48 protein-coding genes and 1 tRNA gene (1 of these 49 running past the window's edge) are annotated in these 57,671 nt (G+C 47.6%); 29 read left to right on the top strand and 20 right to left on the bottom strand.

The window, feature by feature from the left end; genetic code table 11:
* A protein-coding gene (locus EJV45_RS18650) for an SDR family oxidoreductase (protein ID WP_129718153.1) crosses the window boundary here: on the bottom strand, positions 1-1,242 show its 5' portion. It extends 216 nt beyond the left edge of the window; 1,242 of the gene's 1,458 nt are visible here — the first part of the coding sequence; the start codon lies at positions 1,240-1,242; the stop codon falls past the left edge of the window.
* Positions 1,243-1,349: 107 nt separating this feature from the next.
* On the opposite strand from EJV45_RS18650, the gene EJV45_RS18645 reads away from it, so the two are divergent.
* Positions 1,350-2,378 (top strand): PmoA family protein, encoded by a 1,029-nt coding sequence (locus EJV45_RS18645; protein ID WP_129718152.1) that lies wholly within the window; start codon positions 1,350-1,352, stop codon positions 2,376-2,378.
* Between the two features lie 95 nt (positions 2,379-2,473).
* On the opposite strand, the gene lgt is transcribed toward EJV45_RS18645, so the two are convergent.
* The 3 genes from lgt to EJV45_RS18630 form a co-directional block, all read right to left on the bottom strand.
* Positions 2,474-3,304 carry a prolipoprotein diacylglyceryl transferase gene (gene lgt, locus EJV45_RS18640; protein WP_129718151.1) on the bottom strand — a complete coding sequence of 277 codons (831 nt, stop codon included), beginning with the start codon at positions 3,302-3,304 and terminating at the stop codon, positions 2,474-2,476.
* A 52-nt stretch (positions 3,305-3,356) separates the two neighbouring features.
* A complete protein-coding gene (gene dacB, locus EJV45_RS18635) occupies positions 3,357-4,748 on the bottom strand; it encodes a D-alanyl-D-alanine carboxypeptidase/D-alanyl-D-alanine-endopeptidase (protein WP_240755345.1) in 1,392 nt (463 codons plus the stop codon).
* A 64-nt stretch (positions 4,749-4,812) separates the two neighbouring features.
* Positions 4,813-5,802, bottom strand: a complete 990-nt coding sequence (locus tag EJV45_RS18630; RefSeq protein ID WP_129718149.1) for an aspartate-semialdehyde dehydrogenase — start codon at positions 5,800-5,802, stop codon at positions 4,813-4,815.
* Between the two features lie 64 nt (positions 5,803-5,866).
* Here EJV45_RS18630 and EJV45_RS18625 point away from each other — a divergent pair, with 64 nt between their 5' ends.
* Both EJV45_RS18625 and EJV45_RS18620 read left to right on the top strand, forming a co-directional pair.
* Positions 5,867-7,615 (top strand): lamin tail domain-containing protein, encoded by a 1,749-nt coding sequence (locus EJV45_RS18625; RefSeq protein ID WP_165305107.1) that lies wholly within the window; start codon positions 5,867-5,869, stop codon positions 7,613-7,615.
* Between the two features lie 83 nt (positions 7,616-7,698).
* Positions 7,699-8,661, top strand: a complete 963-nt coding sequence (locus EJV45_RS18620; protein ID WP_129718147.1) for an acetyl-CoA carboxylase carboxyltransferase subunit alpha — start codon at positions 7,699-7,701, stop codon at positions 8,659-8,661.
* A gap of 169 nt (positions 8,662-8,830) precedes the next feature.
* Here EJV45_RS18620 and EJV45_RS18615 read toward each other — a convergent pair whose 3' ends face one another.
* Positions 8,831-11,857, bottom strand: a complete 3,027-nt coding sequence (locus EJV45_RS18615) for a DUF2723 domain-containing protein (protein ID WP_129718146.1) — start codon at positions 11,855-11,857, stop codon at positions 8,831-8,833.
* A 216-nt stretch (positions 11,858-12,073) separates the two neighbouring features.
* Here EJV45_RS18615 and EJV45_RS18610 point away from each other — a divergent pair.
* From EJV45_RS18610 to pth, 4 genes are all read left to right on the top strand, one after another.
* Positions 12,074-12,144 (top strand) — tRNA-Gln (locus tag EJV45_RS18610).
* A 78-nt stretch (positions 12,145-12,222) separates the two neighbouring features.
* The gene (locus EJV45_RS18605) at positions 12,223-13,164 is read left to right on the top strand and encodes a ribose-phosphate pyrophosphokinase (RefSeq protein WP_129718145.1); all 942 of its coding nucleotides are present in this window, start codon (positions 12,223-12,225) and stop codon (positions 13,162-13,164) included.
* A gap of 56 nt (positions 13,165-13,220) precedes the next feature.
* Entirely contained in the window at positions 13,221-13,799 is a 579-nt protein-coding gene (locus tag EJV45_RS18600; protein ID WP_129718144.1) for a 50S ribosomal protein L25/general stress protein Ctc, read from the top strand.
* 124 nt (positions 13,800-13,923) lie between these two features.
* Complete coding sequence (pth, locus tag EJV45_RS18595; RefSeq protein WP_129718143.1) at positions 13,924-14,484, top strand: aminoacyl-tRNA hydrolase; 561 nt, start codon at positions 13,924-13,926, stop codon at positions 14,482-14,484.
* Positions 14,485-14,486: 2 nt separating this feature from the next.
* On the opposite strand, the gene EJV45_RS18590 is transcribed toward pth, so the two are convergent.
* The 5 genes from EJV45_RS18590 to EJV45_RS18570 form a co-directional block, all read right to left on the bottom strand.
* Positions 14,487-16,082, bottom strand: a complete 1,596-nt coding sequence (locus EJV45_RS18590) for a response regulator (protein ID WP_129718142.1) — start codon at positions 16,080-16,082, stop codon at positions 14,487-14,489.
* Positions 16,083-16,112: 30 nt separating this feature from the next.
* Entirely contained in the window at positions 16,113-16,949 is an 837-nt protein-coding gene (locus tag EJV45_RS18585; protein ID WP_129718141.1) for a protein-glutamate O-methyltransferase CheR, read from the bottom strand.
* A 3-nt stretch (positions 16,950-16,952) separates the two neighbouring features.
* Complete coding sequence (locus EJV45_RS18580) at positions 16,953-20,417, bottom strand: response regulator (RefSeq protein ID WP_129718140.1); 3,465 nt, start codon at positions 20,415-20,417, stop codon at positions 16,953-16,955.
* A gap of 66 nt (positions 20,418-20,483) precedes the next feature.
* Positions 20,484-21,164, bottom strand: a complete 681-nt coding sequence (locus tag EJV45_RS18575; protein WP_129718139.1) for a LytTR family DNA-binding domain-containing protein — start codon at positions 21,162-21,164, stop codon at positions 20,484-20,486.
* A 58-nt stretch (positions 21,165-21,222) separates the two neighbouring features.
* Positions 21,223-22,734 (bottom strand): sensor histidine kinase, encoded by a 1,512-nt coding sequence (locus tag EJV45_RS18570; RefSeq protein WP_129718138.1) that lies wholly within the window; start codon positions 22,732-22,734, stop codon positions 21,223-21,225.
* A gap of 291 nt (positions 22,735-23,025) precedes the next feature.
* On the opposite strand from EJV45_RS18570, the gene EJV45_RS18565 reads away from it, so the two are divergent.
* The 12 genes from EJV45_RS18565 (at position 23,026) to EJV45_RS18510 (ending at position 35,070) form a co-directional block, all read left to right on the top strand.
* A complete protein-coding gene (locus EJV45_RS18565; RefSeq protein WP_165305106.1) occupies positions 23,026-25,461 on the top strand; it encodes an outer membrane beta-barrel family protein in 2,436 nt (811 codons plus the stop codon).
* Positions 25,462-25,598: 137 nt separating this feature from the next.
* Positions 25,599-25,949 carry an ArsC family reductase gene (locus EJV45_RS18560; RefSeq protein WP_205942429.1) on the top strand — a complete coding sequence of 117 codons (351 nt, stop codon included), beginning with the start codon at positions 25,599-25,601 and terminating at the stop codon, positions 25,947-25,949.
* 61 nt (positions 25,950-26,010) lie between these two features.
* Positions 26,011-26,754 (top strand): hypothetical protein, encoded by a 744-nt coding sequence (locus tag EJV45_RS18555; RefSeq protein WP_129718135.1) that lies wholly within the window; start codon positions 26,011-26,013, stop codon positions 26,752-26,754.
* An 86-nt stretch (positions 26,755-26,840) separates the two neighbouring features.
* Positions 26,841-28,814 carry a M1 family metallopeptidase gene (locus EJV45_RS18550; RefSeq protein ID WP_129718134.1) on the top strand — a complete coding sequence of 658 codons (1,974 nt, stop codon included), beginning with the start codon at positions 26,841-26,843 and terminating at the stop codon, positions 28,812-28,814.
* Between the two features lie 83 nt (positions 28,815-28,897).
* Positions 28,898-29,521: a 1-acyl-sn-glycerol-3-phosphate acyltransferase gene (locus EJV45_RS18545; protein WP_129718133.1), complete on the top strand. Its 624-nt coding sequence runs from the start codon at positions 28,898-28,900 to the stop codon at positions 29,519-29,521.
* A complete protein-coding gene (locus tag EJV45_RS18540; protein WP_129718132.1) occupies positions 29,518-30,615 on the top strand; it encodes a glycosyltransferase family 2 protein in 1,098 nt (365 codons plus the stop codon). Before EJV45_RS18545 ends, EJV45_RS18540 begins: the two co-directional genes overlap by 4 nt.
* Positions 30,585-31,244 (top strand): carotenoid biosynthesis protein, encoded by a 660-nt coding sequence (locus tag EJV45_RS18535; protein WP_129718131.1) that lies wholly within the window; start codon positions 30,585-30,587, stop codon positions 31,242-31,244. The genes EJV45_RS18540 and EJV45_RS18535 overlap by 31 nt, the downstream gene beginning before the upstream one ends.
* A 24-nt stretch (positions 31,245-31,268) precedes the next feature.
* The gene (locus EJV45_RS18530) at positions 31,269-32,117 is read left to right on the top strand and encodes a 4-hydroxy-3-methylbut-2-enyl diphosphate reductase (protein ID WP_129718130.1); all 849 of its coding nucleotides are present in this window, start codon (positions 31,269-31,271) and stop codon (positions 32,115-32,117) included.
* Between the two features lie 22 nt (positions 32,118-32,139).
* Positions 32,140-32,829 carry a fatty acid desaturase gene (locus EJV45_RS18525; RefSeq protein ID WP_129718129.1) on the top strand — a complete coding sequence of 230 codons (690 nt, stop codon included), beginning with the start codon at positions 32,140-32,142 and terminating at the stop codon, positions 32,827-32,829.
* 108 nt (positions 32,830-32,937) lie between these two features.
* Positions 32,938-33,954 (top strand): ferrochelatase, encoded by a 1,017-nt coding sequence (gene hemH / locus EJV45_RS18520; protein WP_129718128.1) that lies wholly within the window; start codon positions 32,938-32,940, stop codon positions 33,952-33,954.
* Positions 33,955-33,956: 2 nt separating this feature from the next.
* Positions 33,957-34,481: a gluconokinase gene (locus EJV45_RS18515; RefSeq protein ID WP_129718127.1), complete on the top strand. Its 525-nt coding sequence runs from the start codon at positions 33,957-33,959 to the stop codon at positions 34,479-34,481.
* Positions 34,462-35,070: an HAD family phosphatase gene (locus EJV45_RS18510; RefSeq protein ID WP_129718126.1), complete on the top strand. Its 609-nt coding sequence runs from the start codon at positions 34,462-34,464 to the stop codon at positions 35,068-35,070. The genes EJV45_RS18515 and EJV45_RS18510 overlap by 20 nt, the downstream gene beginning before the upstream one ends.
* On the opposite strand, the gene EJV45_RS18505 is transcribed toward EJV45_RS18510, so the two are convergent.
* Positions 35,061-36,278, bottom strand: coding sequence for a 3-deoxy-D-manno-octulosonic acid transferase (locus EJV45_RS18505; RefSeq protein ID WP_129718404.1), 1,218 nt, complete (start codon positions 36,276-36,278; stop codon positions 35,061-35,063). The two genes, EJV45_RS18510 and EJV45_RS18505, sit on opposite strands and share 10 nt — an antisense overlap.
* A 62-nt stretch (positions 36,279-36,340) precedes the next feature.
* On the opposite strand from EJV45_RS18505, the gene EJV45_RS18500 reads away from it, so the two are divergent.
* From EJV45_RS18500 to rfbB, 5 genes are all read left to right on the top strand, one after another.
* Positions 36,341-37,651 (top strand): UDP-glucose/GDP-mannose dehydrogenase family protein, encoded by a 1,311-nt coding sequence (locus EJV45_RS18500; RefSeq protein ID WP_129718125.1) that lies wholly within the window; start codon positions 36,341-36,343, stop codon positions 37,649-37,651.
* Positions 37,652-37,654: 3 nt separating this feature from the next.
* Positions 37,655-38,644, top strand: coding sequence for a UDP-glucuronic acid decarboxylase family protein (locus tag EJV45_RS18495; protein ID WP_129718124.1), 990 nt, complete (start codon positions 37,655-37,657; stop codon positions 38,642-38,644).
* 86 nt (positions 38,645-38,730) lie between these two features.
* The gene (galE, locus tag EJV45_RS18490; RefSeq protein ID WP_129718123.1) at positions 38,731-39,753 is read left to right on the top strand and encodes a UDP-glucose 4-epimerase GalE; all 1,023 of its coding nucleotides are present in this window, start codon (positions 38,731-38,733) and stop codon (positions 39,751-39,753) included.
* Positions 39,750-40,307, top strand: a complete 558-nt coding sequence (locus tag EJV45_RS18485) for a hypothetical protein (protein ID WP_129718122.1) — start codon at positions 39,750-39,752, stop codon at positions 40,305-40,307. The genes galE and EJV45_RS18485 overlap by 4 nt, the downstream gene beginning before the upstream one ends.
* A 1-nt stretch (position 40,308) precedes the next feature.
* Entirely contained in the window at positions 40,309-41,364 is a 1,056-nt protein-coding gene (gene rfbB / locus EJV45_RS18480; RefSeq protein ID WP_129718121.1) for a dTDP-glucose 4,6-dehydratase, read from the top strand.
* 18 nt (positions 41,365-41,382) lie between these two features.
* On the opposite strand, the gene EJV45_RS18475 is transcribed toward rfbB, so the two are convergent.
* Positions 41,383-42,615: an ABC transporter permease gene (locus EJV45_RS18475; RefSeq protein WP_129718120.1), complete on the bottom strand. Its 1,233-nt coding sequence runs from the start codon at positions 42,613-42,615 to the stop codon at positions 41,383-41,385.
* A 114-nt stretch (positions 42,616-42,729) separates the two neighbouring features.
* Positions 42,730-43,083: an iron-sulfur cluster assembly accessory protein gene (locus EJV45_RS18470; protein WP_129718119.1), complete on the bottom strand. Its 354-nt coding sequence runs from the start codon at positions 43,081-43,083 to the stop codon at positions 42,730-42,732.
* 90 nt (positions 43,084-43,173) lie between these two features.
* On the opposite strand from EJV45_RS18470, the gene EJV45_RS18465 reads away from it, so the two are divergent.
* Both EJV45_RS18465 and dnaA read left to right on the top strand, forming a co-directional pair.
* The gene (locus tag EJV45_RS18465) at positions 43,174-44,724 is read left to right on the top strand and encodes a methylmalonyl-CoA mutase (protein ID WP_129718118.1); all 1,551 of its coding nucleotides are present in this window, start codon (positions 43,174-43,176) and stop codon (positions 44,722-44,724) included.
* Positions 44,725-44,918: 194 nt separating this feature from the next.
* On the top strand, positions 44,919-46,349 hold the full coding sequence (gene dnaA, locus EJV45_RS18460) for a chromosomal replication initiator protein DnaA (protein WP_129718117.1): 1,431 nt from the start codon (positions 44,919-44,921) through the stop codon (positions 46,347-46,349).
* Between the two features lie 558 nt (positions 46,350-46,907).
* On the opposite strand, the gene EJV45_RS18455 is transcribed toward dnaA, so the two are convergent.
* The 6 genes from EJV45_RS18455 to EJV45_RS18430 are packed head-to-tail and all read right to left on the bottom strand — an operon-like array spanning position 46,908 to position 52,997.
* A complete protein-coding gene (locus tag EJV45_RS18455; protein WP_240755344.1) occupies positions 46,908-50,186 on the bottom strand; it encodes a S41 family peptidase in 3,279 nt (1,092 codons plus the stop codon).
* Positions 50,187-50,208: 22 nt separating this feature from the next.
* The gene (locus tag EJV45_RS18450; protein WP_205942428.1) at positions 50,209-50,757 is read right to left on the bottom strand and encodes an NUDIX hydrolase; all 549 of its coding nucleotides are present in this window, start codon (positions 50,755-50,757) and stop codon (positions 50,209-50,211) included.
* Positions 50,744-51,148 carry a hypothetical protein gene (locus tag EJV45_RS18445; RefSeq protein ID WP_129718116.1) on the bottom strand — a complete coding sequence of 135 codons (405 nt, stop codon included), beginning with the start codon at positions 51,146-51,148 and terminating at the stop codon, positions 50,744-50,746. The genes EJV45_RS18450 and EJV45_RS18445 overlap by 14 nt, the downstream gene beginning before the upstream one ends.
* 12 nt (positions 51,149-51,160) lie before the next feature.
* Positions 51,161-51,931: a YgcG family protein gene (locus EJV45_RS18440; RefSeq protein WP_129718115.1), complete on the bottom strand. Its 771-nt coding sequence runs from the start codon at positions 51,929-51,931 to the stop codon at positions 51,161-51,163.
* Entirely contained in the window at positions 51,928-52,371 is a 444-nt protein-coding gene (locus EJV45_RS18435; protein ID WP_129718114.1) for a TPM domain-containing protein, read from the bottom strand. Before EJV45_RS18435 ends, EJV45_RS18440 begins: the two co-directional genes overlap by 4 nt.
* A 44-nt stretch (positions 52,372-52,415) precedes the next feature.
* On the bottom strand, positions 52,416-52,997 hold the full coding sequence (locus EJV45_RS18430; RefSeq protein WP_129718113.1) for a LemA family protein: 582 nt from the start codon (positions 52,995-52,997) through the stop codon (positions 52,416-52,418).
* Positions 52,998-53,209: 212 nt separating this feature from the next.
* On the opposite strand from EJV45_RS18430, the gene EJV45_RS18425 reads away from it, so the two are divergent.
* The 3 genes from EJV45_RS18425 (at position 53,210) to EJV45_RS18415 (ending at position 55,733) form a co-directional block, all read left to right on the top strand.
* Positions 53,210-54,751 (top strand): NAD(P)/FAD-dependent oxidoreductase, encoded by a 1,542-nt coding sequence (locus EJV45_RS18425; RefSeq protein ID WP_129718112.1) that lies wholly within the window; start codon positions 53,210-53,212, stop codon positions 54,749-54,751.
* A 45-nt stretch (positions 54,752-54,796) separates the two neighbouring features.
* Positions 54,797-55,267: a DinB family protein gene (locus EJV45_RS18420; RefSeq protein ID WP_129718111.1), complete on the top strand. Its 471-nt coding sequence runs from the start codon at positions 54,797-54,799 to the stop codon at positions 55,265-55,267.
* A 106-nt stretch (positions 55,268-55,373) separates the two neighbouring features.
* Complete coding sequence (locus EJV45_RS18415) at positions 55,374-55,733, top strand: CoA-binding protein (protein WP_129718110.1); 360 nt, start codon at positions 55,374-55,376, stop codon at positions 55,731-55,733.
* A 47-nt stretch (positions 55,734-55,780) separates the two neighbouring features.
* Here the strand turns inward: EJV45_RS18415 and EJV45_RS18410 are convergent, their stop codons facing one another.
* Positions 55,781-57,154, bottom strand: coding sequence for an RNA methyltransferase (locus EJV45_RS18410; protein WP_205942427.1), 1,374 nt, complete (start codon positions 57,152-57,154; stop codon positions 55,781-55,783).
* Positions 57,155-57,671: the final 517 nt, after the last annotated feature.

Genomic DNA, 57,671 nt, shown 5'->3' with positions numbered 1-57,671 from the left:
GTACAGCAACAGCCTTTTCTGCTTTTTGTCTGCCAGTAAGACCCGCCAGAAATCAACAACGTTGCCCGGGCTCAGCGTTTCATTATTAGTCCGGCCTCTTCTGAGCCCGACGCCGCCAAAGAGTTTGTCCATAAAGCCCCGGATAGCCCATAACCAGTCGGCGTAATACCAACCCGTTTTTCCGCCGATGGCCCAGATATTACGCAGAGCCAGATCTTCATTTTCGATTTTCAGCTTACGTTTGTCCGTAAAGACACCATCTTTGGGAACCTCAACAAAACGGGATAGTCCTGAATCGAGAATGCGGCTGCTGAATGCATCTTTCCAGCTGGAGAGAACCTGGTTCTGTTCGATCTTATCGAAAGCGAGGCGTATGGCCTCTTTATAACCGATCAGTTTTATGTTTAACTTTTCCGCAAGATTGTTGGGGCGGCAGATCACTTCTGTTTTCATGCTGTCTACCAGGTTCCGCGCCAGCTGGTAGGAAGTCGACGTAATAAAGTAGAGCCAGTATGAAGACAGGCGTGGTGTCATCACCGGAACGGTAAAAATGAAACGTTTCAGTTTACGAACTTCCGCAAATTGCAGCAGCATCTGTTTATAGGTCAGCGGCTCAGGTCCGCCGATGTCGTAGTCTTTTCCATAGGTGTCTTCATTCCCAAGCACGCCGATCAGGTAATCAAGTACATTCCTGATCGCAATAGGCTGCGAACGGGTTTTGAGCCAGTGTGGTGCAACCATTACAGGCAGCTTTTCTACGAGGTCGCGGATAATTTCGAAGCTGGAACTCCCTGACCCCACGATAATGGCTGCGCGAAGTGCTGTAAGTTGGTATGTGCCTGAGGCCAGAATCTTCTCTACCTCCTGTCGCGACCGGAGGTGGCGTGAAAGCTCTTTCGCATTTGCAATGCCGGTCAGATAGATGACCTGTTTCACATTCGTTTGATTGAGTGCATCCCTGAAGTTTTCGGCAATCTCCTTTTCCTTTTTTGCAAAATCGCCGGCAGAAGACATAGAATGAATCAGAAAATAGGCTGCATCGATATCTGCCGGGATGAGCTTCAGGCTTTCGGGATCCTGGTAATTCATTTCCAGCACCCGGACAGGCTTGTCAGGATAGCGGCTCATATCGAAGCGGTTGCGGTCGCGTACACAACATAACACTTCATGACCGCCTTCAAGTAAGACAGGAAGTAAGCGCTGTGCAATGTAACCTGTTGCCCCGGTGAGAAGAATCTTCATGACCATTGGACAATCGGTTACATGAATTGTTTGCCGCGCCGGCAAATTGCAGACTGTCACCGTTGATTTCCATTTAAACTTTCGTAATTTGCTGGAAATAACCTATCATGCCTCACCTAACCAGATTACTTACTTTTAGCTTCCTGCTTTGCAGCACTGCCGCTTTTTCGCAACGGGTAAGCATTCGCCCTGATTCTGCGGGCAGACGTGTTGATGTCAGGATTGACGATAAAGCCTTTACAAGTTACATCTATCCGCAATCGCTAGAAAAGCCTGTGCTTTATCCGTTGTATACAGCCGCAGGAACCTTGATCACGCGGGGTTTTCCGCTCGACCCGCGGCCCGGGGAGCGGGTAGACCATCCGCACCACGTTGGACTTTGGCTCAATTATGAAAATGTAAACGGTCTGGATTTCTGGAACAACTCTTATGCAATTCCTGAAGCCAACAAACACCGGTACGGCAGCATTAAACACCGTAAAATTATTGAGATTAAAGAAGGGAAGCAGGGGCGCCTGACCACCGAATCCGAATGGGTGGATCAGAAAGGAAAAGTTTTACTTACAGAACGAACAACATTTGTTTTTTCACAGGAAGGGAAGAACCGCCTGATCCAAAGGCAGACAACTTTGACAGCCGATACGCAGGTTACCTTCCGCGACAGCAAGGATGGGATGATTGCCATCCGAATGGACAGGGCATTTGAGGATCCAGATCAGAAGGAAGGCGAATTTCGCGATGCCCAGGGGAAAGTTACCAAAGTAAAAACGATGGATAACAGCGGTGTGAACGGAATTTACCGTAACAGTGACGGAAAGGAAAAGGAGTCTGGGGTATGGGGCAAACCCGCGCGATGGGTAAGTCTTTCTGCCACGAAAGATAATGACCAGGTTACCGTTGCCATTTTGGATCACCCGAAGAATCCCGGTTATCCGGCTTATTCTCATGCCCGGGGTTATGGTCTTTTTGCATCAAACAATTTAGCTGTAAAAGCTTTCAACCCGTCGGCACAACCGGTGCGGTATGATCTGAAGAAAGGTGAACAGATGAAGTTTAAACATCTGATCGTGATCAGTTCAAAGGGCTTTCTGGATCAAAACAGCCTTGAGCGGTTAGCCAAGCGCTTTGGGCAGTAAAATACTCTGAATAAAATAAAAATTGTTGTTTTGGTTTGAAAAATTAACTTAAAGTTGGTAGCTTTACAAAAGCTACCAACTTTGCAGGAGTCGAACTATGTTCGGTGAATATCGCTCTTAACTACCCCTTTCGAACCCGGCCGGAACATAAAGAACAACCCCAGCAAGATAAACGGAATACTAAGCAGCTGTCCCATGTTCAGTTGCATCCCCTCTTCAAACGCCGATTGGTTCTCCTTAAGAAATTCAATGAAGAAGCGGATAACGAACAGCAGCAAAAGGAATAAACCAAACAGGAAGCCCGGCTTACGTTTTCCGGATCTGTTAACTATATGGATCAGTGCAAACAGCACGAGGTAACACAAAGCCTCATAGAGCTGACCTGGGTGTCTGGGAACGCCATCTACCTTTTCAAATATAAAAGCCCAGGGCAGGTCTGTCGGTTTGCCGATAATCTCAGAATTCATCAGGTTCCCAAAACGAATGCAGGCACCGGCAAGCGGAATAACAAGGGCCATCTTATCGAGAATCCATAAAAAAGAGACCTTAAACTTCCGTGCAAAGAGCACAAGCGCGATAAAGATACCTAAGGCACCGCCGTGACTGGCAAGACCCCTGAATCCCGTAAATCTGAACACAGGCTGCGTTTCAATAGGGAGTACAATTTCAAGCAGATGATCTTTGTAATAAGCCCAGTCGTAAAAGAAGCAATGGCCCAGCCGGGCGCCGATCAGTGTAGCAAGGACCACGTAAACAGTAAGTTTTTCAAGCAGTAGAACCGGATAACCATCCTTAGTAAACTCACGTTTGAGGATCTGAAAACTAAACACAAATCCCAGGGCAAAAAGCAGGGAGTACCATTGTATGGCAATAAAACCAAGATCGAGCAGTTCTGGGCTGGGATTCCAATGAATGTAGGCGGTCATATATGGTGATAAGTTAAGGGGGCTGTATTAAGACAACCTGAAGCAGATAATATTATTTGAGTTCGTCAAGCACCTGGAACAGCTTCCTGTTGATGCCGGACCCGGAGTAATTATTTACGTTGATGACAACGACATATTTGTTCCCGTTCCGATCGGTATGGTAACCGGCGAAAGCGGACACGTCTGAAATAGTGCCGCTTTTTATTTTCATTCCGTTGTATTCAGGCAGCGCTTTATAAAAATCGGCGTACCAGGTTTCTTTTTGCGCCTGGAAAAGTATAGATGCCATGGCATATGTAGTTACGCGGTTTGCAGGCGAAAGGCCGCTTCCGTCGATGATATTGAGCGCGTTTCTATCAATTCCTTTAGCGCTCCAGAAATTGATCAGCGTACGGGCGCCCTCACGCGTTCCCGGCTCACGCCCCGACTTCCAGGCCAATGTACGCATCAGGTGTTCGCCGAAAAGATTCACGCTTTTTTTCTCAAACCAGTAAACGATCTCTGAAAGACTGGGAGAGGTGATCGTAGAGAGTTTCTGTGCAACAGCCGGTACTTTCTTTTGCTCAAGGCTCAGCAGCCTTGCCGTGCTTGCTCCGACAGAATTGATGCCTAACTTTTTAAGTGTATCCTGCAGCCTGAAAGCGCAGTCGTACGCAGGGTCGGGCAGCGCCACTGAAATGCCGCTCTTGCGGATATCGCTGCCCCAGGTGCCGCGCAGGTAGGCCAGATTTCCATAAGGCGGAAGATAGGCGTAGGCATTATCGCCCGATCCGGCTGCACCGGTTCTTAACTCATTCACGATTCTTATATAAGGCATAGCCGGCACAGTCTTTACGACCGAGGCATTTGATGCGCGCAGATGGATATCAAACTGGTTCTCGCGCCATGTTAACGCAGAAGACCCGGCACCGTAGTAATTTCCAATCTCCTGCCAGGTCCAGCCTTCAGGTGTGGTTTGTGTGCCCCAGGCACTGTCATCACCGATCACCGATCCGCTGATCTCACGAATTCCTGCAGCACGTATGGCAGCAACCCATTGATTGAGGATTACGTTTTCCCGGCTCTGTTCGTATCGCCAGGACCCAAGCGTAGGGTCGCCGCCCCCGGTTATCACCAGATCGCCTTTTAAAACCCCATTTTCAATGCGTCCGCTGTAACCCAGTGTAGTCTGGTATCTGAAATCTTTTCCAAGTAGAGAAAATGCCGTGGCAGCTGTAATGGTTTTTAAAGTAGAGGCGGTAGCAAGGCCCGTGTTCTGGTTGTAGCCATAGAGTAGTTTTCCGCTGCCGGCATCAAGCACACATAGTGACGCCGAGGCGTATTTGCACTGTTCGTCGGCCAGAAACCGGTTGAATGCCTTTTCAATGTTCTGGATCCGGGTTTGTGCACCCGCAAATAGTGGAATTATGGCTGCAAAAAGCCACAGCAACTTTCTGAAATGCATGAGCATGAAATAAAAAATGTGATGCCCGCGGGCATCACATCTGATTTTATTTTATCGGCCGGCTTTATACCAGCTCTTTTTGTACTAAAAATTCTGCAATCTGAACCGCATTCGTCGCTGCGCCTTTGCGTAGGTTATCTGCAACGATCCACATGTTCAGGGTTTTTGCCTGCGATTCATCGCGGCGGATACGGCCGACAAACACCTCATCTTTCTCATGAGCATCTTTAGGCATCGGATACTTAAGGTTTGCTACGTCATCGATCACAATTATACCAGGTGCCTTTTCAAGCAGGCTGCGAACCTGATCAAGCTCAAATTCATTTTCAAACTCGATGTTGACTGATTCTGAGTGACCGCCCATAACCGGAATACGAACTGTGGTCGCAGTGACACGGATGCTGTCATCGCCCATAATTTTGTTCGTTTCCTTAACCATCTTCATCTCCTCTTTTGTATAACCGTTCTCAGTAAACACGTCGATATGTGGTAATACGTTCAGGTCAATCTGGTACGGATAAGCTTTTTCACCTTCTACACCCTGACGTTCGTCCATCAGCTGGGTTACAGCTTTCACACCGGTTCCGGTTACCGACTGGTAAGTCGATACAACAACCCTCTTGATTTTAAGTGCATCGTGCAAAGGTTTCAATGCCACAACCATCTGAATCGTAGAACAGTTCGGATTAGCAATGATCTTGTCGTCGATTGAAAGCTCATACGCGTTCACTTCCGGAACAATCAGCTTTTTTGACGGGTCCATGCGCCAGGCCGATGAGTTATCGATTACGGTGGTGCCTGCTTCGGCAAACCGCGGGGCATGCTCCAGTGAAGTGCTGCCGCCCGCTGAAAAAAGCGCGATATCAGGTTTCATTGAAATGGCAGTGTCCATGCTAACAATGGGGAACTGCTTACCCTTGAACGTAAGTTCCTTACCAACGCTCTTTTCAGAGGCTACGGGAATCAGTTCGGTTAAGGGGAAGTTTCTCTCCTCCAGTACTTTCAACATGACAGTGCCAACCAACCCGGTAGCACCTACAACTGCGACTTTCATTTTTTTAATTTTTAATTAATTTTTAAATTTGTAGTTATCGATTCGTCTTTTTATGATTACAAATATGCAAATTTTTGCCCTTAGTTTATGGGTATGCATCGCCAAATTTGCCCTTGCCGAGGCATCATGTAAATCTGATGACAAGAGGCCGGCCATGTTCGGGCCGACCATCAGCCCCGGCAGGGGCGTTGTTATTAATGAGATTTTCGCTGATCCTGGCGGAAACAGCCTCTTACCTACCCAGGAATTTGTAGAAATCTGGAATTCAACCAGCGATACCATCTTTATGAAAGGGTGGAAATTCTCAGATGCCCGCTCAACTGTCCTTCTGAAAGCCGACACACTTGCCCCGGGAACGTTTTTGCTGCTTTGCGCAAGAGCAGATACAATGGCGCTTCAGGCTTTCGGCAAAACACAGGGGCTGTCGCCCTGGCCGGGTCTTAATAATGATGAAGACCTGCTGACGCTTACCGATGCCCAGGGTCTGATCGCAGATCAGGTTCATTATAAACCTGATTTCTACCGCGGAGTGACTTCAAAAGGACTAAGTCTGGAACGGATAGGCGTTACAGGAAACTGCCAGGGCATACAAAACTGGGCGCCCGGCAACAGCCCGGCCCGTATAACCCCGGGCGGCCAAAACAGCCGGTTTGACAGCCATTCCCGAAATGAACAGCTCAGGGTTCGGTCGGCGGTCCTGGCAGGCGACAGTAGCCTGCGGCTGTCCTTGTCAGGTGAACCCGATACCGCTACGGCTCTCAGGCCTGAAAGTTATCTTCTGAACAATGGTGCAGGAATGCCAGTTCAGGTGCTTTTTGAACAAGGAAGCTTTTCAACGCTGCGGCTCCGCTTTCCTCAGCAGCTTGTTCGTAACCGTGAATACACGCTCAAGACCCCCGGTGTGCGTGATTGCGCAGGCCGCCCGGTTGTAGCTGAAGGCGAATTCAATATTTTTATACCTGATACCGTAGCGGCGGGCGACCTGCTTATCAGCGAATTGCTGAGTAACCCCCGGCTGGGAGGTGTTGATTTTGTTGAACTCTATAATGCCTCAAATAAAATCCTCGATCTGTCCGGATTGCATGTTGCACGCGCAGACAGCACCGGGAAACCTGCAGATGCACGTCCGCTCTCTGAAGAGACACTGCTTATGGAGCCGGAAACTTACCGTGCGTTCTCAACGTCGACACAAATACTTTTGAACCAGTATGCGCTGGCCCTGCCCCGCACGCTCACCCAGGTTTCGCGGCTGCCGGCTTATAATAATGACCGGGGCAGCGTTGTGCTCTTATCCGGTCCCCGTATCATAGATAGACTTGATTACCATGAGGGAATGCACCATCCGCTGTTGAAGCATACAAAAGGCGTATCACTTGAGCGCGGTGACCTCAGAAGACCCGCTAACGACCGCGGCAACTTTGGCAGTGCAGCCGCTGCGCCGGAACATGCGACACCCGGTTACCGCAACTCCCGGCAACTTGATCATGCCAATGGAAACAGCCTGGTACTTGAAATCACCACCTTTTCACCCGATGGGGACGGAAATGCAGACATCCTGCCCATCCGTTATGGTTTGGATGCTGCAGACTGTCTGGCAACGGTCACAGTCTATTCAGATCGTGGTATGAAAGTCCGGGTACTGCTCAGAAATGAAATCGCCGGAAACTCTGGCACCCTTTCCTGGGATGGGAACGATGAGTCCGGGCATCCTTGTGCAGCCGGCATTTACCTCATCCATTTTTCAGCATTCAGTACAAGTGGAAGCAGTTTCAGCAGTCAGAAAACCTGCGTACTGGCACGAAGCCTGAATTAGCTGGTTCAGCCTTTCAAGTTTTATGCGGGCTGGGTGCCTTTGCATTGTATATAAAATATAATGTGTAATTTTACAGCCCGATTATGGCATACATCAAAACATCATTTGATTTCGAGAAACCACTGGCCGACCTGGTCCAGCAGATCGAAAAGGTAAAACAAGTTGCGGATAAGACGAAGGTCGATATGTCGGCTACGCTCGAAGAGCTGGAAGGCCGTCTTGACCAGACCAGTTCTGTTCTTTACAGTAATCTTACAGGATGGCAGAAAGTGCAGATGTCAAGGCATCCTGACCGTCCGCAGACGCTTGACTACATCAACATGATCTGCGACGATTTCATCGAACTGCACGGTGACCGTACCGTTAAAGACGACAAAGCCATTGTAGGTGGTTTCGGTACCATCGGCGGTGAACACGTCATGATCATCGGTCACCAGAAAGGAAAAAACACGAAAGAACGTCAGTTCCGAAATTTCGGCATGGCAAATCCTGAAGGTTACCGTAAGGCACTTCGTCTGATGAAGCTCGCCGAGAAGTTCAACAAGCCGGTCATCACATTCATTGATACGATGGGTGCTTACCCGGGACTCGAAGCTGAAGAGCGGGGGCAAGGTGAAGCGATTGCACGTAATCTGCTCGAAATGTCTGTTTTGCGTGTTCCGATCCTGTGTTTTGTTGTCGGAGAGGGCGCATCTGGCGGAGCACTTGGTATAGGCATCGGAGATAAGGTGTACATGCTTGAACATACGTGGTACTCAGTTATCTCACCGGAGTCGTGCTCGTCCATTCTATGGCGCAGCTGGGATTTCAAGGAAAAAGCCGCCGACTGCCTTAAACTGACCTCGAACGATATGTTTAAGAACGGACTGATCGATGGGATTGTTCCTGAGCCTCTGGGCGGGGCACATCAGGATCCCGAAGCTATCGCAGCCACATTGAAAGATACCATTCTGAAAGATCTTAAAACGCTTGGCAAAGAGAAAACAGACAGTTTGATTTCCAGCCGCATTGATAAGTTCTGCTCAATGGGCGTAGTTCAGGAATAAACAGAAACTAAAGCATATAGCTAAAGGTCCGGAGATATCCGGACCTTTTCTTTTTGGCTGAAACACGAAGAGAGCAGAATAGACACCCCCCCGCCGGGAAATTCACAAACTGCCGCATAAAAAAAAGCCGGCATTCCGGCCGGCTTTTTTAACAAATTATACTGACCCTTTATTCAGAGAAGTACATGGCAAATCTGCTCTGCAGCGCCATAAAATCTTTTTCCAGCTGGGTGCTTAGCTTTGTCTGGTTATTTTTTGCTGCTGCCTGAACCATCATGTTGAATATGTACAGACCACGCTGTACATTCTGGCTGCCGGTAAGGCTGTTTTTGCTTTGTGAAATATCAGCAAGATAAGTAAGCTCTTTTTTAATGAAGTCTGCCGTGGCTTTAACCAGTTCGTTTGCTTTGTTCGTCTGGTTCAGTGTATACAGGTTCTCAGCCATGTAATACTTGCCTATAACAGAATTCATGCTGTAGAACTTTTTCGGAATCACCTGCTCATATTTAGCAACGGCCTTCAGCGCATCAGCAGTTCTGCCTTCCCTGATCAGTGCCGAGATCAGGTTGTTAAACATGCTCGTCATGATAAATGTATCGTCAGAAGACTGCGGGTCCAGGTACTTTGCAGTGGTCATGTTGCCCCATCTGAATTTGTTCATCACGTGGTTGTACATGGCGTCTGTATTAACCAGTTCGCCGCGCTCGGCTGCCGCGGTATCAGGCTTGAATGGCATCAGCCGTAAGGCTAAACCCTCGTTATAAAGATAGTTGTCAAGACCGTTGAATTGTTCTGACGGAACTGTCGTAGCAAAATAAATCGGGCGTTTCCATTTATTGTGCGCCAGGATGTCAAACATAGCCAGCGAGCCTTTAGTTACATAGTTTTTGTTAAATGTCCAGTCAATTTCAGGGGCTATGCGGTCGCGCTGACTTGCCGGAACGGTTCCTGATGCGATCACTTCCTCAGGATTAACTGTAATCTTAAACTTTTTGGTTGGGATAAAGTTGGTTTTGCTGCCATCCTGAAGTGAGATCTTCGCTTCTTCAGCATCGGAAAGAAGAAAATCGACAACGTCTTTCAACTCCTGGCTTTGCGCAATTTTGTAATCCTGGTAATACATCACATCCCGGTTTCCCTGAACGTATTGTTCCTCTTTCATGCTGATCGGCAACGGCGCAGATTCGTTCTGCTTCTGCTTCATGCCGTTGATGTACCAGTCGGTATCAAAGAGGCTTAGGTTTACGATACGCACATCAGGTCTTACATTTTCAACCTCCTGAATGTACCAAAGCGGGTAAGTATCGTTATCTCCGTATGTGAAGATGATTGCATTGGGCGCGCATGACTGAAGGTAGTCATAGGCAATATCATGGGCAACCAGCTTGGTAGAGCGGTCATGGTCATCCCAGCCTTCTGCAGCCATGATAACCGGGGCGGCAAACAGTCCGATAACAACGGCTATACCAGCACCCGTAGCGGGACTTAGTTTTTTGAATAACCATTCTCTGAGCGCAATGACGCCAAGTCCGATCCAGATGGCGTAAGCGTAAAACGAGCCGGCATAAGCATAATCACGTTCGCGTGGCTCAAGTGGTTTCTGGTTCAGGTAAAGTACAATGGCAATCCCGGTGAAAAAGAACAGGAGTCCGACGATACCTGCGTTCCTCGCATCGCGTTTAAAGTGCCAGAAAATACCGATCAGGCCCAAAATAAGCGGAAGGCCATAAAACTTATTGTGTGCATTGCTTTCTTTGATAGACGGCGGCAGGTTGTCCTGGTTACCCAGGCGCGCAGCATCTAGTGCCTTTACACCGGTAATCCAGTTCCCTTCAAAGGTACTTCCCTGGCCCTGCTCATCATTCTGGCGGCCAACAAAATTCCAAAAGAAATAACGCATATACATGTAGCCGATCTGGTAGGAGAACAGGAAACCGACGTTATGAATCAACGTAGGTTTCTGATCGTCTGCCATGCGCATCCATTCCTTATAGAATTCCGGATGACCGCCCTGATCGCTGTACATGCGTGGCAGCGGTGTCGTACTGTCATATTTGTAATCTGTCTTTTTACCGGCAGACTCATACTTTTCTTTCCCTTTGCGGTACAGCGTTTTTCCTTCTTCAATCCCCGTTTTCTCGGAGTTAAAGTTAGGTCCGAAAAGAAGCGGCCGATCGCCGTATTGTTCGCGGTTCAGGTAGCTGAGGAAAGAGAAAGCATTGTCAGGATCGCTGTTGTTCAGGTTAGGGTCGGCCTTGGCGCGGATAATAATCATGGCAAATGAGGCATAGCCGAAAATGATCAGCACCAGTGACAACAATGATAGGTTAAGGATTTTCATCTGGTGTTTGATCGAGTACCTGATGCCCCATACCAGTGCCCCGATAAGCAGCACCGCAAAAAATAACACACCGGTACCAAAACCCAGTCCGAGGGTATTCACAAAAAACAGATCAAAATAAGCACCGAATGAAACCAGGTACTGAATAACGCCATACTGAATAATACCAAGGATCAGGCAACCAACCAGGAAGGTTTTAAACATACCCGAAGTTGTATGCGTTTTAAACCGCTTAAAATAATAAACAAACGCGATTGCAGGTACAGTAAGCAGGTTAAGCAGGTGAATGCCGATAGAAAGCCCCATAATGTAGGCAATAAAAAGCAACCAGCGGTCTGCGCGGGGCTCATCTGCATGAGCTTCCCATTTCAGAATTGCCCAGAATACAATCGCGGTAAACAGCGAAGAAAGGGCATATACTTCAGATTCAACCGCCGAGAACCAGAAACTGTCAGAATAGGTATACGCCAGTGCACCTACCAGTCCGGCGCCTATAATAGACACCATATTCCCTGTACTGATCGTTTCACCCGGTTTGATCAGTACCTTTTTTGCCAGCGCAGTGATGGTCCAGAACAGGAACAGGATGGTTGCGCCACTGGCAGCAGCCGACCCGAAGTTCATCCACCAGGCAATTTTGGTCAGGTCACCCCCGGCGAAGATGGAGAAAAACCGCTGGATCATCAGGAACAGCGGGGCACCGGGCTGGTGTACCACCTGCATGCGAAGTGCCGAAGCAATAAATTCACCGCAGTCCCAGAAGCTCACTGAAGGTTCGAGCGTAAGGACGTAAGACAAGGTAGCGATCACAAAACAGGCCCAACCGGCGATATTGTTCGTTTTCGTATAGTTCATTTTCTATAAAGTAATAATGACACGTCCTGTTTCAGTACAGAAAGTGCTGCCGAAAATAAAGAATTTAGTTCAAACCTTCTAGGTTTTTGAGGCATGGACAGCTGCAACCGCCTCAAAATCAACAAACGTTAAATTATTTTAAAACATATTTGCAGATATGAAATAAGCTGCCTAGATTTGCATTCCGTTTAAGAGACCTCCTTTTAAATGGCAGTTTGCCCGATAGTATAAGGGTAGTACAACGGTTTTTGGTACCGTGCGTCTTGGTTCGAATCCAGGTCGGGCAACAAAATTTAAATTATCGGATCGTGTATGTTACAACCACATGATCCGTTTTTTTTTAACTGCATTGATAGACAGACATCATGCCATTGCAATTTAACCCCGTTAAACTTTTTGCCGGTTCCGGCACGAAGGATCTGGCCCAGAAAATTGCCGAGCAATACGGTAAGCCATTAGGTGCCACAACACTCAGCAAATTCAGCGACGGGGAATTTCAACCTTCATTTGATGAATCTGTTCGCGGTTGCGATGTATTTCTCATCCAGTCTACCTGTCAGCCTTCAGATAACCTGATCGAACTGCTTTTAATGGTCGATGCTGCAAAGCGCGCTTCGGCCCATTACATTACTGCCGTAGTTCCTTATTATGGCTTAGCCAGACAAGACCGTAAAGATAAGCCACGGGTTGCAATCGGTGCCAAACTGGTGGCTAATCTGCTTCGATCGGCAGGTATTCACCGGATCATGACCATGGACCTTCATGCTGCGCAGATCCAGGGATTTTTTGATATCCCGGTAGATCACCTCGATGGGTCGGTTATCTTTGTTCCTTATATCAAGAGTCTGGGTCTGGAAAACCTGACCATCGCCTCGCCTGATATGGGTGGTTCTTACCGGGCACGTACATTTGCCAAGTTTTTTAATGCGGAAGTGGTTATCTGCGATAAGCGCCGCAAGAGAGCAAACGAGGTAGAGTCAATGTCAATCATTGGCGATGTAACAGGCCAGGATATCGTACTGATAGACGACATTTGCGATACCGCCGGAACCTTGTCTAAAGCAGCAGCGCTGATCATGGAAAACGGTGCTAAAAGCGTTCGCGCTGTGTGTACACACGCCGTATTATCCGGAAAGGCGATTGAAACCGTCGAAAATTCAATGCTTTCTGAATTGATCGTTACAGATACAATACCTGTAAAAAGAACGAGCGATAAGATCCGGGTGCTGAGCACCGCCGATCTGTTTGCCCGGGCTATTGCGAATGTAAATGAGCATGGTTCGATCAGTGATCTGTTTAAAGTTTAATCCGCCGGCCGGATGTTTGCCGCAAAAGAGTATTATCAATAAATAAATATATAACAATGAAAACAATCGCAATTAGCGGTTCTCCAAGAGAGAACGTAGGGAAACGCGATGCCAAGGAACTGCGCTACGAAGGTAAAGTGCCTGCGGTATTGTATGGTGGTAAAGAACAACAGCACTTCGCAGTTGTAACTACAGATCTGAAAGACGCAATCTACACACCAGATGCAAACTTTGTTGAGATCGACCTGAACGGTACCAAAGCAAAAGCCATTATCAAGGAACTGCAATTTCACCCACTGACCGACCAGTTGCTGCACGTGGATTTTCTTCAGTTGTTCGATGACAAACAGATCAACATGGAAATCCCTGTTAAACTGACCGGCACATCTCCGGGTGTTAAAATGGGTGGTAAGATGATCCAGAAGCTGCGTAAACTGCGTGTAAAAGCGCTTCCGAAAGACATGCCGCAAAACGTAGAAGTTGATATTTCTTCAATGGAAGTTGGTCACCTGATCCGTGTTCGCGATATCAAAACCGAGAGCTACGTGATTACCAACACGCCTGAAGATACGATCGTATCTGTAGGTATGTCAAGAGCGTTGAAACAAGCTGAAAACGAAGCAAAAGGAAAATAATTCCTCTTTGGCAATCAGCCACAGGAGCAGCACCGGTAACGGTGCTGTTTTTTTATGCGGTGATTTGCTGCATCGGCGGCGCTTGTTACATTTGCAGAAACCTGCATTGCAGAATTTATAAGAAATGAAATACCTTATTGTAGGCCTCGGGAACATTGGGGCAGAATACGCACATACCCGCCATAACATTGGTTTTGATATTGTCGATCAGCTGGTAGGCGAACTGGAGGGCAGCTTCGAGAATCTTAAGCTGGCCTACTATGCAGAAGTAGCTTACAAAGGCAAAAAATTGCATGTCATTAAGCCAACCACGTATATGAACCTGAGCGGGAAGGCAGTGAATTACTGGATGCATGACCTTAAAATTGCACCTGAGAACGTTCTGGTCATCGTAGATGATCTTGCCCTGCCGCTTGGCAAACTCAGGCTGAAACTACAGGGCAGCAGCGCCGGGCATAACGGCCTGAAAAGCATCGAATCTGTATGCGGCGGACAGAACTATGCGCGGCTTCGCTTCGGAATAGGCGACAACTTCCCCAAAGGCAGACAGGCAGATTTTGTTCTTTCGCGTTTTGACCGTGATGAACAGGCCGAACTGCCGGCACTGATCGACAGAAGTGTAGAGCTTATCAAAAGTTTTGTAACAATTGGCCCTGCCAGGACCATGACAGACTTTAACAAATAGCCCTAACTGCGGCCGGTGTAAAAACTGATTTTCTGGTGAAGGATATCCTGATCAAAAGGTTTGCCCAGAATATCGTCTGCGCCTGCCTGAATTGCATTCTCACGATCCGTTTCCATCACAGCCGCCGAGAAGGTAATGATCGGGATACGTTCTTTACCCGGAAGGTGACCGCTGCGTATCAGCCTGATGGCGTCGAGGCCGTTCATAACCGGCATGTAGGTGTCCATCAGCACGATATCATAACCGTCTTCGGCAAGTTTGTCAACCGCCTGCTGTCCGTTGTCGACGGCAACCGCCTGAATATCCCAGTCTTTCAGGATCTTTAAAATAAGGAACTTGTTAATGGCATTATCTTCGGCCACAAGCACGCGTAAACCTGTCAACCTTGGCAGGCCGCCATCGCTTCTGTTAACAGGTTTAGGTTCGGTCTTATCCACGATTTCGTACCAGTTTGTAAATGAAAAGCTGCTGCCTTTTCCTATTTCGCTTTCAACATGCAATACACCTCCCATCAGTTCAGATAATTTCTTAACGATTGAAAGACCGAGACCTGTTCCGCCAAACCGTACTGTGGTCTGATCGTCGGCCTGTTCAAATGTATCAAAGATGCGGGAAAGATTTTCCCGGGCAATACCAATGCCGGTGTCGGTTACCACAAACTGAACCTGCACATTGTTTCCTTTTTTATCAAGTAGCCTCGTATGCAGCGATACAGAACCCCCGGATCCGGTAAATTTGATCGCATTGCCGATCAGGTTCATCAGGATCTGGTTTAGGCGTAGCGAGTCGAGCATAACCGTTTGCGGCAGGGCCGCATCATGTACAAAATCAAGACTGATCTCTTTTTCGCGGGCGCGGATGTTCAGCAGGTTGATAACCGCTTCACAAACCTTTTTTATATCATTTTCTGAAAGGCTGATGCGGAATTTCCCGGATTCAATTTTAGACAGATCCAGGATATCATTGATTACACCCAGTAAAGAATCTGATGAGACTTTCAACAGCTCCAGCATTTCCTGTTCGGCAGGAGGAAGGTCGCTCTTCTGAAGCAGGGAAACAAGTCCGATAATTCCGTTTATCGGCGTACGGATCTCATGGCTCATATTGGCCAGGAAATTCTCCTTTGTGCGTTTACCCTGTTCCGCGTCTTCTTTAGCTATAGTGAGGTCTTTGCGGGCTTTTTCAAGCAGCGCGTTTTTTTGGCGAAGTTCGCGTTGAACCCGGACCAGCTGAATAAAGGAATCGACCTTAGCCGAAGTAACAAATGGATCGAGCGGTTTATACAGATAGTCGACTGCGCCGGCATTGAGTCCCTTAACGGCGTATTTAGTTTCCTTGGAAATTGCGGTAACAAAAATGAACAGGATCTCTTGCGTACGCGGGTTGCTTTTCAGGATTTCGACGAGTTCGAATCCGTCCATTTCAGGCATCTGCACATCTATGAGCGCAATCGCAATGTCCTTTTCCCAGCAAATACGCAATGCCTCATTTGGCAGCGTGGTAGATATAATGTTGATATCGGGGCGTTCAAGCAACGCCTCCAGCGCAACGATGTTTTCCGGTCGGTCGTCGACCAGTAAAACATTTATTTTTTCCATCGGGGATGTGTTTAACAACGTCGTATGTAGCTAAATTATTTTTTGGTAAATGTTCTGCTTCCTGTCAACAACCCTAAAATTTTTTATCAGACCTGAGTTTCGCAACGTCTCTTTCGACCCCAAACACAGGAAGCCAAAAGTAGCTAAACTATTGTAAAATAGCTCAATTACTTTCGCCTGTAGTTCCACATCGAAGTATATCAACACGTTACGGCAGGAGATCAATTGAAATTCATTGAATACTCCGTCTGATGCAAGGTTGTGAACAGAGAAAAGTACGTTTTTCTTTAGCTCACGGTTTATGGCTGCCGCACCATATTTTGCTGTGTAGTATTCTGCAAGGGAGTGGGGAGCTCCTGAAAGCAGGTAGTTCTCCGAATAAATTTTCATCTTGTGCAAATCGTAGATGCCTGCTTTGGCCTGTTCTATCACCTCAGAATTGATGTCGGTTCCATAAAAAAAACTACGTTCATAGAGACGTTCCTCGCTGAAGAGAATGGCAAATGAGTACAGCTCCTCGCCGGTCGAGCAGCCGGCATTCCAAACCCTAATCTTCTGATAACTCTGCAGGTAGGGAACGATATGCTTCCGAACGCCGCGGTAAAATTCCGGATCGCGGAACATTTCAGTTACATTCACCGTGACATCAATCACAAAACGTTCAAAAAATTCATGATCGTTCGTTAACATGAGTCGCAGGTCAAAGAGACTCAGATGCCCGACAGTCATGATTTTTGACACCCGGCGTTTCAGCGATGCGCGTGCATAGTTGCCGAAATCAAAGTCGTGCACATGCCTGATCAGTGCAATAAGCTCTTCAAGCTCTTCGCTGCTTAGTTTCTCGCTGTATTTGTTTGCTGCGCACATCCTTTAACTTAACCAAACGCGCATCATGGAAAGAAGTTTATCCATTTCGACGGGTTTTGAAATATAATCGCTCGCTCCGGCCTCGATACATTTTTCCCTGTCGTTTTTCATCGCTTTGGCAGTAAGTGCAATAATTGGCAGTTTACTGAATTTTGACTGTGCCCGTATCTTCTGCATTGCTTCATAACCATCCATTTCCGGCATCATGATGTCCATGAGCACAATGTCTGTCTCGGGATGATCTTCAAGCTTCTGCAGCGCTTCCCGGCCGTTGTTCGCAATGATGATATTCATCTCGTATTCCTGGAGCGCGCTCGACAGGGCAAAGATGTTACGCATATCGTCATCCGTAATCAGAATATTTTTTCCTTTCAGTACCTTTTCGACCGTAGATACGCTTTTAACCGGTTTTGGTGTCGCAGGCCGGGATTTTGATTCCTCGCTCTTCAGTTTGTTTATGAACAGGCTTACTTCGTCCAGAAGACGGTCGTTTGATTTGCTCGTTTTGAGCACCATAGAGCGCGTATGACGCTGTATCCGGTCAATCTCCTCTCTGTCAAGTTCTTTTGCCGTATTAATGACTACTGGTACATCTTTCAGTTTCTCGCGGCTTTTTAAGGTGTCGAGCAGTGTAAAGCCGTCGGTATCCGGCAGCCGCAGATCCAGAATGATGCAGTCGAAATCCTGCTCTTCGGTTAACTGCAAGGCCTGCCTGCCGGTGTAAGCCTGGGCCACACTGATATTTTTTGCCAGCAACTGGTCGCGCAATGCGTTGCTCTGTGTTTCCTGATCTTCAATTAAAAGAACGTTCAGTAAAACATCCGCTGCGCCTGCACCCATCTCGCTGAAGAGGTGATCCAGATCCTGCAGTTTAAGCGGTTTTTGCAAAAAGCTGATGGCGCCTTCATGCCGGGCTTTTGTGCTGTTCCCTTCGCCTGCAGACATCATATGGACCGGAATATGTTTTGTAGCGGGATCGGCTTTCAATTTCTTTATAATCGTCCACCCGCTCATCACCGGAAGCATAATATCGAGGATGATGGCATCGGGAAGTTCTTTTTTTGCCATTTCCAGGCCCGTATCACCACTATGTGCTACCAGGGGTTCAAAACCTTTTTCCCTGGCATAGTCTGCCAGGATATTAGCAAAGCCGGCATCGTCCTCAACAATCAGGATGCGCTTGCCTTCGCCTTCGGCGGATGGAAAACGCTCAGCATTGATTTCCGGTTTGCGTACCGGTGTCTGGCTGTTGTTTTCTTCTGCTTCTGTTACTTCGGCAAGTTTTGCAGGAATAAAGAGTGTAAATGTACTGCCCCGGCCTGGTTCACTGCTTACCTGGATCTCACCACCAAGCAGCCGGGACAGCTCGCGGCTGATCGACAGGCCGAGACCCGTACCGCCATACTTCCGGTTCGTGGAACCATCTGCCTGTTTAAAGGCCTCGAAGATAAGTTGCTGTTTGTCTTCAGGAATGCCAATGCCACTATCGCGTACAGCAATGGCAACCATATCGGCGCCGTTGGAGCTTGTTTCAGGATGATGGTAAATAGTGTTTTGATCAGCAGGCGCTATCGAGACGGTAATTTTGCCTTGCTCGGGGGTAAACTTAAATGCATTCGACAGAAGATTTTTTATAATCTGCTCCAGACGTGTTTTGTCGGAAACGATCCGGTCTGGCAGGTCTGCAGCCAGTTCTATAGAAAAGTCAATCTTTTTGTTCTTGGCAACCTCATCAAAAAGCAGCTCCAGGTTGGTCTTTATTTCTTCGGGATGCAACTGCTCAATCAACAGATCCAGTTTGCCAGACTCGATCTTAGACAGGTCCAGTATATCGTTGATCAGTACGAGCAGATCGTTGCCCGCATTGTGAATGACACCGGCGTACTTAATCTGTTCGGGCGTTAAGTTGGCAGTTTTGTTCTCCCGCAGAATTCGTGCAAGAATGAGGATACTGTTTAACGGCGTACGCAGTTCATGGCTCATGTTTGCCAGAAACTCAGATTTGTATTTACCGGTTACTTCCAGTTCTGCTGCCTTGGCAGAAACGGCATCTTTTGCCTCGTTTACCAGATGATTTTGCTCTTCAAGAAGTTGAGCTTTCTCTTCGAGTTCGGCATTTGTCTGACTAAGTTCTTCCTGCTGCACGCGAAGCTCTTCTTCAGACGCCTGAAGCATCTCGGTTTTATGCATCAGCTCTTCATTGGTGGTACGAAGCTCTTCCTGCTGGCTCTCTAATTCTTCTGCCTGTTGCTGCGTCTGGTCAAACAGGTCCTGTAAAAGCTGCCGCTCATTTGCGCTGTTTATGGCAATGCCGATACCCTCTATTACGTTTTCAAGTAGTGCCAGCCGGCGTTCTTCCGGCCTGTGCAGAAAACCAAGCTCGATCACGGCGATCGTTTCATCTTTGAATACGACGGGTGTAAGGTAGAGGTATGTCGGACTTGCGTTACCCAGGCCGGAAGACACTTTGATATAGTCGGCCGGCAACTGACTGATCATGCGCGCTTGTTGTTCTGTAGCCACCAGTCCCACCAGCCCCTCGCCCGGAACGATCGGTTTCTGATACGACTGCTTTTTTTCAAATGCGAATGCACCTGAGAGAAGCAGGCTTTTACGATTGTGCCCGGTGGTATATATGCCGCCTATAACCGCACCGACATTTTTACAAATAACCTGGATAATACGTTCGGAAAGTTTTTCCAGTTCCTGAACGCCACGCATCGCCTGGTTTACGTTCGATGCGCCTGTAAGCAGCCAGTTTTTGTGCTCGTTTTCAGCCGAGATCGCGATCAGCTCATCATTTGTATGTCTGATCTGCGTTTCGGTTTCCTTTTGCTGGGCAAACGTACGCTGTATAAACGAGAACAGGTACAGAATGAGTAAGAAAATGATCAGGGCACTGCCTGTTACAATAAAGATTGTCCGGTTTTGGCCGTCTTTCATGGCGGTTTTGCGCTGGGCCAGCAGGTTTCGCTCCTGTTTAATCAGGTGCTGACTGATAAACAGGATGCTGTCTTTATAGATTTTACCCTTATCAGTCAAAATAAGGTTTCTGGCGTCCAGCTCGCCCGACTGCATGTTGGCAGACAAGATCCCCGCCATGTCGGCAAGTTTCAGCTTCACAAAACGTTCGAGCGAATCAGTTTTTCTCAGCTGCAGCGGATTATCTTTCAGGAGGTTTTTCAGCATAGCGATCTCAGGCAAAATGCTGTCTGCGCTTGTCCTGTAGGGATCCAGGTATTTGTTTCTCTGGGTAATCACATAACCGCGCAGGCCGGTTTCGGCGTTAAGCATATTACGCTCAATGCGCTGTACGTTTGCAATCACATCATAGGTATGTGCTACCCAGTTCATTTCCTCATCGAGCGATTTAACGCTGCGGTATGAAGTGACAGCTGAAAACAATACGAAAAGCAGGGAAACGGCAAAACCGGTCAGCACCTGTTGCCTGAAGGTAAGATTGAACATACGCGCGCGCAATTGCTGGTTAGCCGGTAAAGATAAGCTGTAAGCCAGAAAAAAGAAATTGCCGTATTAAAAAGGAAAAGATTTGGCAAAACCCGCGCTGATCGGTATCGTTGTTTCTCCGATCCACACCTGATAGCGGTCATACCTGCTGATTTTGCTTTTTGAAACGATAAAGGCGCGGTGTGTACGGATAAAGTCATTCTGTGGCAGCATCAGCAGCATTTCCTGGATGGGGAGCCTTGTACTGATACGCTTGCCGCTCTGCAAATGCACCTGCGTGTAGTTGCCGCCGGCTTCAATGTACAGGATGTCATCAAGTTGAACACGTACCTGTTCATAACCATCTTTGATAAAAACAGACTGATCTGTTTTTGGTGCCGAGGCGTTTTGGCGCAGGTCAAGAAGCTGCTGCGCTTTGTTGCAGGCTTTGAGAAACCGGGATAAGGCAAATGGCTTGAGCAGGTAATCGATGGCATCAAGCTCAAAACTTTTTACAGCATGTTCTGTGTATGCCGTAGTGAAAACCACCATCGGCGGATTGGCCAGCGTGCTCAGGAAATCGATGCCGCTGATGTCTGGCATTTTGATGTCGAGAAAGAGCAGATCGACCGGATTTTTCTGCAGGTAGGCCATGGCCTCAAATGCATTGGTAAACGTGGCCTTTAACTCAATGAAAGGCACTTTTCCGGCATGAGACTTTATGATATCGAGCGCGATAGGCTCATCGTCAATGGCGATTGCAATCATTCTCCTGGTCGTTGTTTTTATTTATAAGGTGAAGATAAGGCTTTTACTGGTGCAGTCATTAAAGCTCGAGGGTAAGGTGAATAAAAAACTCTTTGGCGCTTTCCCTGACAATCAGTTCATGCCGGTTCGGATACATCAGCGCCAGGCGTTTCTTTACGTTCTGCAGGCCGATGCCACTCTTTAATTTTTCAGGGTCATTGTCTGCTTTCAGATGAATGCTGTTATGTACATCAAAAAATAACCTGTTTTCTTTTGTCTGAAGCGAAATACGGATATGCGAGGGCTGTTGAAGGCTGATGCCATGCTTAAACGCATTTTCTACAAAGGGAATCAGGAGCATTGGAGTGATTTGCAGGGCACCCGGCTGGTCCTGGATCTGCTCGATAATCTGCACCTGTGCCGACGCAGATGTACGCAGTTTTTGTAGATCAATATAGTTCAGCAGATAGTCTATCTCCCGCGTTAGCGAAATTTTGTCCTGCATGTTTTCCTGCAGCATAAACCGCATCATATCACCAAGTTTTTGAATGCCTTCGCCGGTGCGTTCAGCATTTTCCTGCAGCGCCGTTCCATAAAGCGTATTCAGCGCATTAAACAGGAAGTGTGGATTGATTTGTGATTTCAGGAAACTCAGGCTCGCGTCTGATTTGCCAAGCTCACTCTTCAGCGAAGAAATTTCTGCCAGGTTCGCGTTTCGGCGTCTGTACACATACCATGAGAACGGCGCACTGATAAACAACTGCACGGGTAAATTAAAGCAGATCACAACCAGGATAATCTGCCTGTTGTTGCCAAAGAGTGTGGCAAGAAGGCCCAGTGGAATAGTTAAAGCAACTGCAAGCAGGAATATCCGACCGAAATACGCCCTGAACTTCATCATTTTGCCTGCGAGTTCAGGAATCAGGTAATAAAGAGAATAGATAACTACACCTATCGTAGCGAATACAATCAATGTCCAGCTGACAATAATCTCAAGCGGTGCACCGCTCACGATCCAGAAAAGCAAACCGATAAACCAGAAGGCGGCGCCGAAAAGAATCTCCAGCATCATCCGGTTGTCCTTACCAAATGGCGGCTGATTGCCCGCCCGGAAATGAATGATCAGCTGTTTCAGTGTAAAATAGATCACGATAATAATGATCATCCAGGTCGCATAAGTAAATGCCTGGAAAAATATATGGTTATAGCCGGTTTGAATATCAGCATACCGAACCAGCAGATATGCCTTGCTGTATGTGCCTGTTATACCGAGTATGATGCCCGTTATGACATAGGTAACAGCAAGCAGCACCCCGTTGAGTGCAATATTTTCGCGTTTTACAAGTGCGGGTAGCACACAGAAATGCAGCAGCAGAAATACGAAGTAGAGCAGGGAGTATCTGAAAAGCTCGGGGATAAAGAAGTTCGAAAAATGCGAGAACCTGATTCCTGCTTCTTTAAACTCATACCAGTCTCGCCAGGGAAGGTTGGGTGAATCGCTGCCCGCCTGCGAAACCAGGAAAAACACAGCCATAGCGTATAAGGCCGTAGCAACCCAAAATTCAACTTTATTGATGTCTTTTACTTTCATGTCTGATAAAAATCTGATGCAATGTTAGGCAGCACGTGGCACCATATTTCAAAAATGTGATAAACATCGATAAAAATGTGATGAATCTGAAAGCCGCCCGGCTTCGTGCTGGTCATTTCAGTGCGAACGGCCTGAACAGAGCAATTTTTGGCTTCAGGTAAACAAGTGTTCTTAAATCAAAACCAGTTTTTACGGGCTTCAGCACATTTAGTACTGCATTCAGCACATTTTCTATGTATGTCGTTGCACCAGGCTAATCTTGCATCAGTAAATCCTACAAAAATTAAGAAAATGAACTCGAAAAAATACTTTTTATGCTGCCTGATCATCATATTAAGTTATGCCGCTGCGCGTGCACAGAAAACGGCATCAATCCGCGGTCGGCTTGTTGACTCTGCCGATCACAAGCCGGTTGGCGGCGTAAATATTTCCATACGCAAGGAAAAAAACACCGTATCAACGGTCAATTCAGATGCAAACGGTGTGTTCCTGTTAAAAACACTTGCTCCTGCACTTTACAAACTTATTTTCACAAGAATAGGTTATGCGCCCCGCGAAGTCCAGATCAGGATAGAGCCGGAAGCGAGTGATCGCGATCTGGGCACGATTGCCCTGCTCGCCTCAAGCCATAGCCTTAAAGAAGTTGCTGTAACAGGCAGCAAACCACTCGTTAAACAGGATATTGACCGGATCACTTATGATGTTCAGGCAGATCCCGACAGCAAGGTGCGCAGTGTGCTCGAAGTGATGCGAAAGGTACCGTTGATCACCATCGATGGGATGGACAACATCAAACTTAAAGGCAGCGGCAATTTTAAAATCCTGATCAACGGGCGCGCATCGGGTATGATCGCCAGGAACCCGCAGGATATTTTAAAGGCAATGCCGGCTTCAAGCATTCAGAAAATTGAAGTCATTACAACGCCGCCCGCAAAATATGACAGCGAAGGGCTTGCGGGCCTGATCAATATCATTACCAATAAAAAAGTAGACGAGGGTTACAATGGCCGGCTGGGCCTGCGGTACATAGACCCCTCCCAGGGATTGCGCGGGTCGGGAAACACCACGATCAAAACGGGTAAATGGGGCTTTATGTTTGATGCCGGTGTAGCAAACCGTAATCAGCCTGCGGTAGTGTCTTCCAGCAACCGGGTCAGCTCAGGCGCACAGGCGGGGAGTCTCTTTCAGTCAGGCAACAATGTCTCTAAAGGTATGAATTACTATGGTTCAACACAGATCAGTTTTGAAGCCGATAGCCTGAACCTGCTCACGGCATCATTCGCATTTTACAACAACCGGCGCAGAACCACCGATCTGCAGCAGTCGCGTTTATACAATACGGAAAGCAGCCTTCAGCAGGGCTTCGACTTACTGAACACAGGTCGCAACGGCTGGGACGGCATGGATGGCGGACTCAACTACCAACTCGGCTTTAAGCGGAACAAAGAACAGCTATTTACTTTCTCCTACCAGTTTATGCGTTCAGGTAACCTGCAGAACAACGATATTTTTATATCCGAACGGGTGAACTATGATGCGGCAAACTACCGGCAAAACAACCGCGGATTTTTGCTTGAGCAAACCATCCAGGCAGATTACGTTCATCCGGTTAGCAAAAATTTTAATATCGAAGCTGGTGGAAAGGCCGTGATACGCGACAATAAAAGTACCTACGGTTTTGCTTCTTTCAATACTGCTGCGCAGGATTATGTGGAAGACCCGCAGCGTACCAACAATTTTCTGAATACGCAGAATGTGTACGGCGTTTACAATTCTTACCAGTACAACCTTGGTAACTGGGGCTTCAAGGCGGGTGTAAGGGCTGAACTGACCTCGATTGACGCCGATTTTGTATCTCAGGAACAGGAGCTGAGCAAAACTTTTTTTAACGTCATTCCATCGGTGTCTGTAGCCCGCAAACTGAAAGATCAGAGCACGCTGAATTTTGGCTATACGCAGCGTATTGAGCGGCCGGGTATCTGGGAATTGAATCCTTTTGTAGATAGTTCAAACCCTAACTTTATCTCGTTCGGCAACCCCGGTCTCAGGCCGGTGCTGAGCAACAATTTTGAGCTTGGCTACAGCAGATACAAGAAAGGGTCTATAAACGTCAACCTCAGTTATGCATTTGCCAACCGCACCGTGCAAAGGTTAAGCTGGTATGATGAGATACAACAGGTAACCTTTTCCAGCTATCAGAATATAGGGCAGGACCGCCGTCTGGGGGCTAACCTGCATATCCGTTACCCGTTGGCCAAGTCTATCGACTTCAATTTCGGGGGAAATCTGTATTATGTCTGGTTTAGCGGTGCCAGCGACGGACGTCTTTATCAGAATGACGGCCTGCAGGGCCATGCCTATGGTAACCTGAATGTTAATCTTGGAAAAGGTACCCGCGCAGGCGTTGAATACGACTATAACAGCCCGAATCTTACACTGCAGGGGCGATCGAACCAGCTTCATAATTCAATCTTTTTTGTCAGCAAAGACATTATCAAGAACAAACTCATGTTTGCTGCGGCAGCCATTAATCCTTTCCAGAAGTTCCGCGAGATCAGAAATATCACCTCCGGCGCCAACTTCAACCAGAACAGTTTTACACAGAACTACTATCGGCAGTTCGGAGTAGATCTGACCTGGCGGTTCGGCGCCTTGAAACAGGGCATACGGAAAAACCGCAGGGGTATCCAGAATGATGACGTCAAGTCTGGAAACAGCCAGAACTAGCCCGAACGTATAAAAACTTTGGCAAATTGGAGCCGTGCTTTTCTCAGTTGCGTACCGGTGCGGTTTTTTACATTTCCGGGATGCTTATGTTGCCCTTAAATAGGTAATTTGGCGCAAAAAAAAATCTGAATAAACATATGCTTACAGTATACGGTATTCCCAATTGCAACACGGTTAAAAACGCCAGAGCCTGGCTTCAGGAATCGGGGATTGAGTATGCCTTCCACGATTTTAAAAAATCGGGTATAACCGAAGATAAATTGAAACAGTGGTTTGAGGCATTCGGCTGGGAGCAGGTCCTGAATAAAAAGGGCCTGACCTGGAAAAAACTCAGTGCAGAAGAACAGGCCGCCGTAAAGGATGAGACATCGGCTGCGAAGATGCTGATGAACAACACCAGCGCCATCAAACGCCCGGTTGTCGAACAGAACGGTAAGCCGGTGCTGATCGGTTTCAGTGAAGACAGCTACACCCCGGTTTTGCGTTAGTGTCTTGTTAAATTCTGTTAAATGCAAACCAAGCCAGCGATAACTATGTTAATATTGCGTTATGATGCGTAAGTTATTGATCACCGGAATCCTATTAATGCCGCTCCTGGCAGCTGCCCAGACTGTTGTAACCGGGGGGGTATATGATCAGCAGCGGAGATCGATTCCGCTTGAAGGTGCAATCATTACGAACATCAAAAGCCAGCGCACCGCGCAAAGCGACAAAAGCGGCCGGTTCACCCTGGCGGCCAACACCGGCGATTTGCTTCAGATCAAACTGGCGGGCTATCGTACCGATACAGTTTATCTGCCGAACCTTCTGCCTAAGTTTATTTACCTCACCGAACAGGCTACCAGCCTTCGTGATGTAGAAATTAAAGGTGCCCGGGTGGCCAAAGGCATTGGCGGTCCGGATCCGGAGGCTGAAGAATTCAGACGTTTCGGTACCGGCGGTAATCTGAACCGCAAGGCAAATAATGGAAAGGTGGGTGGTCTGAACCTGAATCTGGGTTACGGGAAATACCGTCGTGCGCAGAAAAAAGAAGCTGAACTTGACCGGCGGTCACGACTTTACGATGAGATTAATTATAATTTCAACGAACAAACCGTTGCGAACCTCATTAACACACTGAAAGGGCAGGAGCTGAAAGACTTTATTTCCTACTACAAGCCGCGCCCCGAAGACGTGTCAGGTAACGAAAAGTTTGATTACAATGCTTATATCGTAGACTCCTACAATCAGTGGGTAAAACTCAGCCCTGAACAGCGCAAACAACGATCGCTGCCAAAGCTTGACGCCAACTAAGCCTTTTTAGTAACATTCTTGCCGGTAAACTTTGAGCTCCGCGCAAATCGGCTAAATTTGCGACCAGTATCAATTAACTGACCATTATGAATGAAAAACTTGCAAGGATCTTCGGATCTCTGGGCATGTTGCTGGCGCTTGCGGTTTCAGCCGGTGCCCAGGAAACCCCACAAAAAGGATACAGCTACCAGGATGCGTTCAGTCCGCTGTTTTATACGCAGAACGGCAATGAATACCGTTCAGCAAGCGGATACCCTGGTCCGAAATACTGGCAAAACAGGGTAGACTATCAAATCCGGGCTGAGCTGAACGAGGCGAAAAATCTCGTTACGGCCAGTATGACGATTACCTATAAGAATAACAGTCCGGATAAATTGCCGTTTCTCTGGCTGCAGCTGGACCAAAACCTGTTCGCAGACTCTTCGCGCGGTAATGCCATCATTCCGGCAAAAAGCCGGTATGGCGCCCAGGGAGAAAAGTTTGACGGAGGTTATAAAATCAGCAATCTGACCGTCTTAAGAAAAGGTAAAGCGCTTAAGTTCAACCGGATAATTGAAGATACACGGATGCAGATCCGCCTGGATGAGCCTATGCAGGCCGAAGGTGATGTGCTTACCATCAAAATGGATTATTCGTTTGTAATTCCGAAAGAAGGTTCAGACCGCCTTAGCCATGTGACCACAAAAAATGGTGAGGTTTATGCCGTGGCGCAATGGTTTCCGCGTATGTCGGTTTATGACGACGTTCTTGGCTGGAACACCCTTCCATACTGGGGCGCAGGAGAGTTTTATACCGAGTATGGCGATATCAACTTCGAAATTACAGCTCCGGCCAGCCATATTGTGATGGGCGGTGGCGAGTTGCTAAATCCCAAAGAAGTTTTCACCGCCGCACAATTGAAGCGATGGGAAGAAGCAAAACAAAGCGACAAGACTGTGCACGTGCGTACTGAAGCCGAAGTTACAGACCCCGCTTCACGCCCTTCTAAAGAAAAACTTACCTGGAAATTCCGGATCAATAACGCACGTGATGCTGCCTGGGCTTCCTCAAAGGCGTTTGTTCTTGATGCAGCGCGCATCAACCTGCCAAGTGGTAATAAATCGCTTGCCGTCTCGGCACATCCGGTTGAAAGTAACGGACAGGATGCCTACGGTCGTGGTGTAGAATATGTGAAAGCTTCAATTGAGCATTACTCAAAAATGTGGTACGAATATCCATATGCAATGGCTGTGAACGTAGGTGCTGCTATCGGTGGCATGGAGTATCCGGGCATCGTTTTCTGCAGCTGGAAAGCAAAGGGACAGAGTGTATGGGGTGTGATTGACCATGAATTCGGCCATACATGGTTCCCCATGATCGTTGGTTCAAACGAACGTAAATACGGCTGGATGGACGAAGGCTTTAACACCTTCATCAACGGCCTTTCTTCAGATGCCTTCAATAATGGCGAGTACAAGGAACGCCCGATGAATATGCATGTGGTAGGTGCCCGTCTGATCGGAAATCCGAATGGCGACAAGATGATGCTGATTCCGGATGGCATGGCTGAAAGAAATATCGGTGTAAACCTGTATTTCAAACCAGGCATGGGGCTCAAGTTGCTTCGCGACCAAATACTCGGGCCTGATCGTTTTGATTATGCATTCAGACAATATATTAAACACTGGGCATATAAGCACCCAACCCCGTTTGACTTTTTCCGTGCAATGGATAATGGTGCGGGAGAGGAACTTTCATGGTTCTGGCGCGGCTGGTTTATTGAAAACTGGAAGATGGACCAGGCTGTAACTGATGTTGCTGCGGTGAAAGAAAACGGAGCAGTAAAGCAGATTAACATCACTGTGACCAATCTTGATAAGTTGCCAATGCCGATTATTCTGCAGGTTAAAACCAAAAGCGGAAAAACAGATCGTATTAAAGTAGCGGCAGACGTTTGGATGCGCAATACAAAATGGACCATCCGTTATCCAAGCTCAGAAGAGCTGGTTTCTGTAGTGCTCGACCCTGACAAGGTTTTACCCGATGCAAATGAAGAAAACAATAGCTGGACAGCTAAATAATATCAAAAGTCCGCGGCAACTGCCGCGGACTTTTTTACTTTCCCGATTTTGCGTTTCAGCAGAAAATTCACAACTTACCGCTGATGTTTGAACCCAGGCAAAACAAACTGGTATCCGGATTCTTTTCCTGGTACATCTCTTTCCTGATTAAAAGAAACTTTGCTTCCTATACCTATAGTGATATCGAGGCAGGCGGGACACAATCCATACTGATGCTTGCCAACCATTTCAGCTGGTGGGACGGATTTCTGCTTTTTCATCTGAACAAAAAAGTCTTTCACAGAAAATTTCATGTGCTGATTACCGGCGAGAATTACAGATCGGTCTTTTTTCTAAAATACCTGGGCGGCTTCGCGGTAAGCCGCAGGGGAAAAGATATTGTTGATACCTTAAGTTTTGCCGGCGGGCTGCTTGAACAGCCGGGCAACCTGGTGCTGCTGTTTCCGCAAGGCAAGATCTATTCAAACCATATTGGCAGTGTTCAGTTCGAGAAAGGCGTCATGCAGATCCTGCAGGCTGGCGAGCGCCGGTTTCGTATCCTGTTTGCCGCGACATTAACCGATTACTGGGAACACAAAAAGGCTTCGGTACGCACGTACCTGCAGGAGTGGATTCCCGAACAATACGTGAGTCTGCAATTGTTGAAAAATGCATACAATAAACATTATCAACATGCCGTGGAAGAGCAAACCCGTAAAGCAGTATGATCATATTTCTCTATGCGGTACTTGTCTTCCTGGTGTTGCGTTTTAGTGTAACCGTATTCAACTTTGTGTCTAATCCAAAGCTTGGACGTTACGGGCGGCACTATGACGACCCCGTTTCTATCCTGATCCCGGCCCGTAATGAGGCCGGTCGCATCGGTATCCTGTTGCAGTCAATTCTTGACCAGGATTATGAAAATTACGAAGTGATCGTTCTTGACGACGACTCATCAGACGACACATACGCGGTTTGCGAAGCCTTTGCACAGGCCGACAACCGGTTCCATGTACTTAGAGGCCAATCGCTGCCTGATGGCTGGCTGGGGAAAAACTTTGCCTGCTTCCAGCTGGCGGAGAAAGCTTCGGGAAGCGCCTTTCTTTTTCTTGATGCCGATGACCGGGTATCTTCCGGATTGATCAACAATTTGTTGTTCCGCCTGAAAACATATAACCTGACGCTCATCAGTCTTTTTACCAACCAGATCATGCGCAGCTTGGGCGAGTACTGCGCCGTGCCGCTGATGCATTTTCTGCTTTTAAACCTGTTGCCACTGCGTTTGGTCAGGTTGAGCCGCAATCCGGCCTTTTCTGCGGCCAGCGGTCAGTGTATGTTCTTTGATGCCGCCGTTTACCGGAAGCAACAATGGCACGAACAGGTACGTTCAAAAGTTGTAGAAGACATCGAGATCATGAAACTCGTAAAGACAAATGGTTACCAGGCAGAGGCCCTCCTTGCAAACGGTTTTGTGCATTGCCGGATGTACGGGGATTTTTCCTCCTCGGCAGATGGTTTCAGCAAAAATTTACTTGCCGGCTTCGGAAACAACATCTTCATCCTGCTGTTGTATCTGGCATTGGTCATTGCCGGTCCGGTGCTGATGGCAATTGAATTTGATATTCGTTTGCTTATCTTGCCCGCGGTTTTGATCATTTTTTCAAGAATGATGATTGCGTACTTGTCCGGACAAAAGGTGCTTTATAATCTTTTGCTGCATCCCCTGCAGATGTGCGCATTCTTATTCATTGCCATCTTATCAATAAAAAAACACCTGTTTAAAACAAGTACATGGAAGGGACGCACGATCCGGTCGATCTGAAAGCAAAAAAAATCGCTGTTGCCGTAATTATCATTTTTCACCTGGTAGGCCTCATCGGTTTTATCTATGAGCCGCTCAGACCTTATTTCTTACAACTGGTCCCGTTTCACCTGCTGCTGATGTTTGGGGTAATCTTATTTTCCTATCAGGGCTCGTTTAAACGGCTCATGCTGTTTGTAAGCGGCGTGCTGGTAAGCGGTTTCCTGGTCGAGGTACTGGGCGTATACACCGGCAAAATCTTCGGGAATTACTATTATGGCGACACGCTCGGTGTTAAAGTATTCACAGTTCCGCTGCTTATGGGTGTTAACTGGGTTATCCTGATATTCAGCGTTGCCCAGCTGGTAAAAAGCATCGGCGTAAGAAACAGTATCGTTGCCTCAGTGCTCGGCGCACTGTTGCTTACCGGCTTTGATTTTTTCCTGGAACCGGTAGCCATGGCACTCGATTTCTGGCACTGGGACTGGCATACCATTCCGCTGCAGAACTATGTGGCCTGGTTTGTCGTGTCGCTCATTCTGCTTAAATTCTGTTATGCTACGGATTTAAAGCAACAAAAGTATGTCGGCCCGGTTATGTTTGTGGCACAGCTGCTCTTTTTTGCAACGCTGCACTTTGCGATTGCGTAAGATAAATTGTGTATTTTTGCGGTGATGAGTTATAACCTTTCAGTTTCTATCGATAAATCTTCCGGGTTTTGTTTCGGCGTCGTTTACGCGATCGAAATGGCTGAAGATATTCTGGATGCCGAAGGCTATCTCTATTGCCTCGGCGATATTGTTCACAATGACGAAGAGGTGCTGCGCCTGAAGCAAAAGGGTTTGATTATCATCAACCATGATGATCTTCAGGAATTACGCAATGAAAAAGTATTGATCCGTGCCCATGGTGAAGCGCCCTCTACATACGAGCTTGCCCTGGCAAATAATTTGACACTGATTGATGCATCCTGCCCCGTGGTGCTTAAGCTGCAGAACCGCATAAAAAATTCTCACGATGAGGATGAATCCATTCTGATCTTTGGAAAACACGGCCATGCTGAGGTAATCGGATTGCAGGGACAAACTGATGGAAAAGCGATCGTTTTCCAGGACCTGGCCGAACTTGATGACCGGGAACTTCCGCAAAAATTTACGCTTTACAGTCAGACCACAAAAAGCACCGAGAAGTTCTACAAAATCAAAGAACAGCTCCTTGGCAGAGGTTATGAAGTAAAGGCGAATGATACGATCTGCCGTCAGGTGTCTAACCGCTATGAGGAGCTTGAAGCCTTTGTCCAGGGTTTTAATAAGATCGTTTTTGTGTCCGGTAAAAAATCTTCAAACGGAAAGGTGCTGTATGATGTTTGTAAGAAATATAACCCCGAATCTTATTTTGTTTCTACGGTTGAAGAGATTGATAAAGGATGGTTCAGGGAAAATGATAAGGTAGGGATCTGTGGCGCCACATCTACACCCATGTGGCTCATGAAGCAGGTCAAAGAAGAGCTTGAACGTTACTGATCCCGCCAACAAGCCAGGCGTCATGCATGCACAAAAACCATCATCTGTTACCGGTCTGTTCGCAGCCGGCTGCCTTATTACACTCTGGCTGGTTAGTCTGCTATTGCTTCTCGACTGGGATTTCTCCTGGACCAATCCGCTGGTTTACCTGATGGTTCTTATCCAGATGCACCTCTTTACCGGTCTTTTTATTACAGCGCACGATGCCATGCACGGAAGCGTATCGCCAAATGCTTCGCTAAACCGCTTCGTTGGCCGTGTATGCGCGTTTTTGTACGCAGGCTTTTTCTATGATGGTCTTTATGCACGGCACCACCGGCATCATAGCCATGTACATACGGCAGAGGACCCTGATTACGCGCCTCATGGCTTTCTGCGCTGGTACTTCAGTTTTATGCTTCAGTACCTGACCTGGATCCAACTTGTAATAATGGCCATACTTTATAACGTCCTCAAGATCTGGTTCCCTGAAAAGAACATTCTTCTGTTTTGGGTAGCCCCGGCGCTTTTGAGTACTTTACAGCTTTTTTACTTCGGTACCTATCTGCCGCACCGGGGCGAGCATGACAATATTCATCATGCCAGAAGCCAGCAAAAGAATCATTTACTTGCTTTTATAAGCTGTTATTTCTTCGGATATCATCTTGAGCATCATGAACGTCCCTACCTTCCCTGGTGGCAGCTTTATAAAACAAAAAGCCACTCAGGATAGCGAGAGGCGGGAGATTTTTACGCAGAAATGTCTGGCCAGCGGTGCGAATTGGCGATATTTGCCCGCGAACAGCAAAACCTGAAGCCCAGCGCTTCTATTTATTTTTATATGGGGAAAAAAGGAATACTACTTGTAAACCTGGGCACACCCGATAGCCCGGAAGTTAAAGATGTAAAACGCTACCTGGACCAGTTCCTGATGGACGAACGGGTTATCGATATTGCAGCCTTCAGGCGGGCCTTGTTGGTTAAAGGTATCATTGTCCCTTTCAGAAGCCCCAAAACTTCTGCGCTGTACAAAAAAATCTGGGGACCCCAGGGTTCTCCGTTACTCTACTACAGCAAGATCCAGGCGCAGATGCTTCAGGATGAGCTGGGCGACGACTACCACGTTGAGCTGGCTATGCGTTATCAGAATCCGTCGATCGAAAGCGCATTGGCAAACCTCAAAGCCGGGCTCGTTGAGAGCATCCGGGTTATTCCCCTGTTTCCTCAATACGCATCAGCCAGCACAGGTTCCGTTATGCAGCTTGTTATGGAGCTTTTGTCCCGGTGGCCCACCATTCCCCCGGTTTCATTTGTGAACTCATTTCATAACCATCCGCTGGTTATCCGGACATTTGCAGAACATGCACAAAAGCATGACGTAGCCTCGTATGACCATGTCCTGTTCAGTTTCCATGGACTTCCTGAGCGGCAACTGTTAAAGTGCGACCATACGGGAAGTCATTGTTTGAAACGCGACAACTGTTGTGAGCAGCTTACAGATGTGAACAAATTCTGCTATTCAGCACAAGGTCATGATACGGCAAGGCTGATTGCTGCAGAGCTGGGCATAACACGCGAACAATATACTGTGTGTTTTCAATCGCGCCTTGGCAAAGAGCCCTGGGTGCAGCCCTATACCACAGACGTGCTGAAAAAGCTTGCCGCTGAAGGCAAAAAACGTTTGCTGGCATTTAGCCCGGCCTTTGTGGCCGATTGCCTGGAAACGGTCTATGAAATTACAGTAGAATACCATGAAGAATTCAAGGCTCTTGGCGGTGAGCACGTGCATCTGGTAGAAAGCCTGAACGACAATCCGAAGTTTATTGAGGCGCTGGCAGACCTGGCTTTGAATCATTAGATATGGCTCTTTACCAGGTAGTGATCATGGGCGTCTCGGGCAGCGGAAAATCTGTTGTCGGTCAGGCCATCGCCAGGGCGCTGGCTGCGGCCTTTCTTGAGGGCGATGCCTATCATTCGGAAGCAAATGTCGAAAAGATGAGCAGGGGAATTGCGCTGCAGGATGAAGATCGTGCCGGTTGGCTGAAAACCCTGCATGAGGAAATTTTTTTGCATCACCGGGAAGGAAAGTCATTCGTTTTAAGTTGCTCCGCACTCAAAAAAAGCTACCGCGATCTGCTGCGGGAGGGCATCCCCGGTCTCTGCTTTCTATACCTTCACGTTGAGAAAGAGCTGCTGAGGTCAAGACTATCAAAGCGAGAGGGACATTATATGCCGGCCAGCCTGCTTGACAGTCAGCTGGCAACGCTCGAACCGCCTGTAACAGATGAAAACGCGATCACAATAGATGCATCAGTAAGCCAGGAGGAGGTAATCCGCACCTGCTTGCTTGCCTTAGAAAAACAAAATGGACACAGATCAAGATAAATTACAACAACTTACTGAACGCACCAGTGGCGACTACCAGGCATTTCTGTACGACGTTGATGGGACCCTTGCTGATAACATCGATGCCCATAAACGTTCATATGCAGAGGTAGCTGCCGGCTATGGCGTAAACCTTGATACCGCACTGATTGACGAAACAGCCGGCTGGCCAACCGTTGTCGTTGCAAAAGAGATTAGCCGCCGTTATGGGGTTCAATTGCCTGATACGTTCGCTGCTGAGAAATCGGCGGTCTTTTTTGAAAAGTTTATCGAGCATACTATTCCTGTTGGGTTCGTGGTTCAGCATCTCAGGAATCATGCGGGCAAAGTCAGGATCGGCGTGGTGTCAGGTGGTTCCAGAACAACCGTTACCCGCACACTGACGGTACTCGGCATCATTGATCTGATCGAAGTAATGGTTTGTGCCGGCGAAACGAAGCTGGGTAAACCTCATGCAGATCCCTTCCTGCTTGCCGCACAACAGCTGGGCGTAGACCCTGCAAAATGTATTGTATTTGAAGATGGACAGCCCGGAGTTGACGGCGCGATTGCAGCCGGAATGGACTGGGTGCGTGTTGATCAGATTTGACCAAGCATCCGGCTCAGGATAACAGCTGTTGCACCCGTTTTTTTCTGCACATAGCTTCGGGCACGGTCGCCCGCTACGGCGTCTGCTTTAAGCATGTTGAAGGCTGCAAGCAATGAGGCCTCATCACTGATCCGGCAGGCAGCGTTTACGGCCCGAAGATCCTGTGCCTCCTGGAACTTGTGGTCGTTTGGTCCGTAGATTACTGGTAAGCCAAACGCCGCTGCCTCGAGCGTGTTATGAATACCGGCGCCAAAGCCTCCGCCAATGTAGGCGATTTTTCCGTATTGATAGAGCGATGACAGCATGCCGATGTTGTCAATAATCAGAATCTGCGCGTTTGCAGCCCTTTCATTAGAAAACTCAGAAAAAAACAAGGCTTCAGGAAAACGTTTTTTCAGCTCGCTAAGGTGGCTTTCCCCAATTTCATGCGGTGCCAGCACCATTTTCCAATCCGGGTTTTTCTCCATCAGACCCGCAAGTAAGCGCTCGTCTGCGGGCCAGGTGCTGCCTGCAACCAGCAGGGGTTTTTCCGCACTGAATCTTGCCACCTCATCAATGTGGCGTGCTACTGTTGCATGCGCTGCAACACGGTCAAACCGCGTATCGCCCGCTAAAACCAGGTTGTAAAAGCCAAGACTGCGAAGCAGGTTTACGCTTTCCTGATTTTGAAGGAAAAAGAATCGTACCGATTTAAGAATCTTTCTGTAGAAGCCGCCGTACCATTTGAAATAAATTTGTTCCTTTCTGAAAATTGCCGAAACCATGTAAAGCGGAATGTTACGCTTTTTAAGCGTCAGGAAATAGTGGTGCCAATAGTCGTACTTGACAAATATGGCCATTTCCGGATTAATTGAGTCAATGAAGCGCCTGGCATTTTCTGCCGAATCGAGCGGAAGATAAAAGACGGCGTTTGCCAGGTCATAATTTTTTCTGATCTCGTAGCCTGATGGCGAAAAAAAGGTGATGATGATCCGTTTATCCGGTCTGGCAACTTTCAGGGCCTCTAAAACGGGCCGGCCCTGTTCAAATTCGCCCAGCGAGGGGAAGTGAAACCACACATGCTGCACGCTCGGATCTATCTTTTCAGAAATATTTTTCCAGACGTTTTTCCTTCCCTGCACAAAGAGACGCGCTTTACCATTCCATAAGGCAACCATCCTGATCAACAGGCCATAAATTCTTATTGATATGTTGTAAAGCAAAAGCATCTTCACATCTTATTTATTATCTTCGCCGAAGATAGATTTTTAAAAATTAATCCTAAAACTCAATGAAGATCGCAGTAATCGGAACAGGCTATGTAGGCCTTGTCACAGGTACCTGTCTTGCTGAAACAGGAAATGACGTGATATGCGTCGATATTAACGAAGCGAAAGTTAAAAAAATGCAGGATGGACAGGTACCCATTTATGAGCCGGGTCTCGATCTTCTTTTTCACCGCAACATTGCCCAGAACCGCCTTACTTTTACAACAGACCTGAGCGCTGCTGTGAAAGAGGCACAAATTATATTTATGGCCCTCCCGACGCCTCCGGGCGGAGACGGAGCTGCCGATCTCTCTTATATCCTTGGCGCTGCCAAAGATATTTCGAAACTCATTACCGAGTATAAGGTTATTGTGAACAAATCAACGGTTCCGGTAGGGACTGCCGATAAAGTACAGGCGGTTTTCAAAGAGCATACTGAGATTGAGGTAGATGTGGTGTCGAACCCTGAATTTCTGCGGGAAGGTGTCGCGGTAGAAGACTTTATGAAACCCGATCGCGTGGTAGTAGGTACAACCAGCGAAAAGGCGAAGAAACTGATGGCTGAATTGTACGGTCCGTATGTACGTCAGGGAAACCCGATTCTATTTATGGATGAGCGTTCTTCTGAACTGACTAAATATGCTGCCAACTCTTTCCTGGCAACAAAAATTACCTTTATGAACGAGATTGCAAACCTTTGCGAGCTCGTGGGTGCAGATGTAGATGCAGTCCGTAAGGGAATTGGCTCTGACAGCCGTATTGGTAAACGATTCCTGTTTCCTGGCGTAGGTTATGGCGGATCCTGCTTCCCTAAAGACGTTCAGGCACTCGTTAAATCGGCAGATGAAAATGAGTACGATTTTGCGATTCTGAAGTCGGTAATGGACGTCAACGAAAAACAAAAAACCATCCTGGTGGAGAAAGTGCTTAAATATTACGGCAACAACATCCAGGGAAAACATTTTGCTCTCTGGGGTCTTGCTTTCAAACCGGAGACTGATGACATCCGCGAGGCACCGGCTCTGTACATTATTGATGCACTGGTGAAACATGGTGCAACTGTTACCGTTTTTGATCCGGAAGCCATGGCAAATGTTAAGGCCCTGATTGGTGACAAGGTTGCCTATGCGGAAAACCCTTATGATGCCCTGCAGGATGCCGATGCCCTTCTTATCGTTACCGAGTGGTCGCTGTTTCGCAACCCTGATTTCGACCGCGTTGAAAGCAGCCTGAAAAACAAGATCATCTTTGACGGCAGAAACCTGTACGATCTTGAAAAGATGATCGACCTGGGTTATTATTATAACAGTATCGGACGTAAGCAGATCAATTAAAAAATGGCCAGAAAAAGAGTTCTAATAACAGGTGCCGCAGGCTTTCTTGGCTCGCACCTTTGCGACAGATTCATCGCCGAAGGCTTTCATGTGATCGGCATGGACAACCTCATTACCGGCGATCTTGATAATATTGAACATCTGTTCAAATTAGAGACTTTCGAGTTTTACAATCACGACGTTTCAAAATTTGTACATGTTCCCGGCGAACTGGACTACATCCTGCACTTTGCATCGCCGGCCAGCCCGATCGATTACCTGAAAATCCCAATCCAGACCCTCAAGGTCGGTTCTCTCGGAACGCATAACCTGCTTGGCCTGGCCAGGGCCAAGAAAGCAAGGATGATCATCGCATCTACCTCAGAAATCTATGGAGATCCCAGCGTTAACCCGCAGCCCGAGGAATACTGGGGCAATGTGAACCCGGTTGGTCCGCGGGGAGTTTACGACGAGGCAAAACGTTTCCAGGAAGCCATCACCATGGCTTACCATACCTTTCACGGTCTGGAGACCCGGATTGTCAGGATATTTAATACCTACGGACCACGTATGCGTTTGAACGATGGACGCGTTCTTCCTGCTTTTATCGGGCAGGCGCTGCGGGGTGAAGACCTCACCGTTTTCGGCGATGGCTCTCAAACCCGCTCATTCTGTTATGTTGATGACCTGGTCGAGGGGATATACCGCTTGCTGATGTCAGATTACGCCTCACCGGTCAACATCGGGAACCCCGATGAGATTACCATTAAACAATTCTGTGAGGAAATTATCAAACTGACCGGCACGGATCAGAAGATTGTTTATCGTGAATTGCCTCAGGATGATCCAAAACAACGCCGCCCCGATATTACAAAAGCCAAAGAACTGCTTGGCTGGGAACCGAAGGTTGGCCGTGCTGAAGGTTTGAAGATTACTTATGAGTATTTCAAATCGCTGCCAAAAGAAAAGCTGGAAAAGATCGAGCATAAAGACTTTGCCACTTACAATAAATAGGATGTGATTTCTGCCGGCAGCCCTGTTGCCGGCAGAAGCTCCTGAAACGGCCAGATAGAGGCCGCACCTAAAATTATAGAAGACAAATGAAGATACTTGTAACAGGAGGCACCGGGTACATCGGTTCCCATACGGTTGTCGAGCTGCATCAGGCAGGATACGAAGTGCTGATCGTAGATGATCTCTCAAATTCCAACATCCGGATACTTGATCAGATCGAAGCCATCATCGGGAAAAAGCCGCTTTTTTTCCAGTTCGACCTCTGCGATGAGCAAATGGTAAAAGCCTTTGCTGAGCAGAATGCTGACATTTCGGGCGTTATCCATTTTGCGGCATCTAAAGCGGTTGGCGAATCGGTCGAGAAGCCACTTAAATACTACAGAAACAACTTCTTTAGTCTGATCAACCTGCTGCAGGCCTTCAACAGCAGGCTAAACTTCGTTTTCTCATCTTCATGTACGGTGTATGGTCAGCCGGATCAGTTACCGGTTAATGAGTCGGCGCCTGTAAAAAAGGCAGAGTCGCCTTACGGAAATACAAAACAGATTGCAGAAGAGATTCTGGCTGAAACCTGTGCGGTAAGCCCTGATCTGAATGTTATTTCACTGCGTTATTTTAACCCGGTTGGTGCGCACAAGTCTGCGCTTATTGGCGAGCTTCCTAACGGCGTTCCCCAAAACCTGGTGCCTTTTATAACCCAGTCAGCTATAGGCAAACGTGGTCCGATTACGGTGTACGGAAACGATTACAATACGCCGGACGGCAGCGCTATCCGGGATTATATCCATGTTGTAGACCTGGCAAAGGCACATGTGGCGGCGCTGAAACGTATGGAAGAGGGCCGGAGCGAAGGCAATTACGAGGTGTTCAATGTTGGCACCGGAAAAGGATCTTCTGTATTGGAGATCATTGCAGCTTTTGAATCATCAACAGGAGAAAAACTGAATTACCAGATCGGGCCCCGTCGTGAAGGCGATATCGAGCAGATCTACGGAAGCGTTGACAAATCTGCCGAAAAGCTTGGCTGGAAAGCTGAGCTCGGTATCGAAGAAATGATGCGCTCGGCCTGGGAATGGGAAAAATACATCAAGGCAAATCCGTTTGAATGAAGCTGAGCGAGCATCCGGAGCTGAAAAAGACCATCACAGCCCTTCCCGTAAAGGAGAAGGACAAGCTGCTGCTTCGTTTACTTGCCAGGGATAAAGTACTGACCGAGCACCTCCACTTCAAGCTGCTTGAAGATCCCTCCGATCTTGAAGACCGGAAGGAAAAATTAAAGCTGCTGGCAGATGAAGCCGTGCCTGAAATGCAACGGCTGAATGCCAAAGAAGCCCTTACAAAACTTCGGAAGCTGATGAAAGAGATGAATCACTTTGTTAAAGTGACAAAAGATCCGGTAGGTGAGGTGGAACTGAAAATGTACCTTTTGTCAGTGGTGCCGCTTACCTATCGTTCAAAAACATACAGTTTCAGAGATTACGCAACTCTTTTTAATGCCTATTATACGAAGGCGGTTGCGGCACTGATTGTAAAATTTGAAAAATTGCATGAAGACCTTCAGTTCGACCTCAGTGAAGCGCTGAACGGTCTGCTGCAGAAAATTTATAATTCTAAAATGGCAGGAGCCGCGGCTTATCAGGGCCTGCCTGAAAAAATCGATTAACATGCCAAAAAAAATCCTCATTACCGGCGGCGCCGGGTTTATCGGATCGCACGTTGTGCGCCGTTTTGTTTCGAATTATCCCGACTATGAGATTGTCAATCTTGATAAACTGACTTATGCCGGTAACCTCGCCAATCTGAGCGATATTGAAAACAGTCCGAATTACAGATTTGTAAAACTGGATATCACCGATGCTGCAGAAATCAATGAGCTGTTCAGAACGGAAAATTTTGACGGCGTCATCCACCTTGCTGCAGAATCGCATGTCGACCGGTCTATCGCTGATCCGACAGCTTTTGTTATGACCAATGTGATTGGAACGGTTAATCTGCTTAACGCTGCGCGTGAATATTGGAAAGGCGCATATGATCAGAAACGTTTTTATCACGTCTCTACAGACGAAGTGTACGGCGCGCTTGGCGAAACGGGCATGTTTACTGAAACTACTGCTTACGATCCCCATAGTCCATACTCTGCTTCAAAGGCTTCTTCAGATCATTTTGTGCGCGCATACCATGATACTTATGGAATTGACATCGTGGTTTCGAACTGCTCAAACAACTATGGCTCACACCACTTTCCAGAGAAACTCATTCCGTTGGCTATCAATAACATTAAAAACAATAAACCGGTGCCAGTGTATGGCCGCGGCGAAAATGTACGCGACTGGTTATGGGTCGAAGACCATGCACGGGCCATCGACGTCATCTACCACCAGGCCGCAACCGGCCAGACCTATAATATTGGCGGGCATAACGAATGGAAAAATATTGACCTGATTAACCTGCTTTGCCGTATTATGGATAAGAAACTTGGCAGGGAACCGGGCGAATCGGCAAGTCTGATCACCTTTGTGACCGATCGTGCCGGGCACGACCTGCGGTATGCAATTGACTCAACAAAGCTGCAGCGTGAGTTAAACTGGGTACCAAGCCTGCAGTTTGAAGAAGGCCTGGAAAAAACCGTTGAATGGTATCTTCAGAATGAGGAATGGCTGAACAACGTTACTTCGGGAAATTACCAGGCTTATTACGAAACCCAATATCAGAACAGGTAACAATTCCGGGAAACCGGTTTACTCATAGCGCAAGGCTTCGACTGGATCCAGTTTCGAAGCCTTTTTTGCAGGGTAATATCCTGACATAATGCCTACCCCGACACAAAGAACCAGGCCGCCGAATATAAATGTCCAGGGTATAATAAAGGAGCCGCCCATAAGCAGGGAAATGACATTCCCGAGCCCTATACCGAGAAAGATACCCATCATTCCGCCCATCAGGCAGATGACGACCGCTTCGATCAGGAACTGTTTTCTGATTACAGCCGGGTTGGCACCGATGGCTTTGCGCACGCCGATTTCCCTTGTGCGTTCCGTTACAGATACCAGCATGATGTTCATAAGACCGATCGATGCGCCGATCAGTGTAATCACGCCAATAGCAACACCCCCGATGGCGATGAAATTGAGGTTCTCAAATAGCGTCTGTGCAACCGCGTCACTCTTGGTGATCTCAAAATTGTTTTCAGCGGTCACTTTTACCTTCCGGATGTTTCTGAAGATTGCGGTCGATTCGCCTATGACAGCATCCATCAGTGTGTTGTCGGTTACATTGACGGTAATTGTGTATGAAGGGTTTGAATTTGAGTTGATCTGTTTCGCTTTAAGCAGCGGAATATATACAGACCTGTCGCCGCTGAAGCCCATACTCGAGCCTTTAGACTCAAGAACGCCGATAATTTTGAAGCGGTTGTTGCCCACGCTCACCAGCTTGTCTAACGGAGACTCTTCAGGAAACAGCTTTTTGGTTACTTCACTGCCTACGATACAAACGTTGCTGCCCAGTTCAACCTCAGAAATGCTGAAGTTTCTGCCGAGAGATATGTTTAATCCCTGCGAAGCAAGGCCGTTTTCATCTGTACCCTGAACATTGATGTTCGGGTTGGTCTTTTCGTTCCCGTATTTGACGGTAGAGGCGCCGCTGGCAAAAACGCTGAGCGCAACGGTTGCCGGCGCTTCAAGCTGCTCTTTAAATGCCTTTGCATCTTCATACCGGATTGATTTGTATCTCTTTGGGCGCTGACCGGAGCCTCCGATCCTGATACCTGTACCCCGGTTTCTTATCGTGAAAGAGTTAGCGCCCATGCTGGAGAAAGCTTCTGTCATGCTCTTCTTTACCGCATCAAGCGTTGTCAGGATGCCGACAAGCGCACTCAGCCCGATAGCAATGATCAGTGCCGTAAGCATGGTGCGCAGGCGGTTGCTCTTGATTGACTGGATGGCAAGACGGATATTCTCTCTGTAATTCATGTTTGGCGCGTATGCCCGATCAGTTACCGATAGACTGCCCTGGCGTTATAAAAATAAAAAGTCCCGTGGTTAAGACAACGGGACCTTTATAAATGTTACAGAACGAATACCGGATCAGGCCGAAAAACTGGTTCCGCAGCCACAGGTACTGGTTGCATTCGGATTATTAAATGTAAAACCACGTGAGTTCAGGCCATCCTGCCAGTCAATCTGCATGCCGAGCAGGTACATCTGGTGTGCCTTGTGCATAAAGACACGGATTCCGTCGATCAGAAACTCCTGATCGCCTTCTTTCTTCTGGTCAAAACCAAGCACGTAATTCATACCTGCACAGCCGCCGCCTTCTGCACCTACACGCAGACCGAAATCATCACCAATCTCCTGCTGGTCCTTTAGTTTAATAAGCTCTTTGATGGCGCCTTCCGTAAAACTTACCGGTGCAAATGTTGTATCTGTCAATGTGCTCATGCTATCGTGTTTATAGAACACAAATATAAAGAATAATGCACATTTTTGTTTTTGACTAATTTGAAATTTACTGTTCATAAACAAACGCTTATGGGTGCAGAAAGCCAACACCGTACGCCTTCGGGTATTGAAATCAAGGAGCTGTATACGGCAGCACCCGAAATGAATGAACGCCCGGGCGCATTTCCTTTTACACGGGGTATCCAAAAAGATATGTATCGGGGCCGGCTTTGGACGATGCGTCAGTACGCTGGTTTTTCAACCGCCGAAGAATCAAATAAAAGATACCATTACCTCCTGGCGCAGGGTACCATGGGGCTGTCAGTCGCCTTTGATCTGCCCACGCAGATCGGCTACGATTCCGACCATCCGATGGCAGAAGGGGAGGTAGGCAAGGTTGGTGTGGCTATTGATTCGCTTGCTGATATGGAGATTCTTTTCCGCGGCATTGAGCTTGAGAAAATCACGACCAGTATGACGATCAACGCAACCGCTGCCATCCTGCTTAGTATGTATGTGGCACTGGCAAAAAAGCAGGGTGCCGATCTGAAGCAGCTGTCGGGAACAATTCAGAACGATATATTAAAGGAGTACGCTGCCCGCGGAACATATATCTATCCGCCGGCACCTTCCATGCGCATTATTACAGATATATTCGAGTACTGCAGCACCGAGCTGCCTAAATGGAATACAATCTCTATATCCGGATACCACATACGCGAGGCGGGATCTACAGCGGTACAGGAGTTGGCCTTTACGCTGGCAAACGGAAAAGCTTATCTGCAGGCGGCCCAAAAAAAGGGGCTTGATATTAATGTATTTGCTAAGCGGCTATCCTTTTTCTTTAACTGTCACAATAACTTCTTCGAAGAGATCGCCAAATTCAGGGCCGCCAGACGCATGTGGGCGAAAATTGCGAAAGAGCTTGGGGCCACCGATGAGAAAGCGCAGATGCTTCGTTTTCACACACAAACCGGCGGCTCGACGCTTACAGCGCAACAGCCGCTTAATAACGTGATCCGGGTTACCAACCAGGCCATGGCCGCAGTGCTGGGTGGTACCCAATCGCTCCATACAAATGGTTACGACGAAGCAATCTCGCTGCCTACCGAGGCAGCCGCCAGGGTAGCCCTGCGTACACAGCAAATCATTGCGTTTGAAACCGGAGTGACAGATACGGTCGATCCGCTCGCGGGATCGTACTTTGTAGAAAACCTGACTAACGAAGTAGAGGCCGCCGCATGGACCTACATAGATAAGATTGATGCTATGGGTGGTTCAGTAAAAGCGATAGAGCAGGATTATATTCAGCAGGAGATTGCCGCATCAGCATACCTGCATCAGCAGGAGGTCGAAAACGGAAGCCGGATTGTAGTCGGAGTAAACAAATTTGTTGAGCCTGAAACGGCTTCGCCCGAGGTTTTCCACATCAATGAAGAGGTGCGCCGGCAGCAAAGTGAAGGGCTAAAGACACTACGTATAAACCGCAATGAAACAGCAGTACGCCAAGCGCTTGAAAATCTGGCCAAAGCTGCCGCCTCAGAAGCTAATTTAATGCCCTTTATTTTGGCTGCAGTCGAGGAATACAGCACGCTGGGCGAGATTTCTGATGTGTTACGTAATACTTTTGGCGAGTATTAAAAGGATGTGGAAAAATAGTTATTAACACTAAAAATTCAGGCTAAATACGGTACAAATCTAGGGTTGAGACAGTTACGAAATAATTCAAATTTTAATTTTTTATGTTGATAATTTTCCCAATATTCGACTTCCCGAAACGACCCACCCCTAACAATCGGATCGGAACTGAAAACCAATAATTTGCGAATTTAACAATGGAAAAAACTTGTACCGAAGTATGGAAGAACTGTCTCCAAATCATAAAGGACAACATCCCGAACCAGAGTTTCAAGACCTGGTTTGAGCCGATCAAAGCCCTTAAGTTGGAAGGCAAAGTACTTACCATCCAGGTACCGAGTTTGTTTTTCTACGAGTGGCTGGAGGAGCACTACGTAGGCTTGCTTCGGAAAACCGTAAAAAAGCAGCTTGGCGATGAAGGTAGGCTCGAATACAACATCGTCGTAGACAAGTCTTCGAGCTCAGGAAATCCTTACACAACCAATATGCCGTCTAACGGCAATGGGGCGGAGGCGAAGATGCAGTCTATGCCGATCCCGGTATCGATCAATAAAGACATTAAAAACCCATTCATCATTCCCGGCCTGAAAAAGCTGAATGTTGATCCGCAGCTCAATGCGAATTACACCTTTGAAAATTATATTGAAGGCGACTGCAACAGACTGGCCCGTTCTGCGGGTTATGCCGTAGCAGCAAAACCAGGCGGCACATCATTTAACCCGCTGATGATCTATGGCGGTGTTGGTCTTGGTAAAACACACCTGGCACAGGCTATAGGGAACGAGATCAAAAGAAACATGCCGGATAAACTGGTTATTTATGTTTCCTGCGAGAAATTTTGCCAGCAGTTTGTAGACTCGCTTAAGAACAATACGATCAACGACTTTGTGAACTTCTACCAGGCTATGGATGTGATCATCATGGACGATGTGCACAACTTTGCCGGGAAAGAAAAGACACAGGATATCTTCTTTCATATCTTCAACCACCTGCACCAGATGGGTAAACAGGTTATCCTGACATCTGATAAAGCGCCTAAAGATCTTGCCGGATTGGAGGAGCGTCTGCTTAGCCGCTTTAAGTGGGGGCTTTCTGCTGATCTGCAGATCCCTGATCTGGAAACAAGAATTGCTATTCTTAAAAAGAAGATGTATGCCGACGGGATCGAGCTGCCGGCAGAGGTGATCGAGTATGTTGCACATAACATTGATAACAATGTCCGTGAGCTTGAGGGTGCAATGGTATCGCTTCTGGCACAGTCGACCCTTAATAAAAAAGACATCGATCTCATCCTGGCTAAACAGATGCTGAAGAATTTTATCAAGAATACCTCGAAAGAGATCTCGATGGAATACATCCAGAAACTGGTATGCGAATATTTCGAAGTGCCTGTAGATATGGTAAAATCGCAGACCCGGAAACGCGAAATTGTTCAGGCGCGCCAGATCTCTATGTATCTTTCAAAAAGCCACACGAAATCATCACTTAAAACGATCGGTGCATTTTTCGGCGGGCGCGACCACAGTACGGTGATTTATGCATGCCAAACGGTCGAAGACCTGATCGAAACAGATAAGAAGTTTAAGATCTACGTAAACGATATTCAGAAAAAGCTCAAGATGAGCTGATAAAGACTGTTCAATTGTAACTATACAAGTAAGGTTAAGCGCTATCTGTGAAAACAGAGGCGCTTTTTTTCTGGGCTTTCCCTCACAATCACTTCCTCGCGGGCCATTCAGAGCGTAGCGAAGTTCTAGGTTGTAAGTGTTAAGTTCTAAGTCTGCGCGTAACCCTCGGTGAGACCAAAAAAAAGGATGTAAAGACCCGGCGTGTAATCGAACCAAGAGCCAAGAATTGTGAACCAGAACCCTAGGGTAGGAAGAGCAAAGAAAAACGAACAAAGATGAAAGACCGTTGCTGAGTTGAAAGTAAAAAGTTGAAAGTAAAAAGTTGAAAGTAAAAAGTTGAAAGTATAAAGCCATTGGCGCCTAACCCCTCAATACGCCACACTGGCCGAGGGGCTTTGCATGTCTCAGGACTCAAATCTCACATCTCAATCTAGAAAAAGTGCACCACGTCCAAATACCAACTACGAATATCTATATACTATTTACAAATGCCTATATACTATTAACGATCTTAAACCTCAGGTCGTAAAAAAAGCCACCCGGAGGTGGCTCTTTAACTTATTTCTTCGCAGTCTGCTGCAGCATTTCTTTAACCGCTGCCTCAATCTGAGGGTCTTTCCCATTCAGAAAATCACTGTAAGGAAGATCCACGCGGATATCTGGTTCTACCTGCAGATTTTCTGTCGTGCGGCCTTCCTTGCCTACAGTCCCGAACATCGGAATACCAAATACAATTGTGGGATCGATCTGTTGTTCCCACCATACCGCTGTACCTGTTCCGGCCACCGGCATACCAATCAGTTTACCCGTACCGGTCTGTTTGTAAATGTAAGGGAAGATAAAGGCATCGCTATAATTACCCTCACTCATAAGCACCACACTGGGTTTAGTCCAGGTTCCTACCGGTTCAGTGCCTTTCAGCGTTTTTCCGCGATTGGTAAAATTCAGGTACGACTTGCCTGATAAAAATGTGTTCAGGTCGTTGTGCAGCCAGCCGCCACCGTTAAACCGGGTGTCTACGATCAGCGCCTGTTTTTCAAGATTAATGCCACCGGCAGCGTCGAGAACTTCACGGTAACTGTCATCGTTCATACCACGTACGTGAACATAGCCTACTTTGCCGTCACTAAGTTTATCTACCATGGCGCGCATTGTTTTTACCCAGCGCTTGTACATCAGTTCGTTTTCTTCTTCGAAAGAAATGGTTTTAACGGGTTCTTCGAAATGTGTCCTGGTTGCGGGGTCATACAGGCTCAGCAGCACTGTTTTACCGAGTTCACGGTTCAGCAGTCTCGAACCGTCTTCAGTTTCGTCCAGCTCGCGACCATTAATCTTTTCAATAATCTGACCCGCTCTTACCTTCGAACCCGTTTTATCAACTGGGCCTGAACCCAGAATCTCTGTTATTTTGATCCCTTTACCGGTATACGTTTCGTCTGAAAGCAGACCAAGCGCAGCGGTACGATCTGCCGCAGGAAACTGCGGCGAGTACCTGCCGCCGGTATGTGAGGCATTCAGTTCGCCCAAAAGCTCGCTCAGAAGTTCCTGGAAATCGAAGTTGTTTGATATATGTGGTAAAAAGCGTTCGTAACCCGATTTATAGGCGTCCCAGTTTACATTATGCAGTTCTGGCTGATAAAATTTCTCCCGCACCTGGCGCCAAGCATGCTCATAGATATAAGCGCGTTCATTTGCGGTATTTAATGTCATCTCGCCGTTTATGTTAATGGGCGAAATTTTTCCGCTTTCTGCATCGATTTTTACAAGCCGTCCGCTGTTACTTACAATTAAGGTTTTCTCATCTTTGCTCATTTCGATGCCGCTTGGTGAGCCACCCAGCTTTGCCAGGATCCGGCTTTCCCGCGTGCGTGGTTCCGTGACCCACAAATCGTAGCCTCTTTCAAAAGCAGCCAGATAAAATATTTTACTTGCATCCTTGTTAACCGCATAGTCGCTGATTGATGCGCTGTTTCCGGTAAGTTTTACAATCCGGTCGCTGGCGCCTTCAAGATCGAGAGTAGCAAGGGTTTTGCTCGCTTCGGCTTTTTCCTTTGTATTCTTTTTGGCCTTTGTCTTTTCATCCGTTTTTGCTGCTGAGTCTTTTTTCGCTTTTTCTTCTGCTTCCTTGAACAGGGCAAACTCGTCCTTGCTCAACTTGTATTTGTCAAATTCGTTCCGGTCAAAGAACAGGGCGAACACGTCGACTTCGCGGCTGCCCTGTACTGCGGCAGATCTGCGTCCGAAGCGATCGCTTGTCCAGGTAAGGATTTTACCATTCATTCCCCATTTTGCAGCGCCTTCGCCAAATCCGCTGTTTACGGGATGAACAATTTTGCCGCTTCCGTCGGCCTTGATCAGGGCAGCGTTGTTTGCTGAGAAGAAAAACCCGCGCTGGTCATCGGTAATGATCCATTTTCCATCGGGGCTCCATTGAAAACCCCAGTCTCCATCGCTGTAAGAGTGGTTGTGTCCCTCAGGCAGCAGTGTCCGGGTTGCCTTGGTTGCAAGGTTGTAAACTTTCAGAATATTCCGGTTTTCGACATAAGCGATCTCTTTGCCATCAGGCGAGAATTTAGGAAGAAATTCTTCGGCAGCACTTTGTATGACCGGCTCCTCTGCAAGTACCGTTGATGCATAGAAGTAAGGTTCAGAAGCCCTAGTTCTGCTGGTTCTATAGATGTCCCAGCTTCCTTTCCGCTCAGCGGCGTATATAATCGATTTGCCATCGGGTGCCCACTCAATCATTCTCTCCTGCTGCGGTGTGTTGGTAATCCTTTTGGTTTGTCCGTTTTCGACACTGGCGACGAATACCTCGCCCCGCGAAACAAAAGCTATTTCCTTACCATTCGGCGAGAGGGCGTATTCACTTACATTGCTGTTAATGGGAATGTTTTTCTCGATTTCTGATGGTGTTTCATTTGCAATCAATACCTGCACCTTTTTCGGCTGTCCGCCAGGGGCAAGCGTATAGATCTCACCGTTCCAGCTGTAACAAAGTGTGTTATCTGTAGCAACGCTTAGCGCGCGAACGGGATAATCCTTGAGCCTGGTTAGCTGGGTAACGCTTCCGCCGGCAGGCGTCATGCTATAAATGTTTTGTGTGCCGTCTTTTTCGCTGAGGAAAAAAATCTGGTTCCCGCTCAGGCTGAATACGGGTTCACGGTCTTCACCGTTGAAATCGGTTATTTTAGTGTATTTACTGTTTTTCAGCTCGAGTGTCCAGAGATCGCGCGTAACTGAAGATGTATGGTGTTTACGGAATGGATCTTCGTATCCCTTGCGGTCCTGAAATACAATCTGGCTGCCATCTGCGTTGTAATGGGCGTTCTCAATTCCTGCTGCGCTGATCAGAACGGGCTTGGTGCTTCCGTCGGCCGGAACAGAGTAAAGGTTCATGAACAACCGCGGCGACGGAAAACGTACACTTTTAGCCGGGGCGTGGTGTGCCGAAGAAAACAGAACTTTTTTGCTGTCTGCGCTGAAATCGCTGGGATAATCATTTACGCTGTTGAATGTCAACCTGCTGGCCGTTCCGCCGTTGGCAGGAATCACAAAGACATCAAAGTTTCCGTAACGGTTGCTTGCAAAGGCAATCGACTTGCCATCGCGGCTCCATACAGGCATTTGTTCGTGATATTCTGATATGGTCAGGGGAGTCGCAGTTCCGCCGCTGGCCGGAATCTTGTACAAATCTCCTTTGTAGCCAAAAACAATCGTCTTCCCATCGGGCGATAACGCCGGGTAGCGCAGCCAAAGTGCTTCGTTTTGTGCTTTCGCAGTCATGCCGGCCATAAGGAGCCCGGCCGCGAACGCGAATTTTGTAAAATTGAACTTCATTGAATGTTTGGTTGTATAAGTATTAAGGTATGTTTAGTCTGTTAAGGCCGTAAAAGAGGGCAGCAGCATGTAAGGCCTGGCCGATTTTATTTTCCATCAGCAAGGTTTTTACCTCTTCCGGCCGGTGAAGCGAAACCTCAAGGATTTCATGTTCATCCAGGTGCTGTTCATGGGTTTTGATCCCCCCTGTAAGCAGATAGGTAAATGTGCGGTTGGTTGATGTTGCGGGATTTGCATACAACGTTGCAATCAGTTCGCATTTTTCAAAGCTGTAGCCGGTTTCTTCAAGCAGCTCGCGTCTGATGGCTGTTTCGGGTTCTTCACCGGCATCAATCACACCGCCGGGAACTTCAAGCGAGATAATGTCAGCAGCATGCCTGTACTGCTGCACCAGAATAATCTCGCCATCTGCTGTCACTGCAATGGCATTGACCCAATCCGGATACTCCAGCACATAATAATCATCTTTCACAATTCCATCGGGAAGCTCACAGGTGTCGACCCGCAAGGTTGCCCACTTTTCGTTGACCAGGTAGCGCGAGTCAAGTTTTTTCCATTTAGTGATCAGCATCTGATAAAAAGTTTTTTAATTGTTGTTGAATGGAGAGGTTACCGAAAGACTGCAAATGATGCTTGTTTTCAAGCAAGGCATATAAAAGCAAAAGATTTTTAGCCAGGGCAATGTTCTCACCGGTTTTTAAAGCCGGATCAAACTGAACATGCATAAGCTGACCAAGATAATCTACTTTTCCGGCTTCGAAATTGCGTTCGTCCAGGAGGGCTTCAAATTCGTTCTCCGGCAGCACAAGCTGTGCTGCTGTCAAATCAAAAAAAGCCCGAAGGCTTTCACTAAACGTTTCGGCCGCTTCATCATCCCGGTTTTCGTTTTTCAAACCAAGAATACGAGCCAGCACCTGTGCCAGTTTCTGGATTTCTGCTGTTAGTAAATCTCTCCTGTACATATTAAGTTGTCATTACCAGCTGCCGCTTGATCCGCCTCCGCCAAAGCTGCCGCCGCCGAAGCCGCCAAACCCGCCGCCCGATGAACCGCCGCCGCCCCAGCCTCCGCTGCTTCGTCCGCCGCCTCCGCTGCCAAACAGCATAGCCCACCAAAGTGCGTTAGCGGCACCGCGCCCGCCGATCACCTGGCTTCCGCCACCGCCGCCGCCCCGCTTGATCAGGAAAATTACAATGATAATAATGACCACAATACCGATAATGCTGATGTCATCGCGGTCTTTGGAGATTTTTGCAGGTGCTTTGTCGTGGTATTCACCCTTTGTATAAGCAATGATCGAGCTCGTTCCGGCATCGAGACCTTCATAATAACGGCCGGCTTTGAACTGCGGTTTAATATCGTTTTCGATGATGCGCTTTGCGTAAACATCGGGCAGGGCACCCTCAAGTCCATATCCGGTTTGGATAGAGATCTTACGGTCGCCCAGCGCAACAACGATCATAATACCGTTATTCTTGCCCGCCTGACCAACGCCCCATTTGCGGCCAAGTTCAAGCGTGTATTCATTGATGTCGTAATCGCCCACAGACTTGAGAATAGCTATAGCGATCTGCGTGGAAGTGGAGTCATTAAAGGCTACCAGCTTCGACTCAAGTTGCTGCTTTTCGCTGCCCGACAAGGTGCCGGTATAGTCATTTACGAGCGTAGCCGGCTTTTCGGGAAAGTCCTGGGAAAAAGAGAGGAAACTGCTAAAGATTAAAAAACAGACGGCTAAAAATTTTCTCATTCCGATGTTTTTGAGTTTAAGAACACGACCTCATTAGGCAGTTCGTTTGTATAATCATTTTTTGAAGGGAAAAATGCGCTTAATTTTTCACCGGCCAGCCTGATACCTGCCACAATGCCCGTGGTAAACTCACCTTTTACAAAATATTCCTGCATGAGATTTTTAGTGGACACCCAGAAATCGGCGGGAACACGCTGGTCAATTCCGCGGTCGCCAATAATGGCAAATTTATGGTCGTCAAACGCCAGGTAGATCAACACACCGTTTCGCTGAACTGTGCGGTGCATGTTCAACTCTTCGAAATGGCGCGTTGCCGTTTCATATGCATCACCCGGACAGTGGCTGTCTATTGCTATGCGTATTTCGCCCGAAGTATGCTTTTCAGCCTGTTCAATGGCTTGCGCAATTGCATCCTGTTCTTCTTCTGAAAAAATAGCCATGATCTTATAAATAATTGTGGCGGCACTGGGCCGCCACAGGTTTTTTAGAATTCTACTTTTGGTGCGTTCTGTGACGCGGCATCAGCCTCAAAATATCCTTTTTGTTTGAAACCGAACATGCCGGCGGTCAGGTTTGCGGGGAATGAACGGATTTTACCGTTATACTCCTGCACCGCATCATTAAAATCTTTACGCGCTACAGTAATACGGTTTTCAGTCCCCTCAAGTTGTGCAGAAAGATCGCTGAACTGCTGTGTTGCCCGCAATTCGGGATAATTCTCGGTAATAGAAAGCAGTTTGCCCAGTGCCTGGCTCAACTCTCCCTGTGCTGCCTGAAATTTTTTAATGTTTTCGGGGCTCAGATCGTCTGCTTTTACGGTAAGCTGGGTCGCCTTTGCGCGGGCTTCAGTAACCGCAGTCAGCGTACCCTGCTCAAATTTTGCAGCGCCTTTTACGGTGCTTACAAGATTTGGAATCAGGTCTGCCCGCCGCTGATATTGCGTTTGTACGGTTCCCCATTTTGATTTTACATTCTCGTCAAGTTTTACCATGCTGTTGTAACCGCATGAGCTGAACAAGGTCATGGCAAAAATGCCGGCAATAAGACTAAAAAGTATTCTTTTCATTTTTTTTCGTTTAACATTTCTTTTGAAGGGTGGCTGAATAAAACAGCGGCAATGCTGCCAGACCGCTCCCCTCAACGGTTGAAATTTACTAAATCGGATTCAATTTCCGTACCTTTGTTACATCAGGGTATGAATTTATGCGGTTTTGTCAGTTTTACAGAATCCGCCCGGAGCCATCCGGCATGCAAACCGCTGATCACCTGACAAAATGTATGCAAAGAGATATCGAGATCAGTCTGCTTCCGCATGAAGTGGAGCAAAATGAGGTCATCAGGGCGCGGCTGGTAGCCGCACTTCAGGTCGAACCAGCCAGGTTAACGGGACATCAGGTATTAAAGAGGTCTATCGACGCCCGTTCCAGACGCGTGGTTTTCCGGCTGATGCTTCGTGCTTTTGTTGATGAGCCTGTTCCCCTTCAGCAAGGGCCGGCAACCTATCCTGATGTAAGATCAAAAACCGAAGTCATTATAGTGGGCGCCGGGCCTGCAGGCTTATTTGCTGCAATTCAATGTCTCGAATCCGGGCTTAAGCCTGTCGTGCTTGAGCGTGGTAAAGACGTTAAACAACGCCGCCGCGATCTGGCTGCTATTAACAAAGAAGGCTTTGTAAATACGGAATCTAATTATTGTTTTGGCGAAGGCGGAGCTGGTACCTATTCTGATGGCAAGCTGTACACGCGCTCAAATAAACGCGGTGATATCAATAAGGTGCTGCAAATTTTTGTAGACCATGGCGCTACCGGAGACATCCTTGTTGACGCCCGTCCGCATATCGGCACGAATAAACTTCCACATATTATCACCGCCATGCGGGAAACCATCCTGAACGCTGGTGGAGAGATTCTCTTTGGCAAAAAAGTTACCGATTTGATTTTGAATCAGGGGCGTATCAGCGGTGTGGTTGTCAATCATAACGAAGAATATACCGGCCACGCCGTTATCCTGGCAACAGGCCATTCGGCACGCGATATTTATGAGCTTCTGCACGCACGTAATATTCTGATAGAAGCAAAGCCATTTGCCCTGGGTCTGCGTATTGAGCATCCGCAACAGGTTATAGATACAGCCCAGTACCACAGTGCCGCGCGCAGCGAGTTTCTTCCGCCGGCCTATTACAGCCTTGTGGAGCAGGTAGGCAGCCGTGGCGTATTTTCATTTTGTATGTGTCCCGGTGGTATCATTGCACCCTGCGCTACCGGCGAAGAAGAGATTGTCGTAAACGGTTGGTCGCCCTCAAAACGCAATAATCCCTTTGCAAACTCAGGCACAGTTGTTCAGATCACACTTGATGATGTAGTGGGTTATGATCCGCTGCGCATGCTTAACTTCCAGTCTGAGATAGAGAAAGCCGCATTTCAGGCGGGCGGCGGGAATCTGGTAGCCCCGGCTCAGCGAATGATCGATTTTGTCCAAGGAAAATTATCGGTAGACCTGCCCGTAAACTCCTATCTGCCGGGCACCCGTTCGGCCATGTTAGATCAGATCCTTCCCGATTTTATCGCAAAGAGCCTTAAGGCTGCATTGCCGGTATTTGGAAAGAAAATGCGCGGATACTACTCAAATGATGCGATTCTGGTTGGCGTGGAAAGCCGTACATCATCGGCGGTGCGGATACCAAGAGATAAAGAGAGTCTGCAGCATCCGCAGGTACGGGGCCTTTACCCTTGTGCAGAAGGTGCAGGTTATGCCGGCGGTATCGTTTCTGCGGCAATAGACGGCATGAATTGCGCATTGGCAGTTGCCCGTACCATATAAGCGAAAAAAACGTTATAATAGCCTGCCTTCAGGGCACAACCTATTATGACATCTAAGGAAATTGTAAATGAATTGCGAAAAGCTTTTCATGGAGAACCATGGCATGGCAACAGCCTGCTTGCTATTCTGACAGCGTGCAGCGCACGAAAGGTCTTTAGTCATCCGGTGCCCGGTGCACACTCTGTTGCCGAACTTGTGCTGCATCTTACCGCCTGGACACGTGAGGTCATCTGCCGCATCTCCGGTGAAACCGCAAAAGAACCCGAAATGGGCGACTGGCCCGTTCCACAGGAGCAGACGGAAAATTACTGGAATAATATACTGCTCGATTTCAAACAAAGTAATGAGCAGCTGATCAGGCTGGCAGACGAGGTCAGGCCGGAACGATGGCTGGAAGTCGCCGGAGGATCAGAAAAAGTGGATGGATCTGAAGTCACTTGTTTTGAACTGTTGAACGGGTTGGTACAGCACCATGCCTATCATGCCGGACAGATCTCGCTTCTTTGTAAATATTGATGCCTCTGCAATGTCCCGCCTAAAACAAAAGCAGCGAAGCGCGTGTTAGGCAGCATGAAGTGCAGGGCCCTTCAGCCTACAGCTTCACAAAAGCAGGAGAGTCCACATGAAAAAGACACTAATCATCGGCGCAACGCCAAATCCTTCCCGATACGCTTACAAAGCTGCCCAGATGCTCACGCGATACCAGCATGAGATTGTAAACGTGGGTGTAAAAACCGGGGAGGTTGCAGGTGTGACCATCGAGAAGCCGGGTGCAATCCACGATGATATTGACACCGTTACCTTATATATAGGACCCGCCATCCAGAAGGATTATCATGATTACATCATCGATACGAAACCTAAACGGGTCATCTTTAATCCGGGCACAGAGAACTATGAGCTCGAAAAGCTGCTTGATCAGCATGGTATCGAGCCGGTCAGGGCCTGTACACTGGTTATGTTGTCCACCGGACAGTACTAGTAAAAGCCGGACAGCCAGGTAGTATAATTCTGACGGCGCCTGCAGGATCAGGATTGCCGGAGAATACGAAGTTCTTTTGGGAGATAATTATTTACGCGGTTAGGCAGAACTTTAGCCCAGCCCAGGGGATGCCCTTCAAAGCACACCATTCCCCAGCCATGTATTGCCGCATCAATCCGGATCTCATTTCTGCGAAGGTAGTCTAATGCGGTTTCTTTCGTTACGTCGAAACGCGGAATCTTATCATGCACAATCAGGCTTAATGCAAGCTGATGATCAGGTACAAGGTCCTTACCCGCAATCCGGCCAAGTTTTACGCCCGACTTACGTATATATAAGGACTGTCTGATCTGTAGAAAGTCGTTGTAGTGGCTCTCAGGAAAAGCATACAGTTCTTCATTAAACCTAAAAATCTGCAACCCTGAAATATCAATTACCCATGATCTCAGTATGTCCCGTTCCTGTTTGCCTGCCAGCGTCCGGTCGTCCTGTTTTCTCATAGCTTTTACGGTTGCCGGCGTAGTCTTTCGCAGGCAGGCGATAAAAAAACCTTCCCCTTCTACCTGCCCGGGATAAAACCTGTAGCCGTAAGCACCCCTGCCGGGGGATGTCGTTTCAACGATCCCCTCAAAAAGCGGAAGCCTGATGCTTTCCATATGGAATGTTTCCAAAAGCCAATCCAGTACCAGTTCATTTTCGGCTTCAGAATAAGAACAGGTAGAATAGATAAGCGTGCCGTTTTCTTTTAGCGCCGGGTAAACATCGGCAAGGATACGCTGCTGCCGCTGGCTGCAGAGTCTGACATTGTCTTCAGACCATTCATTGATTGAGGCAGGGTCTTTGCGAAACATGCCTGAACCCGAGCAGGGAGCATCGGCAACGATCAGGTCGAAGAAAGCGGGTAGGCGCGCAAAGTCGCGCGGATCATTATTTGTGACGATCGTATTGGCGGGACCCCATTTATCAAGGTTGTCTGCCAGCACATTTACCCGGGTTTTGATTATCTCATTGGCTACAAGGAGTCCATTCTGGTTCAAAAATGAACTGATCAGCGTGCTTTTACCGCCTGGCGCGCCACAAAGATCAAGTACAACCGGATCTCCGGGAAGGCTGATGGTTTGCAGGGCCTGTTGCAGAAACATGGACGATGCCTCCTGTACATAATAGCAACCTGAATGAAACAGCGGATCAAAAGTGAAGGAGGGCCGTTCAGACAGGTAGTACCCGGCATTATTCCATTGCACAGGACTGGATGGAAAAGGCAGCTCTGCCGGTTTAAACGGATTACTGCGGACGGATACGATAGATTTACCGTCGGCAAGATGTGCAGCGATAAAGGTCTCTTCGTTAAAATGCGGAAGTTGTTTTAATTGCTCGACGAGCGATGCAGGCACCTGAGGCATAGCTATATATTTATGCAAAAGTAGCGATTTGACGGGAGACCAGGGATGTAGAATAGAGATGTGGCCGGCCCGAAGGTCATGCTGTTAGAATCCGGATTGTGTAGCCAGGCAGACTTTTTTCAAAAAAATATGAAGATGTCTTTGCAGGAATCAAAACAATTTCTACCTTTGCAGCCCGGTTCGGAAGGAACGGGGATAATGAAAAGCTGAAAGGGGTAAGAGAAGAAAAAAATAAAATCTTTTTCTTTGCGAAAACAAAAAGATTCTTACCTTTGCAGTCCCTGAACGAAAGGAAGGGAAAACGGAAGCAGCGGATGTTGCGGAAGTAAATAAAAAAAGATTGAAATCAACGCCTTGAGAAGAGGGAGCTAAGGCCGGGACGAACAGACCCGGAGGCGGTAACTAAAAGGAGAGGGATGAAGTTGAAAAGATATAAAAAACGGCAGCCGCGAGGTAAAAGATAAGCCGGAAAAGTTCTTAAAAGAGATGTCAATGTAGCGTGGCGAGGTAACAAGGTATTTACCCAAGTACAGGG

Source organism: Pedobacter sp. SYP-B3415, assembly GCF_004138205.1.
GTDB lineage: Bacteria > Bacteroidota > Bacteroidia > Sphingobacteriales > Sphingobacteriaceae > Pedobacter.
Note: the sequence above shows the minus strand (reverse complement) of the source record. Positions and strands in the feature narration are given on the sequence as shown.

Coding starts and splice junctions, on each gene's coding strand:
- EJV45_RS18645 (WP_129718152.1), top strand. CDS start 1,350: ATGCCTCACCTAACCAGATTACTTACTTTTAGCTTCCTGCTTTGCAGC.
- lgt (WP_129718151.1), bottom strand. CDS start 3,304: ATGACCGCCTACATTCATTGGAATCCCAGCCCAGAACTGCTCGATCTT.
- dacB (WP_240755345.1), bottom strand. CDS start 4,748: ATGCATTTCAGAAAGTTGCTGTGGCTTTTTGCAGCCATAATTCCACTA.
- EJV45_RS18630 (WP_129718149.1), bottom strand. CDS start 5,802: ATGAAAGTCGCAGTTGTAGGTGCTACCGGGTTGGTTGGCACTGTCATG.
- EJV45_RS18625 (WP_165305107.1), top strand. CDS start 5,867: ATGCAAATTTTTGCCCTTAGTTTATGGGTATGCATCGCCAAATTTGCC.
- EJV45_RS18620 (WP_129718147.1), top strand. CDS start 7,699: ATGGCATACATCAAAACATCATTTGATTTCGAGAAACCACTGGCCGAC.
- EJV45_RS18615 (WP_129718146.1), bottom strand. CDS start 11,857: ATGAACTATACGAAAACGAACAATATCGCCGGTTGGGCCTGTTTTGTG.
- EJV45_RS18605 (WP_129718145.1), top strand. CDS start 12,223: ATGCCATTGCAATTTAACCCCGTTAAACTTTTTGCCGGTTCCGGCACG.
- EJV45_RS18600 (WP_129718144.1), top strand. CDS start 13,221: ATGAAAACAATCGCAATTAGCGGTTCTCCAAGAGAGAACGTAGGGAAA.
- pth (WP_129718143.1), top strand. CDS start 13,924: ATGAAATACCTTATTGTAGGCCTCGGGAACATTGGGGCAGAATACGCA.
- EJV45_RS18590 (WP_129718142.1), bottom strand. CDS start 16,082: ATGGAAAAAATAAATGTTTTACTGGTCGACGACCGACCGGAAAACATC.
- EJV45_RS18585 (WP_129718141.1), bottom strand. CDS start 16,949: ATGTGCGCAGCAAACAAATACAGCGAGAAACTAAGCAGCGAAGAGCTT.
- EJV45_RS18580 (WP_129718140.1), bottom strand. CDS start 20,417: ATGTTCAATCTTACCTTCAGGCAACAGGTGCTGACCGGTTTTGCCGTT.
- EJV45_RS18575 (WP_129718139.1), bottom strand. CDS start 21,164: ATGATTGCAATCGCCATTGACGATGAGCCTATCGCGCTCGATATCATA.
- EJV45_RS18570 (WP_129718138.1), bottom strand. CDS start 22,734: ATGAAAGTAAAAGACATCAATAAAGTTGAATTTTGGGTTGCTACGGCC.
- EJV45_RS18565 (WP_165305106.1), top strand. CDS start 23,026: ATGAACTCGAAAAAATACTTTTTATGCTGCCTGATCATCATATTAAGT.
- EJV45_RS18560 (WP_205942429.1), top strand. CDS start 25,599: ATGCTTACAGTATACGGTATTCCCAATTGCAACACGGTTAAAAACGCC.
- EJV45_RS18555 (WP_129718135.1), top strand. CDS start 26,011: ATGATGCGTAAGTTATTGATCACCGGAATCCTATTAATGCCGCTCCTG.
- EJV45_RS18550 (WP_129718134.1), top strand. CDS start 26,841: ATGAATGAAAAACTTGCAAGGATCTTCGGATCTCTGGGCATGTTGCTG.
- EJV45_RS18545 (WP_129718133.1), top strand. CDS start 28,898: ATGTTTGAACCCAGGCAAAACAAACTGGTATCCGGATTCTTTTCCTGG.
- EJV45_RS18540 (WP_129718132.1), top strand. CDS start 29,518: ATGATCATATTTCTCTATGCGGTACTTGTCTTCCTGGTGTTGCGTTTT.
- EJV45_RS18535 (WP_129718131.1), top strand. CDS start 30,585: ATGGAAGGGACGCACGATCCGGTCGATCTGAAAGCAAAAAAAATCGCT.
- EJV45_RS18530 (WP_129718130.1), top strand. CDS start 31,269: ATGAGTTATAACCTTTCAGTTTCTATCGATAAATCTTCCGGGTTTTGT.
- EJV45_RS18525 (WP_129718129.1), top strand. CDS start 32,140: ATGCATGCACAAAAACCATCATCTGTTACCGGTCTGTTCGCAGCCGGC.
- hemH (WP_129718128.1), top strand. CDS start 32,938: ATGGGGAAAAAAGGAATACTACTTGTAAACCTGGGCACACCCGATAGC.
- EJV45_RS18515 (WP_129718127.1), top strand. CDS start 33,957: ATGGCTCTTTACCAGGTAGTGATCATGGGCGTCTCGGGCAGCGGAAAA.
- EJV45_RS18510 (WP_129718126.1), top strand. CDS start 34,462: ATGGACACAGATCAAGATAAATTACAACAACTTACTGAACGCACCAGT.
- EJV45_RS18505 (WP_129718404.1), bottom strand. CDS start 36,278: ATGCTTTTGCTTTACAACATATCAATAAGAATTTATGGCCTGTTGATC.
- EJV45_RS18500 (WP_129718125.1), top strand. CDS start 36,341: ATGAAGATCGCAGTAATCGGAACAGGCTATGTAGGCCTTGTCACAGGT.
- EJV45_RS18495 (WP_129718124.1), top strand. CDS start 37,655: ATGGCCAGAAAAAGAGTTCTAATAACAGGTGCCGCAGGCTTTCTTGGC.
- galE (WP_129718123.1), top strand. CDS start 38,731: ATGAAGATACTTGTAACAGGAGGCACCGGGTACATCGGTTCCCATACG.
- EJV45_RS18485 (WP_129718122.1), top strand. CDS start 39,750: ATGAAGCTGAGCGAGCATCCGGAGCTGAAAAAGACCATCACAGCCCTT.
- rfbB (WP_129718121.1), top strand. CDS start 40,309: ATGCCAAAAAAAATCCTCATTACCGGCGGCGCCGGGTTTATCGGATCG.
- EJV45_RS18475 (WP_129718120.1), bottom strand. CDS start 42,615: ATGAATTACAGAGAGAATATCCGTCTTGCCATCCAGTCAATCAAGAGC.
- EJV45_RS18470 (WP_129718119.1), bottom strand. CDS start 43,083: ATGAGCACATTGACAGATACAACATTTGCACCGGTAAGTTTTACGGAA.
- EJV45_RS18465 (WP_129718118.1), top strand. CDS start 43,174: ATGGGTGCAGAAAGCCAACACCGTACGCCTTCGGGTATTGAAATCAAG.
- dnaA (WP_129718117.1), top strand. CDS start 44,919: ATGGAAAAAACTTGTACCGAAGTATGGAAGAACTGTCTCCAAATCATA.
- EJV45_RS18455 (WP_240755344.1), bottom strand. CDS start 50,186: ATGAAGTTCAATTTTACAAAATTCGCGTTCGCGGCCGGGCTCCTTATG.
- EJV45_RS18450 (WP_205942428.1), bottom strand. CDS start 50,757: ATGCTGATCACTAAATGGAAAAAACTTGACTCGCGCTACCTGGTCAAC.
- EJV45_RS18445 (WP_129718116.1), bottom strand. CDS start 51,148: ATGTACAGGAGAGATTTACTAACAGCAGAAATCCAGAAACTGGCACAG.
- EJV45_RS18440 (WP_129718115.1), bottom strand. CDS start 51,931: ATGAGAAAATTTTTAGCCGTCTGTTTTTTAATCTTTAGCAGTTTCCTC.
- EJV45_RS18435 (WP_129718114.1), bottom strand. CDS start 52,371: ATGGCTATTTTTTCAGAAGAAGAACAGGATGCAATTGCGCAAGCCATT.
- EJV45_RS18430 (WP_129718113.1), bottom strand. CDS start 52,997: ATGAAAAGAATACTTTTTAGTCTTATTGCCGGCATTTTTGCCATGACC.
- EJV45_RS18425 (WP_129718112.1), top strand. CDS start 53,210: ATGCAAAGAGATATCGAGATCAGTCTGCTTCCGCATGAAGTGGAGCAA.
- EJV45_RS18420 (WP_129718111.1), top strand. CDS start 54,797: ATGACATCTAAGGAAATTGTAAATGAATTGCGAAAAGCTTTTCATGGA.
- EJV45_RS18415 (WP_129718110.1), top strand. CDS start 55,374: ATGAAAAAGACACTAATCATCGGCGCAACGCCAAATCCTTCCCGATAC.